45 protein-coding genes (2 of these 45 running past the window's edge) are annotated in these 57671 nt (G+C 35.1%); 14 read left to right on the top strand and 31 right to left on the bottom strand.

Translation table 11 applies throughout. From position 1 onward, the window contains the following. Window positions 1-645 carry the end of a transcription termination factor Rho gene (gene rho, locus GKZ88_RS07760; protein WP_155101812.1) on the top strand. 1176 nt of this gene lie to the left of the window's left edge, so 645 of the gene's 1821 nt are visible here — the last part of the coding sequence; its start codon lies beyond the left edge, outside the window; the stop codon is at window positions 643-645. A 174-nt stretch (window positions 646-819) separates the two neighbouring features. On the opposite strand, the gene GKZ88_RS07755 is transcribed toward rho, so the two are convergent. From GKZ88_RS07755 to GKZ88_RS07730, 6 genes are all read right to left on the bottom strand, one after another. Next, window positions 820-1836 carry a M28 family peptidase gene (locus tag GKZ88_RS07755; protein ID WP_155101811.1) on the bottom strand — a complete coding sequence of 339 codons (1017 nt, stop codon included), beginning with the start codon at window positions 1834-1836 and terminating at the stop codon, window positions 820-822. Window positions 1837-1843: 7 nt separating this feature from the next. Further along, window positions 1844-2842: a DUF3667 domain-containing protein gene (locus tag GKZ88_RS07750; RefSeq protein ID WP_155101810.1), complete on the bottom strand. Its 999-nt coding sequence runs from the start codon at window positions 2840-2842 to the stop codon at window positions 1844-1846. Between the two features lie 41 nt (window positions 2843-2883). Further along, a complete protein-coding gene (locus GKZ88_RS07745; RefSeq protein WP_155101809.1) occupies window positions 2884-3657 on the bottom strand; it encodes a dienelactone hydrolase family protein in 774 nt (257 codons plus the stop codon). Window positions 3658-3758: 101 nt separating this feature from the next. After that, on the bottom strand, window positions 3759-5957 hold the full coding sequence (locus GKZ88_RS07740) for a penicillin acylase family protein (RefSeq protein WP_155101808.1): 2199 nt from the start codon (window positions 5955-5957) through the stop codon (window positions 3759-3761). A gap of 2 nt (window positions 5958-5959) precedes the next feature. Next, a complete protein-coding gene (locus GKZ88_RS07735; RefSeq protein WP_155101807.1) occupies window positions 5960-6823 on the bottom strand; it encodes a cyanophycinase in 864 nt (287 codons plus the stop codon). 130 nt (window positions 6824-6953) lie between these two features. Then, the gene (locus GKZ88_RS07730) at window positions 6954-7406 is read right to left on the bottom strand and encodes an Lrp/AsnC family transcriptional regulator (protein ID WP_155101806.1); all 453 of its coding nucleotides are present in this window, start codon (window positions 7404-7406) and stop codon (window positions 6954-6956) included. Between the two features lie 211 nt (window positions 7407-7617). Here GKZ88_RS07730 and rocD point away from each other — a divergent pair, with 211 nt between their 5' ends. Next, window positions 7618-8868: an ornithine--oxo-acid transaminase gene (gene rocD / locus GKZ88_RS07725; protein ID WP_155101805.1), complete on the top strand. Its 1251-nt coding sequence runs from the start codon at window positions 7618-7620 to the stop codon at window positions 8866-8868. A gap of 147 nt (window positions 8869-9015) precedes the next feature. Here the strand turns inward: rocD and GKZ88_RS07720 are convergent, their stop codons facing one another. From GKZ88_RS07720 to GKZ88_RS07650, 15 genes are all read right to left on the bottom strand, one after another. Then, window positions 9016-10410 carry a RagB/SusD family nutrient uptake outer membrane protein gene (locus tag GKZ88_RS07720; RefSeq protein WP_155101804.1) on the bottom strand — a complete coding sequence of 465 codons (1395 nt, stop codon included), beginning with the start codon at window positions 10408-10410 and terminating at the stop codon, window positions 9016-9018. Window positions 10411-10420: 10 nt separating this feature from the next. Further along, window positions 10421-13405, bottom strand: coding sequence for a TonB-dependent receptor (locus GKZ88_RS07715; protein WP_155101803.1), 2985 nt, complete (start codon window positions 13403-13405; stop codon window positions 10421-10423). A gap of 384 nt (window positions 13406-13789) precedes the next feature. After that, complete coding sequence (locus GKZ88_RS07710) at window positions 13790-15721, bottom strand: family 2A encapsulin nanocompartment cargo protein cysteine desulfurase (RefSeq protein ID WP_155101802.1); 1932 nt, start codon at window positions 15719-15721, stop codon at window positions 13790-13792. Next, window positions 15705-16625, bottom strand: coding sequence for a family 2A encapsulin nanocompartment shell protein (locus GKZ88_RS07705; protein WP_155101801.1), 921 nt, complete (start codon window positions 16623-16625; stop codon window positions 15705-15707). Before GKZ88_RS07705 ends, GKZ88_RS07710 begins: the two co-directional genes overlap by 17 nt. Window positions 16626-16686: 61 nt before the next feature. Then, on the bottom strand, window positions 16687-17598 hold the full coding sequence (cysK, locus tag GKZ88_RS07700; protein WP_155101800.1) for a cysteine synthase A: 912 nt from the start codon (window positions 17596-17598) through the stop codon (window positions 16687-16689). A 14-nt stretch (window positions 17599-17612) separates the two neighbouring features. Beyond that, entirely contained in the window at window positions 17613-18434 is an 822-nt protein-coding gene (gene epsC, locus GKZ88_RS07695) for a serine O-acetyltransferase EpsC (RefSeq protein WP_155101799.1), read from the bottom strand. Between the two features lie 30 nt (window positions 18435-18464). Continuing rightward, complete coding sequence (locus GKZ88_RS07690) at window positions 18465-20120, bottom strand: arylsulfatase (RefSeq protein ID WP_155101798.1); 1656 nt, start codon at window positions 20118-20120, stop codon at window positions 18465-18467. 717 nt (window positions 20121-20837) lie between these two features. Further along, window positions 20838-22100 (bottom strand): putative sulfate exporter family transporter, encoded by a 1263-nt coding sequence (locus tag GKZ88_RS07685; RefSeq protein ID WP_155101797.1) that lies wholly within the window; start codon window positions 22098-22100, stop codon window positions 20838-20840. Between the two features lie 113 nt (window positions 22101-22213). Then, entirely contained in the window at window positions 22214-23830 is a 1617-nt protein-coding gene (locus tag GKZ88_RS07680; RefSeq protein ID WP_155101796.1) for a sulfatase-like hydrolase/transferase, read from the bottom strand. 163 nt (window positions 23831-23993) lie between these two features. Then, complete coding sequence (locus GKZ88_RS07675; RefSeq protein WP_155101795.1) at window positions 23994-24710, bottom strand: thioredoxin domain-containing protein; 717 nt, start codon at window positions 24708-24710, stop codon at window positions 23994-23996. Window positions 24711-24785: 75 nt separating this feature from the next. Next, window positions 24786-25847, bottom strand: a complete 1062-nt coding sequence (locus tag GKZ88_RS07670; RefSeq protein WP_155101794.1) for a sterol desaturase family protein — start codon at window positions 25845-25847, stop codon at window positions 24786-24788. Between the two features lie 346 nt (window positions 25848-26193). Continuing rightward, window positions 26194-28128 (bottom strand): arylsulfatase, encoded by a 1935-nt coding sequence (locus GKZ88_RS07665; protein ID WP_155101793.1) that lies wholly within the window; start codon window positions 28126-28128, stop codon window positions 26194-26196. Between the two features lie 11 nt (window positions 28129-28139). Next, window positions 28140-30041, bottom strand: a complete 1902-nt coding sequence (locus tag GKZ88_RS07660) for an arylsulfatase (RefSeq protein ID WP_155101792.1) — start codon at window positions 30039-30041, stop codon at window positions 28140-28142. 28 nt (window positions 30042-30069) lie between these two features. Beyond that, window positions 30070-31542, bottom strand: coding sequence for a RagB/SusD family nutrient uptake outer membrane protein (locus tag GKZ88_RS07655; protein ID WP_155101791.1), 1473 nt, complete (start codon window positions 31540-31542; stop codon window positions 30070-30072). Between the two features lie 17 nt (window positions 31543-31559). Continuing rightward, window positions 31560-34691, bottom strand: coding sequence for a TonB-dependent receptor (locus GKZ88_RS07650; RefSeq protein ID WP_155101790.1), 3132 nt, complete (start codon window positions 34689-34691; stop codon window positions 31560-31562). 910 nt (window positions 34692-35601) lie between these two features. Between GKZ88_RS07650 and glp the strand changes: the two genes are divergently transcribed. From glp to moaA, 10 genes are all read left to right on the top strand, one after another. Beyond that, on the top strand, window positions 35602-36774 hold the full coding sequence (gene glp / locus GKZ88_RS07645; protein ID WP_155101789.1) for a gephyrin-like molybdotransferase Glp: 1173 nt from the start codon (window positions 35602-35604) through the stop codon (window positions 36772-36774). A gap of 152 nt (window positions 36775-36926) precedes the next feature. After that, a complete protein-coding gene (locus GKZ88_RS07640) occupies window positions 36927-37673 on the top strand; it encodes a sulfite exporter TauE/SafE family protein (protein ID WP_155101788.1) in 747 nt (248 codons plus the stop codon). 218 nt (window positions 37674-37891) lie between these two features. Then, entirely contained in the window at window positions 37892-38464 is a 573-nt protein-coding gene (locus GKZ88_RS07635) for a molybdenum cofactor guanylyltransferase (RefSeq protein WP_155101787.1), read from the top strand. Window positions 38465-38469: 5 nt separating this feature from the next. Next, window positions 38470-39258: a uroporphyrinogen-III C-methyltransferase gene (gene cobA, locus GKZ88_RS07630; RefSeq protein ID WP_155101786.1), complete on the top strand. Its 789-nt coding sequence runs from the start codon at window positions 38470-38472 to the stop codon at window positions 39256-39258. 2 nt (window positions 39259-39260) lie between these two features. Then, window positions 39261-39497 (top strand): MoaD/ThiS family protein, encoded by a 237-nt coding sequence (locus tag GKZ88_RS07625; protein WP_155101785.1) that lies wholly within the window; start codon window positions 39261-39263, stop codon window positions 39495-39497. A 4-nt stretch (window positions 39498-39501) separates the two neighbouring features. Continuing rightward, on the top strand, window positions 39502-40569 hold the full coding sequence (locus tag GKZ88_RS07620) for a HesA/MoeB/ThiF family protein (RefSeq protein ID WP_155101784.1): 1068 nt from the start codon (window positions 39502-39504) through the stop codon (window positions 40567-40569). 29 nt (window positions 40570-40598) lie between these two features. Next, window positions 40599-41249, top strand: a complete 651-nt coding sequence (locus GKZ88_RS07615; protein WP_155101783.1) for a DUF3592 domain-containing protein — start codon at window positions 40599-40601, stop codon at window positions 41247-41249. A gap of 27 nt (window positions 41250-41276) precedes the next feature. Then, window positions 41277-41714 carry a molybdenum cofactor biosynthesis protein MoaE gene (locus tag GKZ88_RS07610; protein ID WP_155101782.1) on the top strand — a complete coding sequence of 146 codons (438 nt, stop codon included), beginning with the start codon at window positions 41277-41279 and terminating at the stop codon, window positions 41712-41714. Then, window positions 41707-42621, top strand: a complete 915-nt coding sequence (gene moaCB / locus GKZ88_RS07605; protein WP_155101781.1) for a bifunctional molybdenum cofactor biosynthesis protein MoaC/MoaB — start codon at window positions 41707-41709, stop codon at window positions 42619-42621. Before GKZ88_RS07610 ends, moaCB begins: the two co-directional genes overlap by 8 nt. Next, window positions 42608-43615 (top strand): GTP 3',8-cyclase MoaA, encoded by a 1008-nt coding sequence (gene moaA, locus GKZ88_RS07600; RefSeq protein ID WP_155101780.1) that lies wholly within the window; start codon window positions 42608-42610, stop codon window positions 43613-43615. Before moaCB ends, moaA begins: the two co-directional genes overlap by 14 nt. Before the next feature lie 284 nt (window positions 43616-43899). On the opposite strand, the gene GKZ88_RS07595 is transcribed toward moaA, so the two are convergent. Further along, window positions 43900-44535 carry a hypothetical protein gene (locus tag GKZ88_RS07595; protein ID WP_155101779.1) on the bottom strand — a complete coding sequence of 212 codons (636 nt, stop codon included), beginning with the start codon at window positions 44533-44535 and terminating at the stop codon, window positions 43900-43902. Window positions 44536-44848: 313 nt separating this feature from the next. On the opposite strand from GKZ88_RS07595, the gene GKZ88_RS22585 reads away from it, so the two are divergent. Next, window positions 44849-44980, top strand: a complete 132-nt coding sequence (locus tag GKZ88_RS22585; RefSeq protein WP_255474702.1) for a hypothetical protein — start codon at window positions 44849-44851, stop codon at window positions 44978-44980. On the opposite strand, the gene GKZ88_RS07590 is transcribed toward GKZ88_RS22585, so the two are convergent. Further along, window positions 44960-46390, bottom strand: coding sequence for a rubredoxin (locus GKZ88_RS07590; RefSeq protein ID WP_155101778.1), 1431 nt, complete (start codon window positions 46388-46390; stop codon window positions 44960-44962). The genes GKZ88_RS22585 and GKZ88_RS07590 overlap by 21 nt on opposite strands. A 201-nt stretch (window positions 46391-46591) precedes the next feature. Beyond that, the gene (locus tag GKZ88_RS07585) at window positions 46592-50107 is read right to left on the bottom strand and encodes a nitrate reductase (RefSeq protein ID WP_155101777.1); all 3516 of its coding nucleotides are present in this window, start codon (window positions 50105-50107) and stop codon (window positions 46592-46594) included. Between the two features lie 176 nt (window positions 50108-50283). Here GKZ88_RS07585 and GKZ88_RS07580 point away from each other — a divergent pair, with 176 nt between their 5' ends. Then, window positions 50284-50988 carry a Crp/Fnr family transcriptional regulator gene (locus tag GKZ88_RS07580; RefSeq protein ID WP_155101776.1) on the top strand — a complete coding sequence of 235 codons (705 nt, stop codon included), beginning with the start codon at window positions 50284-50286 and terminating at the stop codon, window positions 50986-50988. A 164-nt stretch (window positions 50989-51152) separates the two neighbouring features. Here GKZ88_RS07580 and GKZ88_RS07575 read toward each other — a convergent pair whose 3' ends face one another. From GKZ88_RS07575 to GKZ88_RS07545, 7 genes are all read right to left on the bottom strand, one after another. Continuing rightward, complete coding sequence (locus tag GKZ88_RS07575) at window positions 51153-51773, bottom strand: class I SAM-dependent methyltransferase (protein ID WP_155101775.1); 621 nt, start codon at window positions 51771-51773, stop codon at window positions 51153-51155. 3 nt (window positions 51774-51776) lie between these two features. Continuing rightward, window positions 51777-52490 carry an endonuclease/exonuclease/phosphatase family protein gene (locus GKZ88_RS07570; protein WP_155101774.1) on the bottom strand — a complete coding sequence of 238 codons (714 nt, stop codon included), beginning with the start codon at window positions 52488-52490 and terminating at the stop codon, window positions 51777-51779. A 34-nt stretch (window positions 52491-52524) separates the two neighbouring features. Next, window positions 52525-53850, bottom strand: coding sequence for a tetratricopeptide repeat protein (locus GKZ88_RS07565; RefSeq protein WP_155101773.1), 1326 nt, complete (start codon window positions 53848-53850; stop codon window positions 52525-52527). Window positions 53851-54056: 206 nt separating this feature from the next. Continuing rightward, entirely contained in the window at window positions 54057-54422 is a 366-nt protein-coding gene (locus tag GKZ88_RS07560; RefSeq protein ID WP_155101772.1) for a hypothetical protein, read from the bottom strand. A gap of 137 nt (window positions 54423-54559) precedes the next feature. Further along, entirely contained in the window at window positions 54560-55819 is a 1260-nt protein-coding gene (locus tag GKZ88_RS07555) for an alginate export family protein (protein ID WP_155101771.1), read from the bottom strand. 77 nt (window positions 55820-55896) lie between these two features. Then, window positions 55897-57396 (bottom strand): MFS transporter, encoded by a 1500-nt coding sequence (locus GKZ88_RS07550; protein WP_155101770.1) that lies wholly within the window; start codon window positions 57394-57396, stop codon window positions 55897-55899. 94 nt (window positions 57397-57490) lie between these two features. Continuing rightward, a protein-coding gene (locus tag GKZ88_RS07545; protein ID WP_155101769.1) for a hypothetical protein crosses the window boundary here: on the bottom strand, window positions 57491-57671 show its 3' end. The gene runs 257 nt beyond the window's last position; only the last 181 of its 438 coding nucleotides appear in the window; the start codon falls outside the window, past its right edge — the gene reads right to left on this strand; its stop codon occupies window positions 57491-57493.

The raw sequence follows: 57671 nt of genomic DNA, 5'->3' as shown, positions 1-57671 counted from the left end.
ATTGTTCTTTTGATTGACGAACGTCCTGAAGAGGTTACTGATATGCAAAGAAGTGTTCGTGGTGAAGTTATTGCTTCAACTTTTGACAGAGAACCACAGGAACACGTAAAAATTGCAAACATTGTCCTTGAAAAAGCAAAACGTTTAGTAGAATGCGGTCATGATGTTGTAATCTTATTAGATTCGATTACGCGTTTAGCGAGAGCTTACAATACAGTTCAGCCGGCTTCTGGAAAAGTATTAAGTGGTGGTGTTGATGCAAATGCATTGCAGAAACCAAAACGTTTCTTTGGAGCAGCAAGAAATGTAGAAAACGGCGGTTCATTAAGTATTATCGCAACTGCATTGACTGAAACGGGTTCTAAAATGGATGAGGTTATCTTTGAAGAATTTAAAGGAACTGGAAACATGGAGCTTCAATTGGATCGTAAAATTGCCAATAAACGTATTTTCCCTGCAATCGATCTTACTTCATCAAGTACACGTCGCGACGATTTATTATTGGACGAAAAAACATTACAAAGAATGTGGATTATGCGTAAATATTTATCAGATATGAACCCAGTAGAATCTATGGATTTTGTAAACGATCGTTTCAAGAAAACAAGAAACAACGAGGAGTTTTTGATTTCTATGAATGACTAAAAAAGTTGCTAAGACGCTAAGGTTCTAAGATTCTAAGTTTTTTCTTTGATTTTAGTTTACAATATAAAAAAGGGATGAGTTTTTAAAACTCATCCCTTTTTATTTTTCTTAGAATCTTAAATTTTTTTAAAAAAAACTTAGAATCTTAGTGTCTCAGAACCTTAGCGTCTTAGACTATTTTTTATCCACTACCGGTCTGTTTTCTCTATTAGCTAAATCCCAGGCAACAACAAAAGCTAATTGTGCTCTTTTTGCTAAAGCGTCGTATTCAATTTTTTGAGGTTCATCGCCTTTTTGGTGATAATCTTCGTGAACTCCGTTGAAGAAGAAAACAGCTGGGATTCCATGTTTTGCAAAGTTATAGTGGTCAGAACGCTCATAAAAATGATTTGGATCTTTAGGATCATTAAATTTAAAATCCAAGTTCATTTTGATGTATTTGTCGTTTTGAGCTACAACTGTATTGTGTAATTCACTAGATAATCTGTCAGCTCCAATTACATATACATAATTATTTGTATTTGCATGTTCAACGTCACGACGGCCAATCATATCGATATTGATATCAGTAATCGTATTTGCGATTGGAAATAATGGATTTTCAGAATAGAAACGTGATCCATGTAAACCATGTTCTTCTCCAGTTACATGAAGAAATAAGATTGATCTTTTTGGTCCGTGCCCTTCTTTTTTAGCTTTTGCAAATGCTTTAGCGATTTCCATAACCGCTACAGTTCCAGATCCATCGTCATCAGCTCCGTTATAGACTTCTCCATTTTTAATTCCAACGTGATCGTAATGTGCAGAAATTACCAAAACTTCATCTGGTTTTTCAGAACCTTCGATGTAAGCCCAGATGTTTTCTGAATCTGGTAAATTTTCATTACGTTTTGCATTTAAAAATGATGCCGGAATGTGCTGGTAATAATCAGCAGCTCCTTTTGGGAATGAAATATTATTTTTCTTGTACTGCTCGATCATGTAAAGTCCGGCTTTTTTCTGTCCTTTCGAACCAGTTTCACGGCCTTCCATTTCATCGGAAGCAACAACATAAAGCATTTTTTTTAAGTCTTTTGCCGTGATAGAATTCATGTATTTTGTTGGGTCTGAATTGTCTTTTGAGGCAACAGACTGCGTGTTTTTACATGAAAACGCCGAAGCAATTAATAAAAGAACTACAATTTTTTTCATTTTGGTGTTAGTGTAAATTAATGAATATGTATAACATATAGAATGTAAGTAAAAATAGGATAAAAAAGAAGTTTATAAAAAATAATATTACACTTTTAACAAATGACACGAATCTCGTTTCTCCATAAAAACGATGATGCGCCGGATAAAAGTAATAGCACATCCAGACAATGCCGACAAAGTTTATGATGCCTACAATAGCGTCTGCCAGACCGTTTTCTGCAAATAATCCACCTATTTTATTGATGATAAAAAGGACGAGAAAAATCAAGAGCAAGAAAGAGAAGTAATGCAGTGTAAAAATTCCATGATCAAAATAATACCATCTTTTTTTGCCGTGGAAAATCCACAAAAAGAAGGCAAAGAATGGCATTATGATAAAAAGAATTTTGGGAATGTTATGAATAAATGATTCGATGAATTTTTCTATAATTTCTTTTTTCGTATTCTTTTCGGTAACGTGTGTTGCTTTTTCATAGATCCAATATTGAAAATCAGAAAGTTTTTCGTCTTCTTTTCCATATTTTTGAATGGAGTCGATTTCCTTCATTGTTTTCAACTGAAAATAGGACTTGTCCAATGTTTTCGACTTAATATATGACTTTTCTTTCCAGCCTTTTTCTTTTTTATTTGCATTTTCGAAATTGGACGTGATTTCCTTGTCATCTTTCGTAAGGTTTTCAGTTACATTATTTGGAAATAATGCAATTAAAAGAAAGGTAACAAAACTGATAAAAATGTAAAGACGTACAGGCGCCAGATAAGATAATCTCTTTCCCGAAAGATATTCTTTAGTTAAAGTTGCCGGCTTTAAAAGCAGGTTTTTAATCGTTTTCCAAAAAGCATTTTCATAATGCGTCAAATCTTCAAAAAAGTGAATAAACAAATGATGAAACGTTTTTCGGGTATCTGTGTTTTCCTGACCGCAGTTTGGACAAAATTTCTGTTCTACAACATGCCTGCAGTTCAAACAGGTTTTATCTTTTCTAATGGGACTATGTGACATTGGTTAATTTGTTGGGTTTGATTTGGTTTAGTTTTAAGGTTTTATTTTTTTAGAACTTCGTCAAGAAATAATTTTAAGTGTTCAAAAGCTCTTTTTGCCGCAACAGGATTATAAGCTGCTCCTTTAGAATTGTCGCTTCCAGCTTCTGGATTTGTAAACGAGTGAACAGCATCAGCATAATAAATCATTTGCCAGTCGGCTTTAGAATCGCGCATTTCTTGTTGGAAAGCAGCAACTTCTTCTTTAGAAACATAAGGATCATCGGCTCCATGACAAACTAAGACTTTGGCAGTAATTGGCGTTGCAGGTCTTGAGGCATCTTTTCCTAAGCCACCATGAAATGAAGCAACTCCTTTTACGTTTAAATGGCCGCGCGCAGCTTCAAGAACCCCAGTTCCACCAAAACAATAACCAATAACAACAATATTATCAGCATTTGCTCCAGACTTAATCAATTCCTGTAATGCGGCGTTGATTCTTTTTTGGTAAGCTTCATAATTGGTTTTATAGAAACCTGCTTGTTTTCCTGCTTCTGAAGTGTTTTTTGGATAATTTCCTTCTCCATATATATCAGCAATAAAAACATGATAGCCTAGTTTTGAAAGATTTTCGGCAATTCCTTTAGAGGCATTGTCAATTCCGAGCCAAGCCGGTAAAAGTAAAATACCAGGATTCTGACTGCTTTTTTTAGCAGGTTTTATAGATAAACCATTTAATGCCTGATTTCCATCGGCATATTTTACGGGTTTTAATTGTGCGCTTATAGTGTTAGAAAACAATATAGTAGCAAAAATAAGAAGGGCTGAATTTTTCATCGATTTACAATTTTAAACAAATATCAGAAATATTCTCTTATAAAAAAACCTCGAAAGAAAGTTCTTCCAAGGTTTGTTTGTAATGGTTTTTTTTGTCAAAATTATTCTCCGGGATGATAGGTTTTTTCGGCATTTTTAATGACATCTTCTTTATAGAATAAAACGTCTTTAAATTGACCTTTTCGGTACATTTCGGCTTGATCGGTAAAATGTTTTGAGTTTTCATCACCGCTGTTTCCACCTGCTAATAATGATTTTGCTTTTATTTTTGGACCAAATTCTACGGCACAGATAAAACTGTTTCCATTATATCCGTAACGTTTTTTAGAGCCATTTTGATAACTGCTTTTAAAAGAAGGCAGGCTTCCCCAAGAACCCGGGCCATAACCAATTGGCAAGCTTGGTTTTGAATCGTCATATTTTAAATCAATTGCACCGTTTGAACGCTGAAAACGATTAATATCGCCCCAAGCCACTTGCCATGTTCCAAATTTTGATTCTAATTCTTTTAAAACCGCCAGCAGTTGCGGAATCATTTGCGATGCTGTGGCTTTTTTTGCAAAATTTCGGGTATTTTCAACTTGATCTAATTGGCCTTCGTCAATATATGCTTTTAGTATAATTGGGTCTAATTTATAAGCCCATTCAACGGCTAATGTGGTTGCCACCGAATTTTCTTTAGCATAATAATCCCAATATTTCAGAATTGAAATTGGTTCTTTTAATGCAATATATTCTGGGGATTCTAGGCTTACATTTTTTTCGAAAACGTTGACTAAACTCGGAATCAATATTTCGAAAATAGATAATTTAGAATCGTAGCCATCAGCAATTACTTTGTCTAAAGTATATTTAGTGCCTTTGCTGAAAATTCGGACTGCATTAATTCCTCTGAAATTTTCTCCATCTGGCGCCATATACGGAATGTAATTTTCTTTTTTCGGACTGTTGCTTCCGGCAACCGAGAAAGGAGTAGAGTTGCAATTTTGAAGCCAGCCGTTTACAGGATTATAAACATGAACCGTTTCATCAACTTCGTGCAGACCTTTCCATTGCGTCGAAGAAATAGAGCCGTCAACTACTTTTGACCAGTTTAAATTTTTATCTCGAATTGGAATAAAATTCCCGTGCCAATAGGCGATATTTCCTTTACTGTCGGCATAAACGGTATTGTTTGACGTATTGGCTTTTAGGTCCATTGCTTTTTTATAATCGTCAAAGTTTTTGGATTTTGTTCTGATCCAACTTTGGATTAAACTGGTCATTGAACGATTATTTGATTTTAAGCTGATCCATTTTCCGTCGCGTTTTGCCATAATTGGCCCGTTATTAGTAAAATAGGTTTTGAATTTCTTTGGAATCAATTTTCCGTTTTCGGTATAATTAATTGTGATTTCTTTTTCACCAACCGGAAGAAGTTTATTGTCGAATTCATAAAATAATTTTCCGTCTTTATTGGTGATTTTTTCAGCATACATATCAGCAACATCAACATTTGATGAGGTATGCATCCACCCACAGTTTTCGTTAAAACCTTGGTAAATAAAAAATTGTCCCCAAGTTACAGCTCCGTAAACATTCAAGCCTTCTTCACTGGTAATCTGAACTTCAGGTCTGAAGTAAAAAGTTGTATGTGGGTTAATGTATAAAATGGCATTTCCGTCAGCGGTTTTTGATGGTGCAAATGCAAAACCATTTGAGCCCGTCTGAACATATTTTTCTCGTTCAACATATGCCACTTTATCATTATTTCCAGAATAAAATGCTTTTAATTCGGCTGTTGAAAGATCTGCGGTGCTTATAGCGCCAATACTCCCGTCCGTCCAAAGCAACGGAAACCAAGGTTCAAAATGTGTTAAAAGTGCCGGTTTTACTTTTGGATGCTTGTATAAATAAAAGTTGATTGCATCGGCATAACTGTTCAGCAGTTTCTTTAGCCATTGCGGTGCTTTTGCATAATCGGCTTTTGCTTCGTTAACATCAATTAAAAGTTTAATTTCTAAATCATTATACAAAACCGATTGTCCTTTTATTTCTGAAAGGCGTCCGAGTTTTTCAATATAATTCATTTCGATTCTTTTAAAATCATCTTCGCATTGCGCATACAATAATCCGAAAACAGCATCGGCATCTGTTTTTCCGTAAACATGCGGAATTCCCCAATTATCCCGAATTATAGTGACTTGTTTAGCACAGTTTTTTAAACGTTCAATTTCTTTTGTATTGATTTTTTGTGCCGAAAGTTGAAAGCTAAGACAAATAAAAAATAATGATTTTATGATTTTGGAATAAGGATGCATGACTATTTAATATTAAATTTTTGACCGGCGGTGTAAATGCTCATTTGTAAATTTTCGATTGAAATAAGATTGTTCTTTTTTGATTTTTTGATGCCTTTTGGTTTTCGTACGACAATAACTTCACTTTCTCCGGCAACTTCAATTTCATTATTTCGAACAATAATTGCAGTAGCTTCATCAATCCCAATTCCGGTTAAATCTGGAAACTCAACTAAAGCAGAAAGCAAGCGGTTGTAGCGGTTTCGTTTTAAAAAATGCTGATCGATAACGGCAGTTTTCAATAAACCCAAACCTTCTGAAGTTTCTAAATTATCATAACGGATATTATCAAAAGTTCCCGAATATTCTTTTTCTAATTTCTGATTTCCGGTAATCATTTTTTCAGACATTACAGCCGCACCGGCACTTGTTCCAGAAATTGTACTTCCGTTTTCGTATGCTTTCTGAATTGCTGTTTTTATTGGTGTATTGTGAACCACAGTCATAAAACGGCTTTGATCACCTCCGCTGATGAAAATCAATTTTGCTTTTTGAACAGAGTCTGTCAGTTTTTTATTTTGAGCCGTTGCTGCGTTGAAATTCAGCATCACAATTGGGTTTTGCGTCAATTTCACCATTTGAGTTTTGAAGAAAATAAACGAGCTGTCTGGTTCTTCACTTGACATCGGCAAAACCACTATGTAATCTTTTGTTCCTAATTCGGCTACAGCCAAAACCTGTTTCATCAAAGCGTCAGAACGGTCGCCTCCGCCAATGATAAATAATTTTCCTTTTGAATTTTGTGCCTGCAGTAAACCGCTTATTAATAACAACAAAGTCAAAATCAATTTTTGAAACGGAAATTTAGAAAGAAATTGGTTTTTCATGGTTTTGGTCGTTAATTATGCTGGTTTTCTAAAATTTTTAAAAGCGAAGAATTAGCGATACAATATATTTTAGGTATTGAGCAGCATCGTGTTCTTCCTATGCATTTTAATGCTTTTAAATTTAAGAGATTTAAAGCGTAATGTTTCTTTTAAAAGCACAGCCTAATTCAATGATCGAATCTGTTTTGGCAATTCCAGAAATGCGGTCGATTTTTTCGTAAAGAATCGTACGCATATGTTCGTGATTTTTTGCAATAATCTTGATGTAAAGCGTAAATGAACCGGTAACATAATAGCATTCCGTTATTTCAGGAATTTTTTTCATTTCTTCGATAATTCGGTCAGAGTCAGAATCTTTATTCAGTGTGATTCCGGTAAAAGAAGCCCAGTCGTAACCAATATTTTTTTCTTGTATAATGGGTTTAATTCCGCCAATAACACCTTGCTCGATCATTCTGTTAACACGCTGATGCACCATAGTATTTGAAATTTTTAAGTTGGCCGCTATGGCAGAAAATGCCATTCTTCCATCTTTTTCTAATTCCTTCAGTATATTAATATCGAATTCGTCTAGTATATCCATTCTTTTAAAATCTTCTTTTTTGATTTATAAAAGTAATTATTTTTTTCAATAAAAGGGAATAAAATCATGGATGTGATTTGGTTGTATTTATTTTTTATTGGCTTTAAAAATTAAATTTGACTTTTTATATTGATTAATAGATTTAATTTCGGTTTTTTTATTGTGTATTTTATGTTTTTTGATACTTTTGTATTTGAAAAACAAAATATTTATGATACATACAGAAAATATACTTTCGTCGAAATCTGAAATTTTGATAGAAAAAGAGAATAAATACGGAGCTCATAATTATCATCCGCTTCCTGTGGTTTTAGAAAAAGGAGAAGGCGTATATGTTTGGGATGTTGATGGGAAAAAATATTATGATTTTTTATCGGCTTATTCAGCAGTAAATCAAGGACATTGTCATCCGAAAATTGTACAAGCAATGATCGATCAGGCACAAAAACTGACTTTGACTTCTCGTGCTTTTTACAATGATAAATTGGGTAATTACGAAGAATATATAACCAATTATTTTGGTTTTGATAAAGTGTTGCCAATGAATACAGGTGCTGAAGCAGTTGAAACAGCACTAAAAATATGCAGAAAATGGGCGTATGAAGTAAAAGGTATTCCAGAAAATCAAGCGCAGGTGATTGTGTGTGAGAATAATTTCCACGGAAGAACCACTACTATTATTTCATTTTCGAATGATGAAACGGCACGTAAAAACTTTGGTCCGTTTACAGATGGATTTATAAAAATTGAATACGATAATCTTGAAGCGCTGGAAAAAGCTTTAGATTCTTCAAAAAATATTGCTGGATTTTTGGTTGAACCAATTCAGGGCGAGGCTGGAGTTTATGTTCCGTCAGAAGGTTATTTGGCGAAAGCTAAAGCATTGTGTGAAAAACATAATGTTTTATTTATTGCCGATGAAGTTCAAACCGGAATTGCGCGTACCGGAAAATTATTAGCCGTTCATCACGAAAATGTGCAGCCTGATATTTTAATTTTAGGAAAAGCAATTTCAGGAGGTGTTTATCCGGTTTCGGCAGTTTTGGCCAATAATGAGATTATGAATGTAATCAAACCAGGACAACACGGTTCTACTTTTGGTGGAAATCCTGTTGCAGCAGCGGTTGCGATTGCAGCATTGGAAGTAATCAAAGACGAAAAACTGGCCGAAAATGCAGAACGTTTAGGAATTATTTTAAGAGAAGGATTAAATAAAATTGCTGAAAGAAATAATTTAATTACGCTTGTTCGCGGAAAAGGACTTTTAAACGCAATTGTAATTAATACAAACGAAGATTCTGATTTAGCTTGGGAAATTTGCTTGAAATTTAGAGACAACGGATTATTGGCAAAACCAACTCATGGCAACAAAATCAGACTGGCACCGCCGTTAGTAATGACCGAAGCTCAAATTCAGGAATGTCTTGAGATAATCGAGAAATCTTTGAATGAGTTTAGATAAGGTTCTAAGCTACTAAGATGCTAAGGCGCTAAGGTTTTTTTTAAGAAAGGTTCAAAATTTTATAGTTATTCTATAAAACTTTGAACCTTTTCTATGTTCAAAAAACTCAGAACCTTAGCATCTTAGTATCTTAGAATCTTAAAAAAATTAACTTCCGTAACCAGGATTTTGTGTGATTTTTTTGTTGGTATCCATTTCTTTTAATGGAATAGGGAAGACCAATCTGTTTGAATCATAGGGAAGAATTTCAGAACCGTCGCCATTTGTGCTGATATCAATTGAACGTTTTGTTCTGCGGATATCGTGAATTAAAAAACCTTCCATGCCCAGTTCTAATTCGCGTTCCAGTAAAATATCATCAACAGTCACCGTTGTCAATTCATCTGCGTTTGCTCTGGAACGAATAATATTAATGTCGTCCAAAGGTGTGTTTCCTACTGCAGTTCCAGCGCGTAAATTACTTTCAGCTCTAATCAAATACATTTCAGCTAAACGAATAATTGGCAGATCGCCAAATTGATCTGTAAATTTTGAAGTTAATAGTCTTCCGTTATCTTCATTTTCATAATTAAATACTGCTCTGTCATCAGGATCGCTAAATTTATCTAAATAAGCATCTCTTATAGAAAAATCCCCTCCGCGTCCGCCATTTCCTTCAGAAGCATAAAAAGTTACAGCATCATTTACACCGGTTTGTTTTGTAATTTGAATGGCAAAAACATCTTCGGTTTTATCTGTGTCGTGATTAAAGGCATCTGCATATTTTAGAGATAATCCGTGTCCGCTGTTTTCAATGACATCATTTGCAGCATCTCTAGCTGCAGCATAATTTTGCTGTTGCAGATAAACTCTGGCTAATAAAGCTTTAGCAGAATATTTATCAGCATAAAAGCTGTTTTCTTCAGGAAGATTAGTGTAGGCCAAATTTAATCCGTCAATAATTACCTTATAAACTTCATCGACAGTACTTCTTTCTTTTGAAAGATCTACGCTGAAGTCGTAAATTGCATTAGGCCTGATTACAACTCCTAATTGCGTATTTGCTTGTCCGGCAACATAAGGTTTCGCAAAAAAGCGTACCAAATCAAAGTAAGCTAATGATCTCAAAAAGTTAGCTTCTCCAATCATAACAGTTCGTTTGTCTGGATCTTTTACTTTGTCGATATTTTCGATAACAGTATTTGCTGCATTAATCATTGAGTAAAGTCTCGAATAGCTGCCTTCAATAATTACGTTGTCAGAAAGCATGGTTTTAAGGTACATTTGGCGAAGTTCACCAAAACTGCCGCGCCATCTTAAATCGGTTGTGCTTAGCGAACCTGTCACGCCAAGTAAATCTGCATACAGCAAAACGCGGCCGCCATAAGCATTTCCGTTTGCCGCAAGTGCATACGTACCCGTAAGAACATTTGTAACACCGCTTTCAGTGCTTAAAGTGATTGAAGCATCTTCAGACTGTTTAGGATCTAAGTTTAGTTCATCTTCACAGCTTGTGAAAAAGACTGCTAGAATTATAAGTAAGATTAATTTATTTGCTTTCATTTTGTTCTTTTTAAAAATTAATATTTACTCCAATTGCCATAGTTCTTGCAGGTGGTGCCGAGTAAAAATCTTCTCCAATTCCTGAGTCATCTCTTCTTGCTTCAGGATCTGTTCCTTCGTAATTTGTAAACGTAAGCAAGTTTACCGCTGTAAAATAAATTCTTAAACTGCTCATTCCCGCTTTATTTACGGTTTCTTTAGGTAAAGAATAACCTAATGTTACGTTACGTAAACGTATAAAATCTGCTTTATCTAAATAACGGGTAGATTCTTGTGTTCCGTTTGAACCTCCAAATCTTGCTTGCGGTACATTCGTGATATCGCCCGGATTTTGCCAGCGATTTAACTGATCTTCGGTTTGGTTGTCAAAATAATCTGCAGCTGTCGACATATATATTCCTGCTGAGTTATAAATACTTGCGCCCCATTCGCCTTGAAATGTAAAGTTAAAATCAAAATTTTTATAATTCATCGTATTAGTCAATCCAGACATTAAGGTTGGGAAAGGATTTCCTGCTACAATTCTTTTAGCTTCACTGTAATCGTTAGTAGTACTTTTGTCAAGACTTCCATCAGCATTTACTGTGTTTTTTACAAAAAGGGCATCCCCATTTGTAGGATCAACACCAGCGTATTCAACTAAATAAAATGATGAAATGTTTTCTCCCACGCGGTTGATGTTATAATTTGTGACAACATCAGTATTATTATTAGGCAGTGATTTTACTTTTGATTCGTTTGTTGTAAGGTTGAAACTTGTAGTCCATTTGAATTTTTCTGTTTCAATATTTTTTGTATTCAAAGTAAATTCAAATCCACTGCTTTTTATTTCCCCAAGGTTTGTATTGATCAACGTAGCGCCAGAGCTAGGAGGCAAAGGTTTTTCAAAAAGAAGACCATCAGTGCCTTTGTAATAATAATCGACTTCTAAATTGATTTTATTAAGGAATCCAACTTCAACACCAACATCTGTTTGTGAAGATGTTTCCCAAGTAAGATTATCATTTCCGGCTTGGCTAAAAGTTAATCCTGATTTTAGGTTATAGGAATTAGGTCTGTATAATTGGCGAGAAGCAAAGTTTCCAACTTCAGCATTTCCAACCTGACCCCAGCTTGCTTTTAATTTCAAATAGCTTAAAACAGTATTGTCTTTTAAGAATTCTTCTTGTGACATAACCCATCCAGCTGAAAAAGCTGGGAAAATTGCAAAGCGTTCATTTTTTCCAAAACGAGATGATCCATCACGGCGGATACTTGCTTTAAAAAGATATTTATTTTTGAAGCTATAATTGAATCGGCCAAAATGAGAAAGGAAAATATAATCAGTTTCAGAACCATGCCCTTCATTTACTTCTGCACCGCCATCAACCGTATGGAAATCATCATTTGGAAAATAAATACTGTTTACATCTTGGTAGCGTCTATTATATTTATTAAATTCCATACCTGCAACAGCGTTTATAGTATGGTTTTCACCAAAGGTAAGATCGTAAGTAAAGTAATTACTGAAAACATAGCTTTCTGTATTTACAGAAGTTGCAAAAACGGCTCCATCAGTGGCCATAAAAGGTGCATTTTTTCCTTGCCAGTAATCTTCGCTTTGTGTTAAAAGATCATAACCGAAATCCGAATTAAATTTCAAACCTTTTACCAGTTTTAATTCTCCGAATATTTTTCCCGTAAGTCTTCTCATGATAGTTTTCCAAGAAGTATTGTCTTTTGCTAACAAATAATTGACATATTCTGTATTGGGATTTGGAGTTCCATCGTCTAATCTTGCCTGTGAAATTGGAGCCTGCGCTACAGATTGCATTGGTGTAGAGAATGAATTGTCGTCTTGAACCCTGTCAATAACAGATCTAGAAAAACTAAGGTTCATTCCGGCAGTAAATCGGTCTGTAATTTTATGAGATACATTTGATCTTGCTGTTATTCTTTCCAAGCTATTGCTGTCAACAATTCCTATTGTATTGTTGTAAGCTCCAGAAAAGAAATATTTTGTTCTGTCATCACCTCCAGAAACAGAAAAATCTGCATCAGTTGTATAACCGGTTTTTAAAGCAATGTCTTGCCAATTTGTGTCAATTTCTCCGTTTCTCCAATCTGTTCCCTGAGATAAATATTCCAATTCATCTTCTACAGATTCTAAATCATCAACATTTCGGCCTGCTTCCTGCAGTAATTCTACATATTGTTTTGCATTCAGAAATTTTTTAGTGTGAGTGGCTTCACTGATACCCTGAGAGAAGTTTAAAGAAAAATTTCCTTTACCTTCTTTTCCTTTTTTTGTTGTAATGATTACAACTCCATTGGCTCCACGGGCTCCATAGATTGCAGCAGAAGAAGCATCTTTTAATACGTCGATTGATTCGATTTCATTTGGACTTAAAGTTAACAGCGGATTCGTTGGTGCCCCATTGCTGGACTCATTATCAGTGATAAGCGGAATACCATCTAGAACATATAAAGGCTGTGTACTGGCACTAATACTGGCTGCACCACGAACTCTAATATTCATTCCTCCTTCAACCTTACCGTTTGTTTGTGTAATTTGTACGCCGGCTAATTTACCAACCAGGGCATTCTGTACGTTTGCAACTGGTACTTGCTGAATATCTTTTGCCGTTACACGTGCTATATTATCGGTTAAATTCTTTTTTGATTGTGTACCGTAACCCACAACAAGAACAGCTTCAAGCTCATTTTGAGTTTCAACCATCTTAATTGTCATAGAATTTGAAGCTTTTACTTCAACGGTTGCAAAACTAACATAACTAGCAACTAAAATATCGCCTGTATTAGCTTGAATTTTAAAATTTCCATCAAAATCAGTTTGTGTACTGACATTTGTTCCTTTGAGTACAATATTTACTCCTGGAATCGGAACGCCTTTGTTATCAGTAACTGTACCAGAAATTGACCCTCCTTGAGCCATGGCCATTTGCACGCTTAAAACGAGCAAAAGCCACAAAAAATGTTTTAAATTAATTTTCATTTTTTATTGGGTTTAAATTAGTTATCTCAAATATCTTAAATAAATGTTAAGTAGAAACCTGTTTTTAACATTAAAAATAACATATAACTTCATTTTTGTAATATTTGTAACATTTAGTACCCAAATACTTTTATTTTGTAAAAATTTAAGTGATAATGTGATTAATATTTAAATGAAATTTCTAAATATGCTTTAAAAAACAGATTAATTAACATAAAAACAGATAAAATATTACTGATTGGGGGTATTTGTAGAAAAAACTTGGATTTTTTAAGATTGAAACAAAAAAAGCGACTGTTCAGGAAAACAATCGCTTTTGGGTATAATTACTCAAAATATCAAAAAAAGTAATTATCTTTTTTAGAGAAAATGATCTCTTTATTTTTAAAATTTGACTTTTTTAAGTTCCCACAAAGTCTTGATAAAAGTATCAACATCTTGAGTGGTATTGTAAAATGCCAATGAGGGACGAACGGTGGTTTCAACTCCCATTCTTCTCAAAATTGGCTGTGCGCAATGGTGCCCAGTTCTTACCGCGACGCCTTCTTTGTTTAAGGCTTGACCAACTTGATCATTTGTATAACCTTGTAAATTAAAAGATAATACACTTGCTTTGTCTTTTGCCGTTCCAATTAAACGCACGCCCGGAATTTCTTTTAGCAGTCTTGTTGCATATTCTAATAAATAATGCTCGTACTGGCCAATTTGTTCAATTCCAAGTTTCGTCACATAGTCAATAGCAGCGCCAAGGCCAATTGCATCGGCAATATTTCCTGTTCCGGCTTCAAAACGATTCGGTGCTTTGTGGTATTTTATTTCCTCAAAAGTTACATCCTGAATCATGTTTCCACCTGATTGATACGGCTGCATTTCGTTCAATAAATCTTCTTTGCCATATAAAGCGCCAATTCCCGTTGGACCAAATAGTTTATGTCCAGAAAAAACCAGCCAATCCGGATTTAAATCCTGAACATCCACTTTCATGTGTGAAACCGACTGTGCTCCGTCAATTAAGACTTTTGCTCCGGCTGCGTGTGCCATTTCGGTTATTTTTTTGGCAGGAGTTACGGTTCCCAATGCATTTGAAACTTGTGTAAAAGCTACTAAACGAGTTTTTGAATTCAGCAGTTTTGCATATTCATCCAAAAGAATCTGACCATCATCATCAACTGGAATTACTCTTAATTTTAAACCTTTTTTATCTGCCAATCTTTTCCACGGAACTATATTAGCATGATGCTCCAGATTACTTACAATAATTTCATCTCCAGCATTTAAATTTTGATCGCCCCAAGTTGAAGCTACCAAATTGATTCCTTCAGTAGCACCACGAACAAATACAATTTCGTTTACAGAAGAAGCATTTAAAAATGTTTTCACTTTTTCACGTGCAGCTTCATAAGCGTCAGATGCGCGTGCCGCCAATTCATGTGCTGCACGGTGAATGTTCGAATTTTCATGCTCGTAGAAATACGCAATGCGATCAATAACCGATTTTGGTTTCTGAGTCGTTGCGGCATTATCAAACCACACTAAAGGTTTTCCGTTTACAGTTTCACTTAAAATCGGAAAATCTTTTTTGATCAATTCGGCATTGAAAGCTGAATTTGTACTGCCACTTAATGGGTTTGTTCCGAAAGAACTTCCAACAATCGCATTTGTGTTTTTGTGATCAAAAGCAAATGGATTCTGATCTAAAAAATAATAGGAATTTTGAAGATCATTGCCGCTTGATGGAAAATCATTTCGCTTTCTAAAAAAAGTATCAACTGTTTCTAAAGCTATTTTTAGTTCATTTTCAAAAGAAGAATTTTCGCTTTGAAAAGGCAAATATTGATCATTTAAAAACAGCGATGAAAAAAGTGATTCTTCATTAAGCTGTGGTGATCCGCTGTTTTTTAAATTGATATCATAAAAACCAGTCTGCGGATTATTAATATTTAGTCCGTTATCTTCAGGAATTCCAGAAGAAGGGATGCCATATTTAGGATCAAAACCTGCACCAGCGTTTGGGTACAAAGCCGAGGCACTCGAACTTTGAGAAGCACTTGCTGGAGAACCTCCAAAACCGCTGAACGAAGGCGGAGCCAGATTAACATTTAACGGACTTTGCACAGGAAACGACGTTAAAATATTGGCGCCACCAGCATGCAAAAGCGTTTCTGCAATTTTTGTCGCACGAGGATGTTCCGCTTTGTCTGGACTCAATGAAATTTCTTTCGGAAATTCATTAGGCAGCGCACTGAACAGTTCGTTTGCCAGAAACTGCAAATCGTCAATGTTTGGTAATCCGTCTGGGTTAATATTTGTACTCATGATACTTTCCTATTTCGACATCTTCTAAAACAGCGATGGCATCATCAACCAAAATAGCTAAAGAACAATAAAGCGAAACTAAGTAAGAAGCAATCGCTTTTTCATTAATTCCCATAAAACGAACTGATAATCCAGGAGATTGTTCGCCTTGTAATCCCGGCTGAATCAATCCAATGACACCTTGACGGCTTTCGCCAGTACGTAATAAAATGATTTTTGATTTCCCTTTTTCAATTGGCAATTTATCCGATGGAATAAGCGGAATTCCTCTCCAAGTTAAAAACTGAGATCCAAACAAAGATATTGTTGGAGGCGGTACGCCTCGGCGTGTACATTCACGACCAAAAGCAGCAATTGCCAGCGGATGCAGTAAAAAGAAACCTGGCTCTTTCCAAACTTTAGTCAGCAATTCGTCTAGATCATCTGGAGTTGGTGCTCCTGTACGAGTTTTTATGATTTGAGAAGGCGCCACATTGCTTAATAATCCGTAATCTTTATTATTGATTAATTCGCTTTCTTGACGTTCTTTAATCGTTTCTATTGCCAAACGAAGCTGTTCTGAAATTTGATTATAAGGCTTACTGTATAAATCAGAAACACGAGTATGAACTTCTACAATGGTCTGAACGGCAGCAAGGTTATACTCCCTAGGATTTTCAACATAATCAACAAAAGTGTTTGGTAAAACTCTTTCGTCACGTGCAGAACAATCAACTTCGATGTGGTTTGCATTTTTAACTTTGTTCAAACGAAACACACCTGATTCTACTGGTGTCCAATGCAAAAGATGTGTCAGCCATCGCGGAGAAGTTGTTCCAATTTGGGGTACGGTACGCGTTGCAATTGCGAGTTGTCTTGCTGCAACATCGCCTAATGCGGTCTGTTGTTGTTTTGATTCTGCCATTTTTCTGGTATTTTAATAGGTTTGTAAATTATTTTTTGCTTGCTTAAAGTTATTCATAATTTTAATCAAATAGCTCATCTACAGATAAATATCTTTCTCCGGTGTCATAATTAAAAGTCAGGATTACAGCATTTTCTGGAATATCTTTGAGTTTTCTTGATAATGCTGCAAGTGCTGCTCCGGTAGATATTCCGGCAAATATTCCTTCTTCTTTGGCTATTCTTTTGGTAAAATTGTACGATTCGTTTTTGTCAACCGTTAAAATTTGATCGACGTATTCGCGATTAAAAACTTCGGGAATAAAACCAGCTCCAATTCCCTGAAACGGATGCGGAGATGGCAGTCCGCCACTCAAAACTGGCGATAAGGCCGGCTCGACAGCATACGTTTGAAGATTAGGGAAATGCTGTTTTAATATTTTTGAAACTCCAGTAATATGACCTCCGGTTCCAACTCCAGTAATTAAATAATCGATGCCGTCTGGAAAATCGGCGACAATTTCTAGAGCCGTCGTTTTTTCGTGAATTTCAACATTTGCTTTGTTGGTAAACTGCGAAGGAAGAAAAGAGTTTTTAATCGTCGAAGCCAGTTCTTTTGCTCTTTCGACAGCTCCTGATGTTCCTTTTTCTCTTGGTGTCAAAACATATTCGGCGCCATAGGCGTTTAAAATTCTCCTGCGTTCAACACTCATCGATTCTGGCATTACCACAATAACTTTATAACCTTTTACCGCTGCAACCAATGAAAGGCCAATTCCGGTATTTCCTGAAGTTGGTTCAATAATTACAGTGTCCTGATTTATAAGCCCTTTTTGTTCAGCATCTTCAATCATTGCAAGAGCGATTCGGTCTTTAATGCTAGATCCTGGATTTGCTTTTTCCAATTTAATCCACACTTCATGTGATTTAAAAAGTTTATTTAATCGAATGTGAGGAGTGTTTCCTATGGTTTCTAAAATGTTTTGATATTTCATTGGTTTTGATATTTTTAAATAGAATAAAAAATGGGTGCTGGAAAAGGATTATTATCTCTGATTTTAATTTCGTTTTTATGATAAACCACAGAATTGGAAGGGATTGTATAAGTCAGCCAGACATTTCCTCCAATTATGGAATCTTTTCCTACTGTAGTTTGACCGCCAAGAATAGTGCTATTGGCATAAATAATCACATTATCTTCAATGGTTGGGTGCCTTTTTAAAAAGGCTTCATCTTTTTTGACGCTCAAAGCGCCAAGCGTAACGCCTTGATAAATTTGCACATTATCGCCAATAATTGTTGTTTCTCCAATCACGATTCCTGTTCCGTGATCTATAGCGAAATCTTTTCCAATTTGTGCTCCGGGATGAATTTCGATACTTGTTTTAATATGAGCATATTCTGAAATTGTGCGGGCTAATAATTTTAAATCCTGCTCCCAAAGCTGATGAGAAAATCGATAAACGGCAATAGCGAAAAAACCAGGATACGAGTAGAGTACTTCTTCCAGAGATTTGGCCGCAGGATCTTTTGTAAATATGGTTACAGCATCGTTTAATGCTTTTTTGTGCAAATTTGGTATTGCTTCAAAAAAGTTTTTGGTCTGCAGTTTTTGGTCACTTTTTGGTGAAAAATCCAAAACCAATTCATCAAACTGCTTTTCCAGCTGATTGAATTTATATTTGATTGTTGCTTCAGATTCTAATGATTTTGAGGTATTCGAAAATAAGATGACAAACAAATCATCTATAAACTGATGTATTAATTTTTTCTCAGGCAGAATAACTAAGTCATGATGTTGTTTTGCTATTTCTTGATAAAATGAACTCATAATGATTATTTTACGGTTAGAAAAAGATTTTTATTTCTTTAGAGATGCACCACCTGGCATCACCTCTGGTTTTAGTTTGAATTTGCTGTATTCTACAACGCCATTTTGATCTGCCCATTCAAAATAAGATGCCGAAAGTTTATTCACAATTCCCGGATTTTGCTGTGCTACATTGGTAGTTTCGCCACGATCTGTTTCTAGATTATACAGTTCCCATTCGTATGATGGATAAATAGAAACCAATTTCCATTTTCCATCGCGAACCGCTCTATTTCCTGCTCTTTCCCAGAAAAGCGGTTCGCCTCGGTTCACTTCTGAAACATTGTCAAATAAAACAGGAAGCAGACTTTTCCCCGGAAGCGGATTCGTAGTTACGTTATTATAATTCTTAGGATATTCAATTCCGGCCAATTCGTAGAAAGTAGGAGCGAGGTCAATAATATGTCCGGTTCCTTTCTCAATTCTTCCAGCTTTTATTTTTGATGGAAACCAAGCGATGAATGGCGAACTGAAACCGCCTTCGTGCATATTATTTTTATATTGCTGAAGCGGTGTATTTGATAAATACGCCCAGTTTTGCTCCTGATAATCAAATGATCCTGAGGTTCCAACTGGTCCGTCATTTCGAACTAAACCTCTTCCTAACGGATTATAAGTATTAAATCCGCCTTGAGCGCCATTGTCTGAAATGAAGATAATTAATGTGTTTTTATCTTTTTTAAGGGCTTTTAATTTGTCCAAAACTTTCCCCACATTCTGATCCATGTTGTCAACCATTGCAGCGTAAACTTCCATTTTTGCTTTCCAGAATTGTTTTTCGTCATAAGTCAGTTTACTCCATTCTGGAACTTCTGGATCTCTCGGCGAAATAGTTTGATTGGCAGGCAAAATACCGCTGGCTTTCAGTTTTTCGATTCTTTTTTCTCTCAAAACATCCCAGCCTTCGTCAAATTTACCTCTGTATTTGGCAATGTCAACAGGTTTTGCCTGCAAAGGCCAGTGCGGTGCAGTGAAAGCTAAATACAAGAAAAAAGGTTTGTTTTCTTTATTTTGTTCCTCTAAAAATGTCACGGCATTATTTCCAATTTCATCTGTGAAATAATACGAATCATCTTTAGGATGCAATTCTTCGTTATTACGGATTAATTTTACCGGATAGGGTGTTTTTCCGAAAGGCAAAGGTTTGGTATCAAAATAATTGGATGCGCCTTTTAAGATGCCGTAAAACTTATCAAAACCTCTTTGATTGGGCCATTGCGCCTGATCTTCAGAACCAACATGCCATTTTCCTGATAAAAGCGTGCTGTAACCGCCAGAACGGAAGACTTCTCCCAAAGTCAAAGATTCTTTGTTCAAATAGCCTTGATAAGCTGGCAATCCTAAATTCACATCAAAGAAACCAACGCCAGCTTTGTGCTGGTATTGTCCAGTTAATAGGGAAGCTCGCGTTGGCGCACAAATCGAGTTATTGTAAAATTCGCGTAAGCGCAAACCTTCATTTGCCAGTTTATCTAAATTTGGAGTTTTAATCTCAGAACCATAATTCCCTAAATCGGAATAGCCCATATCATCTACCAAAATCAGAATGATATTTGGTTTTGCTGTATTTTGAGCATTTATTGTAGTAAAACTTAAAGCTCCGGTTAGTAAAGCAGAAAATAATATTGAGGTAATTTTATTGTTCATTTTAAAATGCTTTTTGTTTGTTGTTTTTTCTTTTGTAAGTGATAAATGTTCTTTATTTGGTTTATTTCTGTTGCCGCAGAAATGACTTTTTTCTAATCGTATAACATATTGGTATACAGATTCGTTTGAGGCGAATTGCATTATATTTTGTAATGAAATTTAAGCAAAAAAAGTGGTTTGTTCCGATTTTAAAGTGGGCAAAATCGCAGCAAACAAATGTGGGAATTAACAACAGCTGCACATATAACAAAAAGTGTTATTTGTGTATTTTTTAGGAAGAATGTGAAACGTTTTATGTGCTGTTGTTTTCAAAGTGTAAGTTTTAAATATTAAACTCTACTAATTCTATAGACAAAGTTATATTTAATATTGTAAAAACCAAATTAATCTTTAATTTTTTTTGAAAAAGAAGTGAGAAAGAAATGATTTGCCACGAATTTCACGAATTAACACGAATTAAATTTGTGAAAATTGGCGAAATTCGTGGCACAAAAAAGAATTAGGAAGGATTTTGTTAAAGTTTAGTAACCACAAATTTTGTCATTTCGACGGAGGAAAAATCCCCGCGAGTAACTTGACAAAGATTGGATTCTCGTTGCGGAGTTACTTGCGAAGATTTCTCGTTCCTCGAAATGACAAACAGGATGAATTATAGGTGCTTATCTATAAAAAAACTTAGCGAACTTTGCGTAAAACCTTGCGAACTTTGCGGTTAAATCATCTTCCAAACAAGAAAAAAGCAATAATCAAAGTAACAATAACATTGAATAATTGTGCCAATAAAAATGCATACAATGGTTTACGGCTGTTATTAGCAAGTAAATCTTTAAAATTAGTTTCTAAACCGATGCTCGTAAAAGCCAAAGCAAACCAAATTCCTTGCAAATTTTTCAAACTGTCTTTTACCGAATCGCGAACTTCTGAAGTAATAAAAAATGAAAATAGGAGAGAAGCCAGAATGAAACCGATAACGAACTTAGGGAAACGTTCCCAGATCACGCTTAAAGTGGGTTTTGATTCTACAGCTTCCGCAGATTTATTATGCGTATATGTCCAATAAACGGATATCGCAAATGCAGCTAATCCAAGTAAAACATTTTGAGAAAACTTTACAATCGTACTGATTTTTAAAGCCGTTTCGCCAACCAGACTCCCAGAAGCCACAACTGCTCCCGAAGTGTCTATACTGCCGCCTAACCATGCGCCAGTGACTTCTTCGGGAAAGTTGAAGTATTTGGCAATTATGGGCATGAAAATCATCATTGGAATGGCAGTTACCAAAACAATTGAAATTACATACGAGAGTTTTTTAGAATCGCCTTTAATTGCGCCCGAAGTTGCAATTGCGGCAGAAACACCGCAGATGGAAACGGCGCTTGAAATCATCATAGTTAATTCATCATCAACTTTTAATTTTCGGCAAAGCCAAAAGGCGAAATACCAGACAGACAAAACAACAACCAAAGCCTGAATTAAGCCTAATGAACCCGCCTTTAAAATATCAGAGAAAATCACGCTGGTTCCTAGTAACACCAATCCGATTTTGACGAAAACTTCTGTTGAAAGTGCTGAACGAAACCAGTCAGGAAGTTTAAAGAAATTCCCTATTGCTAAACCAATTATCAAACTGAAAATTACAGCTTCTAAATTGATGGATTTTATAGCCGAATTTCCCGCCAGAATTAGCGCAATAAGTGTTAAGATATACAGTATAGGAAAAGTCAGCAGGAAATATTTGACAGACTTCCCAATTAAAAAAGCACCGAATGCTCCAATAGAAATCAGATATAAAAATTGAATCAGAAGGATTTTTAGATTCGCAAAATCAAATACTTTAGTTTGCAAATCGGTAGTGTTTGACCAACTAAAAACAGGAACTTCGGGAAGAAATATAAAAAGTGAAATTCCGATGATTATGAAGCCTAGAATTACTACGGTCCAATCTTCGTGAATATTAAATTGTTTAGTTTGAGTTGACATTTGTTCTTGATTTCCTGCAAGGTTTTCAAAACCTTGTAGGTATTAATTATTAAAAAAAGCTAGAAATGCAAGACCTACAAGGTTTTAAAAACCTTGCAGGGCTTTGATCAAGATTACAAATCGACAAAGTATTTTTGTTTTCCAAAATCGAATTCATAATAAGTCAAATTAGGCCAAAGCGGCTTAATCAATCCTTTTTCCCAATTTTGCAAAGCGGTCTGAAGTTCTTTTACTTTTTCAGGATTTTTTGAAGCCAAATCTGTTGTTTCAGATTTGTCTTTAGCTAAATCATACAACCAGGTTTCGTGTGTTTTACCGCTTACAATTAATTTCCAGTTACCGCTTCGAATGGCTTTTGCATCGCCGGAACGCCAGTATAAATCTTTATGCGCTTCTTTATTATTGTTTACCACATCAATCAAATCAACGCCATCATAAACACGATCTTTTGGCAAGCCAGAACCCGTGACAGAAGCAATCGTGCTGAAAATATCAAGAGAACTTACAGGCATTTTATAAACGGTATGCGGTTTTATTTTTCCTTTCCACGAAAGTGCAAACGGAACATTGATACCGCCTTCAAAATGCGAAAATTTACCGCCTTTTAAAGGTGCATTTGTTGTCGCAAAAGTATAATCGGCACCACCGTTGTCACTGGCAAAAATGATTAAGGTATTGTCTTCTAAACCTTCTTTTTTGACTTTGGCTCTGATTCTTCCAATCGCATCATCAAGCGCGCTGATCATGGCATAATACACGCGTTTGTTTTCGTCTTTTACATTCGGGAAACGATCGTAATATTTTTTTCGGACCTGAAACGGCGTATGCGGCGCATTAAACGGAACGTAAAGCAAAAACGGTTTGTTTTTATTCTTGTCAATAAAAGCTTCTGCTTCATCAGCAAAGGTTTCAGTTAAATACGCTTTGTCATGTATAATAGTAGTATCTCGGCGAATTTGCCCAATTCCGACACGCCCATTTCCCCAAATCATTTTATCGGTAAAATCTTTATGATGATGATTGATAATATCCGGATTATCATCTTCTGGCGTGTAAAGTGAAAATGCCTGATAAAAACCATAATGATAATCGAAACCACGATCTAAGGGAAAAAAACCTTTATTATGACCCAAATGCCATTTACCAATAATGGCTGTGCTGTAACCTTCTTTTTTGGCCAAATCAGCAAAAGTAATTTCAGATTGTGGTAAACCTTGCGTGGCTATAGACGCTTCATTTGGGTAATTGATTTTTGCATTTAATCGCCAATTATTGGTATTGATTAAATATTTGAAAGCGTAATATTCCAAGTTATTTTTTGGATAACGGTCGCCCGGCTGATATTCGTGTCCAAAACGTTCCTGATAGCGTCCTGTAAGCAACCCCGCGCGTGATGGCGAACAAATGGAAGCTGATACATAACCATCTGTAAAAGTAACTCCTGAAGCGGCCAACGAATCAATCTGAGGCGTTGGAGCTGCTTTTCCTCCATATAATGAAATATCATATTTGCCTAAATCATCTGCCAGTAAAATGATAATGTTTGGCTTTTTTACTGAAGTTGAAGTATCTTTTTGTGCTAAGAATGCAGCTTTTCCCTCGGCTAATTTTTCATTTGGTTTTATTAATGTTCCGTCTGTGTTTATTGGCCAGAAAAGAAATACTGCTAAAAGGAAAAGTACAATTAAAATGGGTATAACAATCTTTGTTATTTTTTTATAGTTTGCCATGTTTTGGTAAGTTGTTTTTTGAATTTTTTGGTTTAGAGTTGTATTGGAGATTTGTCATCCTGAGGAACGAAGGATCACACTCGAGAATCGACAAAGATTGATCGCTTTACTTTGCGGAGTTTCTGGTGTGATCCTTCGTTCCTCAGGATGACAAAGATTGTGGTCATTTCGAAGCCAAAGCCACATCAACCTCATTCTTCAAATTTTCAAAACCTTCTTTTTTGAGAATGATTTTTCCATTTTGGTAAAGAATTAAAGTCGGGAAAACTTTTATTGTTTTCAAATCGGCGATGACTTGCGTGTTGTCTTCCAAATCAATTTCAATTACTTTCAAATTACTTCCGTATTGTGCTTTTATCGTTTCTAAAACCGGTTTGACTTTTTTGCAGGCACCGCAATAAACAGATCCAATATCAACTAAAACTGTTTTATTATCAGCAATAATTTTGTTGTATTCGGTTAAGGTTAATTTGCTTTTTGAATTAGCGAAAAACGGTTTTCCGCTTCCAATCCAGTTGGCGATGCCGCCTTCCAGACTGTACGCTTCTTTGAAACCTTTTTTTAATAAATCATCTGCCAGCCAAACACTTCTTCCGGCTCCTATTGAATAAGTAAAAACGGGTTTTGATTTATCTAATTTAGCAATTTTTTCGGCATAATCTTTTGATTCTAAGTTGAAATTTACAGCGTCCAAAATATGATTTAAAGCAAATTCTTCAGGACCTCTAGCATCAATAATCTGCGGTTTTTTTTCCGCTTGAATTTTGCTGTAAAAAACATCTAATGAAACAGTGTTCGAACTTTTAGTTTGTGAAAATCCAATGATTGTAAAAAGCAATATAAAGGTTGAAATGCTGTTTTTAACTATTTTATTTTTCATGATTTTTATATTTAAGAAACTGGCAGTGTATTCAAATTTAATTCTGAATACACTGCCAGATTGAATTTTGCATTTTTAAGATTGCGCCTGTTCGTAATAAACCGGACTTGGCTCAATAACTTCTGCTTTGGCTTTTAGAGGAAGTGATAATACACCATCGGCAAGCGGGCTTCCTTCTTTTTTAGATTTGAATATCGGCCATAAAAACTGCGCGTACCATTCTTCTTGTTTATATGATTTTGTTCCGTATGATTCTGGGAATTTACGAGTGATTAATCCCGTTCCGAAGATAACATCCCAAATGAAAAACATGTTTCCAAAGTTTCCTTTAAAGTGTCCAACGCCGTCTCCGCTAGTATCTGCGTGATGCGCGTGGTGTGTTGCAGGAGTAGAAATCAATCGTTCTAAAACCCATGCAATTGGATGCAAAACTCTGTATTTGTAAAATGGTTTATCCCAAGCAATACTTGAATGTGCGCCCAAAGTAATGAAACTTTTGATAACCAAAACAAATAAAGCTGGTAAACCTAAACCTAAATAAGTAAGCGTTGCAGTCAAATAAATTTGAGAAAAGAAAACCGTATAAATAAAGTTTTGTCTTGAAGCCATCGCCATTCCCATGTAAGGAGCAGAGTGATGAGTTCTGTGAAAACGCCATAAAAATGGAACTTGGTGATGTAATCTGTGGTACCAATATTGCGTTAAATCATCGGCAATTGCGATCAGGAAAAATCCTCCCCAGAAAGGAACCCACGAAAGTGTGTTAGCTAGATTCGGGATTAAATAAGGTAAAGCAGTCAAACTGAAAAATGCAATTACGGGTGGCAAAAGCAATTTTGGCGCTAGGAAACAAATAATATCAACTTTGCGTTCCTGTCCTGTCCATTCGTCGTCATATAAACCTGCGGTAAATTCGATTACGCCTAAAACCAGCATAAAAACCGTTAAGCCCCAAGTACGGATGTGCTCAAAAGCAGGTTTTGAAAACTCTAAAAAAGCAGGTAATGAAATGTGTGATTCGCTCACTAAATTATTGCTTAATTTAAAGTAAAGGAAAATTGCCACTACAGGCAAAGAATATATAAAAAGACTTATTAATAAATCTCTTGTCAGTTTTTCTCTTTGAACTATTGCCATGATTTCTTATTTTAAAAATTGATTAATTAATGCTAAACCTCCCGCCAATATGACCAGCGGAACTAAAAAAACAATCGCGCCCACGATGATTTTTTTTCCTATAATTTCATAGTCTACTCGTTTCATGATTTCTTATTTTTTATTGTGTGTTGTTGAAAACCAAAAAGTTATAAAGTGTAAATTTAAATTAAAAACTTTTAACTCTATGGAATTAGTAGTGTTTAAATTATTCTTTTTTTGTTATTTATTGTGATTTTAGAGAATTCTAAATCAAAATGTGTTTTTTGTGTTTTATAATGAAACCTACAAGGTTTTAGAAACCTTGCAGGTTTTGAAAATCACTATTTTAATGGCTACCACCAGCAGTAGTTGTACCTTCTCCTGGTTTTGTCACTTGTTTAATTAAATCTTGAAGACTTTTGCCTTTATCAGGACCAGTATTATGTATTTTTCTTGTGATTACATCCTGCCAGTCAATCAAGGGATAAACGTTGTTTTCTTTCGCTTGCTCATCAAATAATTTTTTAAGCTCGGCTAATTTTTCAGGATATTTCGCTGCTAAATTGTTGCGCTCGTTAAAATCTTCGTTTATGTTGTATAATTCCCAAACATCAGTATCAAAATTGCTTGGTGCAGGTGCTTGGTTTTTTCCGCCAGGTTTTATTGCAGTAAACGGATTTGCATGTGCTGCTCCGGCTTTCCAACCGTCTTTGTAGATGGCTCTGTTTCCAAAAATGTAGTAATATTGAACTTTGTGCAATGATTCCGCTTTAGCATTATCTAAAGAAGCATATAAAGACGAACCCTGAATAATATCCTGTTTCACATTTTTGATATATTCCGGTGCTTTAACGCCTACAATGTCTAAAGTTGTTGGCAATAAATCGGTTACGTGGCTGTATTGATTTCTGATGCCACCTTTGTCTTTAATTCCGTTTGGATAAAAAACAATCAACGGATTATGTGTTCCACCTTCAGACTGCGCATCTTGTTTCCAGTTTTTGAACGGAACGTTTGTAGCCTGCGCCCATCCTAAAGGATAGTTGGTGTTAAGACCTTTTGCAGTTCCAATTTCGTCAATATTCGCTAGGTTTGTCTTTAAATTTTGTTCGTCAGATACGCCTTGAGAAAACAAACTTTGGTTGATTGTTCCTTCAGTTGTTCCTTCTTTACTTGCTCCGTTATCACCAATCGCAACAAAAATTACAGTGTTGTCCAATTGTCCGCTTTCTTTCAAATAATTTACAACTCTTCCGACTTCATAATCAGTGTATGTTAAGAATCCAGCGTAAACTTCCATGAATCTAGCGTAAACTTTTTTCTGATCTGGCGTTAATTTTTTCCAATCTGTAATTAACGGATTACGTTCTGGTAATACTGCATTAGCTGGAATTACGCCCAATTTCTTTTGGTTCGCAATAACTTCTTCGCGGTAAGCATCCCAGCCTTTGTCAAATTTTCCTCTGTAAGGATCGCTCCATTTTGTAGCAACTTGATGAGGTGCATGTGCTGCGCCCGGTGCATAATACAAGAAAAATGGTTTTCCTGGAGCTGCTTTTTGCTGTTTTTGAATATAGCTGATGGCTTTATCTGTAATTAATTCGTTCAAATGACGTCCGTCTGGTGTCACGTGTACTTGATCTTCAACCAAATCTGGATTGTATTGATCAGTTTGAGAACCTAAGAATCCGAAGAAATGATCAAAACCTTTTCCAGTTGGCCATCTGTCAAACGGACCTGCATCTGTAGCATCTTCATCTGGCGTTACACCATATTTTCCAACAGCAAAAGTGTTATAACCGTTTTCACGTAAAATCTCTGCAATTGTTCCTTTATCAGAAGGAATTCTTCCGTCCCAGCCTGGGAAACCTGCAGATAAAATCGTGTGTGAAAAGCCACTAACATGCACTCTTCCAGAATTTCTTCCTGTCAATAAAGCCGCACGAGTTGGTGCACAAATTGCCGTTGTATGAAAGTTAGTATAACGTAGACCATTATTCGCTAACTGATCAAAAGTTGGCGTACTGATTAAACCTCCAAAAGCACTTGAAGCTCCAAATCCTACGTCATCTAATAAAATCCAAATTACGTTTGGTGCACCTTTAGGCGCTTTTACCGGTTCTGGCCAATATTCTTTTGAATCGGCTAAAGTTTTTCCGATAACTCCCTTAAATTCTTCTGGCTTATCTTGTGCTGTTCCTAATTGTGCAACTAGGAGCGCTGTAATCAAAAGCCCTTTTTTAGGACTTTTGATTAAACTGTTGTATTTAAAATTTTTCATAGTTTTATTTTTTACTTGTTTGCTTTGGTCAATAGTTCTTGGGCTGATTTTCCTTCTGTACCTGGCGTTTGATGTATTTTTCTCTGATAAACATCTGACCAGTCTATTAAAGGATATAAGTTGTTTTTCTTGGCTTGCTCATCAAATAGTTTTTTTAATTCGGCCAGTTTTTCAGGATATTTCTTAGCTAAATCTTTTTGTTCATTAAAATCTTCGTTGATGTTGTACAATTCCCAAACATCTTTGTCAAAATCAGCTTTTAAAAGACCTGCTTTTTTTGGATCGCTTAGAGCTTCTTTAGCTTCAATTGAATTTGGATGATGTGCCGCGGCTGCTTTCCAGCCATCGCTGTAAATTGCTCTAGCTCCAAAAATGTAATAATGCTGCACTTTATGAGAGGAGATGGCTTTCGCATCATTCAAAGAATTGTAAAAAGAATAACCTTGAATAGTATCTTGCTTAATTTCTCTGATAGATTCTGGCGCTTTAACTCCTAAAATATCCAGCGTTGTTGGCAAAATATCAATTACGTGGCTGTATTGTGTTCTGATTCCCGGAGTCTTAATTCCTTTTGGATAATAAACAATCAACGGATTATGAGTTCCGCCTTCTGAGTTGGCATCTTGTTTCCAATCTTTAAAAGGAACATTTGTTGCCTGAGCCCAGCCTAAAGGATAATTAGTGTATGTTTCAGGTGTTCCAATTTCGCCAATTCGGTTTAAATTATTTTGGAAAACTTTCTCGTCTGTTTCACCAACAACATACGTTTGTCTGTTGACAGCACCTTGTAAAGTTCCCTCTTTACTTGCTCCATTATCTCCAATTAAAACAAAGACAACCGTGTTTTCCAGTTGATTGATTTCTTTTAAATAATTAACCAATCTTCCAATTTCATAATCCGTGTAGGTAAGATATCCTGCATATACTTCCATGAATTTGGCATATACTTTCTTTTGATCTGGCGTTAATTTTTTCCAATCTGCGATAAGCGGATTACGTTCCGGCAAAACTGCATTCGAAGGAATAACTCCTAATTTCTTTTGATTGGCAATGGTTTTTTCGCGGTAAGCATCCCAGCCATCATCAAATTTTCCTTTATACGGATCGCTCCATTTTTGAGCAACCTGATGAGGTGCATGAACAGCGGCCTGAGAATAGTATAAAAAGAATGGTTTTCCCGGAGCCGCTTTTTGCTGTCTGGCAATATAACTGATCGCTTTATCTGTAATTTGTTCGCTTAGGTGACGCCCGTCAGGAGTAACGTGTGCTTGATCTTCAATTAGATCGGGTTTATACTGATCAGTCGCTGAACCTAAAAATCCGAAGAAATGTTCAAATCCTTTTCCGGTTGGCCAGTGATCAAAAGGTCCGGCATCTGTCGCTTCTTCATCCGGCGTTACTCCATATTTACCTACGCCAAAAGTGTTGTATCCTTTGTCACGTAAAATCTCAGCCACAGTTCCATTTTTTGAAGGCAATCTTCCGTCCCAGCCTGGAAATCCTGCAGACATAATCGTATGTGAGAAGCCGCCAACATGCACTTTATGAGAATTGCTTCCCGTCAATAAAGCCGAGCGGGTAGGAGCACAAATTGCAGTTGTATGAAAATTGGTATATCGCAATCCGTTATTGGCAAGACTTTCTAAAACCGGAGTTTCGATTAAACCTCCAAAAGCACTTGATGCGCCATAACCTACGTCATCTAAAATAATCCAAACGACATTTGGAGCACCTTTTGGAGCTGTAACAGGTTCTGGCCAATATTCTTTAGAATCGGCCAAAGTTTTACCAATTACACCTTTAAATTCTTCTGGTTTAGTTTGGGCAAAACCAAATTGTGCAAGTAAAACTGCAGTAATCAAAAGCCCTTTTTTAGGACTTTTGATTGATATGCTATTGTTATAATCTTTCATAATTTATGGTTTAATAGTGGTTGATTGGTTAATATCCAGGATTCTGAGGAAGACCTACAGGATCTATATTTCTTTCACTTTGAGGAATCGGATACAGATTATTTCTTTCAGAAACAGAATTTTTAGCCGTTACTTTTTTAATTTCGGTAACTAAAGTTCCCCAGCGAACAAGGTCAAACCATCTTTGTCCTTCCTGAACGAATTCTTTTTTGCGTTCTTCCTGAATTGCAGCTCTAAAAGTGGTTTGCGTTAAGCCAACTAAATCTACCGTTGCATCTGGCGTTGTAATTGGTTTTGCAAAAGCTCTTCTTCTCACTTGATTAATTAATTCATATGCTTCAGCAGTTGGCCCTCCTTGTTCATTTATCGCTTCCGCCAAAGACAATAAAATGTCGGCATAACGAATAACCGGAAAGTTGATTGCTACGTTAGAAGGAGTAGCCAAATTGGTTAGATCTAAGTATTTTTTGAAAATTGGTTTTGGAAAAGTGTAAATGTTCGCTGTACCAGGAATTGGCAATGTTTTAGCATAACTCACATCTCTTCTGGTATCTCCGGCCGCATAAATGTCATAAAACAAGGCTACATCTGAAATGATATCTGCAGGTTCTGTAGCAGTGAATCCTGTAAATGAAGTCGCTTGAAAAGTGCTTCCGCTTGATCCATTTCCGGCTTGATTTGGTTCAAACTGTACAGAGAAAATATGTTCTTTTCCGTTCTTTTTTGTTTTCGTAAAAATATCTTGGAAACTTTCGAACAGCGCATAACCGTATCCACCATTGATAACCTCTTTTGCTTTTGTAATTGCATTTGGCCAGTCTTTTCTTGTCAGATAAACTTTTGCTAAAATTGCTTTTGCAGCACCAGATGTTGCGCGTCCGGCATCAGTTGCTGGATAGGTTGCAGGCAGACTTTCAGCATCTTTTAAATCGGAAATAATCTGTGCGTAAACCTCGTCAACCGTTGCTCTTTTTGATTTTAAGCTTTCTAACTGAATAGAAGTTGGCTCATGCAAAACAATTGGAACGCCTCCCCAAAGACGAACTGCCTGAAAATACAATAATCCTCGGATGAATTTTGCTTCCAAAATCAATCTGCTTTTAACGGCGTCAGTTCCAGCCACTTTCGGAATATTATCAATAGAAACATTAGCTCTGTTGATTCCGGCATAAATTTGTCTCCAAGCCACCTGAACACGGTCTGAAGTCGCATCATGCGTTAAACTGCTCAAAGCTCTAACTTGTGGATTTGTTGCTGAGACTCCGGCTGCAGCATAATCTGTTGCCATATCAGTTAGGAAATATAGATTTCTTCCAAATAAACTCTGCTCTCCCGGATCTAAACTTAACGAAGCATAAACAGCAGTTACACTTGCTATAGCATCATCTTGAGTTTTAAAGTAATTATCTTCGGTTACAAAAGAGGTTGGTGTTACCTCTAAATCTGTGCACGATACAAATAAACCGGCACTTAATAGGAATGTTATAATGATCTTTTTCATTTTATATTTTTTTTTACTTAGAAAGTTACGTTCAAGCCCGAGATGAATGTTTTAGAGTTTGGATAAGAACCAAAATCAATTCCCGGATATAAGTTGTTTTGTTCGTATGAACTTACTTCTGGATCATAACCAGTGTATTTTGTCCATGTAATTAAGTTTTCTGCAGAAACATAGAATTTTACGCTTTTTGTTCCCAGTCTCTTAGAAACACTTTTTGGTAATGTGTAACCAAGAGTGATCAATTTTAGTCGTAAGAAAGAAGCATCTTCAACATAACGTTCTGACACTATACCTAAAGGTGAACTTGTAGCTCTCGGGATTTCATTGCTTGGATTTGTTGGTGTCCAACGGTCATCTAACGTTACATTAGCATTTGTTCCAAGTGTAGAAATTTCTAATTGCTGATTCAAAGCATTGAATATTTTTCCGCCGTAAGCACCTTGGAAAGAGAAATTCAAATCAAAATCATGATATGAAATTGTATTGCTGAAACTTCCAACAAATTTGGGCTGAGAAGTTCCTAAGTTTCCTTTGTCAAGAGCAGTAATTACACCGTCTCCATTTGTGTCAACATATCTTCTGTCACCCACTTTTGTGTTTGCCAAACTGTTGATTTTTGGCTGTGTATTCACTTCTTCCTGAGTTTGGAAAATTCCGTTTGTTCTGTATCCCCAGAAAGTTCCTAATGGCAATCCAACTTTTACAATTACAGGCTGTTGCTGAAGTAATGAACCATTTGGCACAACTGGAAAAAACTGATCTACACCGTTTCCAATCGCCGTTACTTTATTTTTATTTGTAGAAAAAACGAAGTTAGAATTCCATGAGAAATTTTCTGTTTTTATGTTTTCAGTAATCAAACCAATTTCAAAACCTTTATTTTCAACACCTCCAATATTTTGCAGTACAGTTGCATATCCTGAAGTCAATGGTACTGGAACATTGATTAACAAGTCTTTTGTTTTTTTGTAATAAACATCAAAAACAAAATTGATTTTTCGGTCTAATAATGATAAGTCTAAACCAACATTATACTGATTTGTTTTTTCCCATTTCAAATCCGGATTAGCTAATCGGGTAGGAGCAAGTCCTGTTGCTAGAGTTCCGCCAAAAGCATAATTTACAGAACCCATTGAAGCAAGTGAAAGGTAGTTTCCAATTTCTTGGTTTCCTGTTGTACCAGCTGTAAGTCTAAGTTTAGCTTCGGTTACACCTTTAATGTTTTTAGCGAAATCTTCGTCAGTAATATTCCAAGAAAATCCTGCTGATGGGAAATAGCCCCAAAGTGATTCTGATCCAAATCTTGAAGAACCATCGGCACGGCCTGAAAGTGTAAAGTTATATTTCCCTTGATAAGAATAATTTACTCTCGCTAACCATGATTTTAATACACTTTCGAATGCATCACTGTAAGGTTTTACCGGAACACCGTCTTGCAATGCATTATAAGTATTAGCATCATTTACAAAAGTTTGCGCTCCTGCATTTACAACTTCACCCTTTGTGTATTGAAGTGTATAACCTCCTAAAGCTGAGAATTTATGGTTGTCTCCAAAATTAGTATTGTAAGTTATTGTATTTTCATTTAAAACTGAACTTACTCGGCGGTCACCAACAGAGGCTAGACCTTTTACTCCCGCTCCGCTGGTAGTAGTAGCTGGTGCATAATAATTTTGTTTAGTATCAATTACGTCTCCGCTTACCGCAACTTTTGCAACCACTTCTTTGGTAATTTTATATTCGCCAAATAAGCTGGTTAAGATTCTGTTGATTTTAGTTTCATTGGTTGTATTTTCCAAATCATTAATTGGATTCGGAATGATACCATTAGTTGCCGTTGCGTAAGGATTATTAGTTAAGTTGTAACTTCCGTCTGTATTTCTGATTGGTACAACCGGTGGCTGATAAAGCGCAACCACTAAAGGATTTGGCTGTCTTCCAGCCGCAGCACCGCCATTTGTCCCAACGCCGTTTGAAGCCGAATTGGTATAATTGGCATTTACGCCAAATTTAAAATTCTGAGAATAATTTCTTTCATAATTAGCACGAAGAGAAATTCTTTTAAAATCAGTTGCAATTACAATTCCGTCCTGATCAAAATATCCTGCCGAAATCGTATATCTCGAACGATCATCACCGCCAGAAAAAGTCAATTGATGATTTTGTATTGGAGCGGCAGTTCTAAAAACAGCGTCTTGCCAATCATAACTTCCAGAAGTTTTAAAAGCTTCAATTTGGGCAGCAGTAAAAGAAGGTGCCTGACCAATACTTGCCTGAACATCGTTACGCAGACTTGCCCATTGGCTGGCGTTCATTAAATGCAGTTTTTTTGAAACATTTTGAAATCCAAAATAACCTTGGTATGAAATATTATCTTGTCCTTTTGTTCCTTTTTTTGTCGTAATAATAACCACACCATTTGCTCCTCTAGATCCGTAAATTGCGGTTGCTGAAGCATCTTTCAAAACTTCAATAGATTCGATATCAGCTGGATTAATTGTCGAAAGTACATTCACCGTTGCTCCCGCATTTGCTACACCTGCTGTACCATTATTATTGTCATTGTAAATTAAAACGCCATCGAGTACATAAAGTGGTTCGTTACCCGCTGTAATGGAGTTTCCGCCTCGAATACGTACACTTGACGAAGCTCCCGGACGTCCTGAACTTTGTGTAACTACAACACCAGGAATCGCACCGCGAAGCAAATTATCTGCAGATGAAGTTACTTGTGACAAATTTGCTTTTGGAACTGAAGCAACTGAACCTGTAATGTCTTTTCGTTTTTGAGATCCGTATCCAACAACTACAAGTTCGTCTAATTCCTGACGTTCTTCTTTTAAGTTGATCGTTACCGGATTTTTATCTACTACGATTTCAAGTTTTTTATATCCAATGTAGCTTACAATTAAGGTATAAGGTAATTTTTGACCAGTTTGAAAATAAAATTTTCCCTCAGCATCTGTTATAACGCCGTGTGTAGTTCCTTTAATGGTTACTGAAGCACCAATAATTGGCTGATTTGTAATGTCATCCACAACAGTTCCATCAAGTTTGGACTGGATAAGCGGGGTCGTATTCTGGGCATTAAGTCCTGCCGTCAGAAGCAAGAGAAATAATATTGAGTATATCTTTAAATTTTTTTTCATTTCTTTGTAATGGTTTAAGTAATTAACAAGGCGCCCTGAGCGTTGAATTTTCAACACTCTAATTGTTTCCTTGATTTAGTGATAAATGTTCTTTAAGCCTCGCCATTTCTGTTGCCGCAGAAATGGCTTTTTTTATTTACAGCAACAGGTTTGCATCTTTTTCATTTTAGTTTTTTTTTAGTTGTTAATTAGTTTCTTTTTAAAATAGGTGTATATTCAAAAATCGTCCAGAATGCACAATATGCATCAGCCAGATATTTGTATTTCAATAAATGTAATCGTGTGGTGAATATGGGTTTCGTTTTGATTTTTAGAATAAATCTGATAACGAATGAATTGCGTTGAGAATTAACAACAGAAGCACATATAACAACAATTGTTATAAGTATATTTTTTTTGAAGATTTAAATACGATATGCTTTTGGTTGTTTTCAAAATATAGTGTTTTTGGTTTTAAATACAATCTTAAACTCTACTAATCCTATAGACAAAGTTAATTTTAATATAATAAAAACCAAAAAAATATTAAGTTTTTTTTTAAAAGAGAGTGTGCTGTGAGGTGTTTTAGATTGATTATTTATATATAATTAATTGATAATCAATTTATTGAACACATGTTTTTGCATAAATAAAATGTTAAATATTTTTTCTAAAATAGCTCTAAATTGTAGTATTTTATACTTATTTTTTAGTTTTTTTAATCTCTATTTTTAAGCAAAGTAGAATAAAAAACAGCTCCTTAGATCTTCTTTTAGAGTATTTTTATAAAAAGTACCTCAATTTTTAAAGTTGATTTTGAATAAATTAGAGTAATTTTATAGACATTAAAATAAATTTTAATTTTTTATTCACCGTACTAATAAATACTTATATTTGTATTAAGTATTTGTACTTAGTTTTATATCTAGAAATGATAGAAGTTAATAAAGCCATTGAAATAATCGAAGCGAACAGTGCTAAAATGCCAACAAAGCATATTTCAATAAGTAAAGCGCTGGGATATGTTTTAGCAGAAAAAGTGATCTCGCCAATCAATATGCCTCCATTTCGTCAGTCGGCGATGGATGGATATGCTTTTACACACAGCATTCGTCATCAATATGATGTTGTGGGAATTTCTCAGGCTGGAGATCATGCGAATATAAAATTAAAAACAACCGAAGCGATCAGAATATTTACTGGCGCTTTTGTTCCAGACAGTGCAGATACAGTGGTAATGCAGGAACATGTGATGGCAAACAGTGAATCAATTTTAATAGCCGAAATGCCAGAGAAATTTTCAAATGTTCGCCCAAAAGGAGAACAGATTGCTAAAGATGATGTTGTTTTTGAAGCAAATACTTTAATTACTCCGGCGGCAATTGGATTTTTGGCAAGTTTAGGAATTACAGAAATTGAAGTTTACAAAAAGCCAAAAGTTGCCATTTTAGTTACTGGAAATGAATTAGTACAGCCGGGCAAAAAATTAAAAAAAGGCAAAATATTCGAAAGTAATTCGGTTATGCTCGAAGCAGGGCTGCAGACAATCGGAATTGAAAAAACGAAGGTTTACAGAGTAAAAGATAATCTGAAAGCAACGAAAAAAGCGCTTGCCAGCATTTTAAAAAAATATGATATTGTTCTCGTTTCGGGTGGAATTTCAGTTGGAGATTATGATTTTGTAAAAGAAGCATTATTGCAGAACAATGTACAAGAGCTTTTTTATAAAATCAATCAGAAACCAGGAAAGCCAATGTTCTTTGGATCTAAAAATGAAACTTTAGTTTTTGCGCTTCCGGGAAATCCGGCTTCATCGCTGACTAATTTTTACATTTATGTTGTTCCGGCGGTGAAAAATAAAATGGGTTTTTCTGAAATTCATAAACCGAAAGTGGTTCGAAAAATAAATTCGGAAATCAAAAATAACACGGGAAAAACGCTTTTTCTAAAAGCAAAATATGACGAAACAACAGTAACAGTTTTAGACGGCCAAAGTTCGGCAATGCTTAATACATTCGCGATAGCAAACAGTTTATTAATCGTTCCCGAAGATGTTGAACAATACAAAAAAGGTCAATTAGTTTCTTTATTGCCAATTGATTAGACCTTAGATTTAAGAAAATAGAAAATAGAATAAAGAGAATAGAATAAAGAGAATAGATTTTTGAGTATAAAGGATGAAAAGCAGTGTATAAATAAAAACATATAGCTTGTTAACTTGAAACTTGAAACAAAGAAAACCTGAAACAAAAAACAATGAACCTATTAAGTTCCGAAAACATACTATTATTCAGTTTTGCATTAATTGTTATTGCCTTTTTATATTCGAGTGTTGGTCATGGCGGTGCCTCTGGATATTTGGCTTTAATGAGCATTTTTGCTTTTCCAATTTCGGTAATGAAACCATCGGCATTGCTGTTGAATTTGTTTGTTTCGAGTATTTCGTTCTTATTTTATTATAGAAATAATTATTTCAAGCCAAAGCTCTTTTATCCGTTTGCAATTGCATCGATTCCAGCAGCGTTTATTGGCGGATTTATAACTTTAGACAACGCGATTTATAAAATTGTTTTGGGAGTTGTATTAGTTTTCGCGGCGTTAAGATTGTTCGGAATCTTTAATTTTAAAGAGAAAGAAGAAGTAAAAATCAATCTTCCAGTTGCATTGTTAATTGGTTTCGCAATTGGATTGTTATCTGGAATGCTTGGAATTGGCGGAGGAATAATTTTGAGTCCGATTTTATTGTTTTTAGGATGGGCATCGGTTAAAGAATCGGCGGCAGTTTCGAGTTTGTTCATTTTTGTAAATTCATTTGCAGGAATGCTGGGATTCTTTTTAGCAGGAAAAGCAATCCCAATGGAAAGTTTTTATTTAGTGCCAATTGCAGTTGTGGGAGGAATGTTAGGCGGATTTTACGGAAGCGGGAAATTTTCAAATAGAACTCTAAAAATGGTTTTAGGAACGGTTATTTTAATGGCAAGCATTAAATTGATTTTTCCTTGAAAACGAGAATAATTTTAAACACATAGAAACATAGATTTTTGACAATATTGAAAAAAAGATTTAAAAGATAACTTGTTATCACACATAGCTATGTTTGTTCATAGAAGTGAAACGCCTTTAAACACAAAGAAAAACTATGTTTCTATGTGTTAAAAAAATGACAAAGATTGGCAAAACTTGAAACTTAAAACAAAGAAAAACCTGAAACAAAAAAAGTCATGGAAACACTAACAGTATTTATTCTTTGCGGAGGAAAAAGCTCCAGAATGCAGTCTGAAAAAGGATTAGTGCTGTTTCAGGATAAACCATTTATTGAACATATCATTCAGGCGATTTTGCCTATTACAGATAAAATAAAGCTGATTACAGCTTCAAAAGAATACGATTATTTGAAGTACGAGAAAATCCCAGATTTAATTTTAGATAAAGGTCCGCTGGGCGGAATTTACACCGCTTTATCACATTCTGAAACCGAATTTAATTTGATTTTGAGCTGTGATATTCCTTTGATTTCAACCGAATTATTGCAGGAATTGATTTCAAAACATACAGAAGAAGCCGGAATTACAGTTTTTGCTTCTGAAAGTAAAATGCATCCGCTGATCGGAATTTATTCAAAGAAAATTGTTCCAATTATAAAAGAATCAATCGATTCAAACGAATTAAAAATGATGGATCTGCTGGCCAAACTGCCACATCAGATTATAAATATAGAAGAAAGTGAAAACTTTTATTTAACCAATATTAATTCGGCCGACGAATTAAATGATTTGAATATCAATTTAACGTAAAGACTATGCGAAATTTAAAAACACCAAAATTGACTATTGTAGGCGCAGGTCCGGGCGATGTTGAATTGATTACTTTGAAGGCAATCAAAGCTTTAGAAAGCGCTGATGTTGTTTTATACGATGCTCTGGTTAACGAAGAATTATTAGAATATGCCTCAAATGCTGAAATTGTTTTTGTTGGAAAACGTTTGGGCTGTCACGCCTATACACAAGATCAGATTAACGAATTGATTGTTTCTATGGCGAATCGTTATGGACATGTAGTGCGCTTAAAAGGCGGTGATTCGTTTGTTTTTGGAAGGGGAAGTGAAGAAATTGATTATGCTGTAAAATTTGGTTTAGAAACTGCTGTAGTTCCAGGAATTTCTTCGGCTTTAGGTGTTCCGGCCGCTGCGGGAATCAGTTTGACACAGCGCAAAATTGCCGAAAGTTTTTGGGTTATTACCGGAACAACTTCGAATCATGAACTATCGAAGGATATTCATTTGGCTTCTAAATCGGCGGCAACGGTGGTTATTTTGATGGGAATGCATAAATTAGAAGAAATTATTTCTATTTATCAACAAAACAGAAATGACGATCTGCCAATTGCCATAATTCAAAACGGAACCAAAAATTCCGAGCAAAAAGTAATCGGAACTATAAACACAATTACTAAATTGGTATCCGAAAATAATATTTCATCACCGGCTATAATTGTGATTGGCGAAGTAGTGAAAAACACATCAAAACTGACAGCATATTTTTGGGAGCATTTTGATGACGAATTTATTTTTCAGAATTTAAATTTATAAAAATGATCGAGATTAAATATTTTGGAGCTGTAGCTGAAAAAACAAAATGTGAATTCGAAAAGTTATCTTTTTCTGAAGTATCACTGCAAAAATTATTGCAGGATTTAGAGGAAAAATATGCATTCGAATCGTTGACTTTCAGCGTTGCAGTAAATCAAAAAATAGTTTCAAAAACAAAAGAATATCAATTGCAGACCAGCGATGTTGTAGCTTTATTGCCTCCATTTGCCGGAGGATAAAAACATGAATTCAGATAACCGATATAACCGACAAATCATACTTCCCGAAATAGGAGCGGAAGGCCAGCAAAAATTATCAAAATCAAAAGTTTTGGTGATTGGTGCCGGAGGTTTGGGCGCTTCAATTCTGCCTTATTTGGCTTCGGCTGGAGTTGGTAAAATTGGAATTGTAGATGATGATGTTGTCGAAATTTCAAATTTGCATAGACAAGTTATTTACAAAACTTCGGCTGTTGGAAAATCGAAAGCTGAAGAAGCAAAATTGATGATTTCAGAATTAAATCCTGAAATTGAAGTAGAAGCTTTTTCTGAAAAATTATCGGGTAAAAACGCCATTTCGTTATTTGAAAAATATGATATTATTGTCGATGCAACAGATGATATTTCGATTAAATATTTAATAAATGATGCTTGTCTGGTAACCAATAAACCAATGGTTTACGGATCTATTTTTAGATTTCAAGGACAAGTTTCGGTCTTTAATTATCAAAATGGACCAACGTACAGATGTTTGTATCCGGACGAAAATTCGAACGCTTTAAATTGTGAAGATGCAGGTGTAATTGGAATTTCGGTTGGAATTATTGGTATGTTTCAAGCCAATGAAGTTTTGAAAATAATTCTCGGAATTGGAGCGGTTTTAAGCGGAAAAATATTGGTTTATACTATTCTGAACAATGAACAGCAGAAATATGATTTTGATAAAAGTGATTTTCAAAACATTAGCAGAGAAACATTCGAAGAAAAATACAATAAAGCTCAGGTTGAAGAAATAAGTTTTGAATCTGTTTTGAATGAAATAAATAAGGATGAAGCTTTATTTTTGGATGTTAGAAATGAAGACGAATTGCCAAAAATAAGTTTGAAAAATCAAATCCAAATTCCGTTAATGAATTTGGAAAATGAAATTGAAAAATTGGATAAAAACCAAACAATTTATGTTTTCTGTCAATCTGGAATCAGAAGTAAAATCGCAACAGAATTGCTTCAGAAGAATCAATTTAAAAATGTAAAAAGTATTGTTGGCGGTGTTTTGGGAATGAAACAACTAGTTGGAAAAATAAAAGTATAAATATAAACATTAGTAGACGAGATTAATTTATGACAGAAAACGAGACTTGGATTGTCACTAAAATGAAAGGTTATGGTTGTATTGGAGTATTTTTTCTGCCATTTATATTAGTTGGTATTTGGACTTTGGGTTATAGTTTAAATAATATTTATAATTCTCAAAAAACAGGAGATTGGACTAAAGTTCCTGCCACTGTAGCGCATATAAAGTTGGATTATGATAATGACAGCGATGGTGGTGATGGCACATATGAAGTTAAAATTGGGTATAAATATAAAATTGGTAACAAAGAATTTTTGGGACATAAAATTGCCATTGGATATTCAGGTGGTAATGGAAAAGAGCATGTTGCGTTATTTTCTAAATTAGAAAATGCAAAGAAAATAGCTGTATTTGTTAATCCTGACGATAGTTCTGAAGCTATAATTATTAAAGGGATTAATAATTCTATTGTTGGAGTTTTAGTATTTTCGATAATGTGGAATTCATTCATTTCTTTTTGTTTAATTCCCTTATTTTTGAAAAAGGGGGCTAAATTTAATGTAAAGTATGCATTTATTGCATTTGCAGTAATATGGGTTACTGGTTTTTATTTGTTATTTTCAGATAGTATTAAAATTCATTCTGAAGATAAAATTGAAGTTGTTGAAAGCAAGAAAATAAGTGATACAGATGTATAGCCTGAAATTGGTTAAATTATAAAAAAAATGAGTAAAAATGTATTTGTAGAAGGGCCAATTGCTCCTGAATTTATAGCCGAATCGATTGCGAAACATCAATCAAAACATACGATTGGGGCGCACAATATTTTTTTAGGACAAGTTCGTGCTGATGTAATTCACGATAATACAGTCGTGGCGATTGATTATTCCGCTTACACCGATATGGCGAATGAAGCTTTGTATGCAATTAGAGAAAAAGCTTTCGCTAAATTTGATTTAACCTGTATGCACATTTATCATAGTTTGGGCATAGTAAAAGCTGGCGAAATCTGTTTATTTGTGTTTGTTTCGGCAACGCGACGCAAACAAGTTTATGAAGCAACAGAAGCCATTGTAAACTGGATTAAAACTGATGTGCCGATTTTTGGCAAAGAAATGTTTGAGAACGATACATTCACCTGGAAAGAAAATACAAATGGTTGATATTACGCATAAAATAAGCACTTTAAGAAAAGCCACTGCAACTGCAATTGTAAAAGTCAGCAGACAAGAAACGATTGATGCTGTGGTAAATAATCTTGTGCCAAAAGGAAATGTGCTCGAAATGGCAAAAACGGCTGGATTATTTGCGGTAAAAAATACGCATTTATCTATTCCGGACTGTCATCCAATTCCGATTGAATTTACTTCGGTTGAATATATAATTGAAGGATTAGAAATTCAGATAATTTTCAATGTAAAAACCGTTTACAAAACTGGAGTTGAGGTGGAAGCTATGCATGGTGCGTCGATTGTGGCATTGACAATGTACGATATGCTGAAACCAATTGATAAAGAAATCGAAATTTCAACCATCAAATTAATCAATAAAGAAGGCGGAAAATCTTCTTTCAAAAATAAATTTCCGAATGCAATAAAAGCAGCGGTTTTTGTTTGTTCTGATTCGGTTTTTGCGGGCGATAAAGAAGATCATTCTGGAAAGACAATTGTAGAAAAACTAGATTCTTATGGAGTTGAAACTTCTCATTATGAGGTTATTCCAGATGAGTTCGATGTAATTCAAGAAAAAACAAAGGCTTTCGCCAAAGAACATCAATTAGTGATTTTCACTGGCGGAACGGGTTTGTCACCAAGAGATGTTACACCAGAAGCTTTAGAACCAATTTTAGAAAGCAGAATTCCGGGAATTGAAGAAGCCATTCGTAATTACGGGCAACAGAGAATGCCGTACGCAATGCTTTCAAGAAGCGTAGCTGGAACTTTAGGCAAAAGTTTGGTTTTGGCGCTGCCAGGATCTACAAATGGTGTAAGAGAATCAATGGACGCTGTTTTTCCGCACGTAATGCATGTTTTTCATATTTTAAAAGGTAAAAATCATGACAGCCTCTAACACAATTTTGACGGACGGTTTTGGGCGCAGACACAATTACCTGCGTATTTCGTTGCTGGAAAAATGCAATCTGCGTTGTACGTACTGCATGCCGGCCGACGGAATTGCGCTTTCTCCAAAAGCCAGTTTAATGACGGCCGATGAGATTTTTGGTATCGCTCAAACTTTCGTGCAAAATGGTGTTGACAAAATTAGATTAACTGGAGGAGAACCTTTGCTGAGAAAAGATTTTCCAGAAATTGTTGCAAAATTAGCCGCTTTAGATATTTCACTTTCTATAACTACTAACGGAATTTTAATTGACCGTCACATTGATGTTTTAAAACAATTTAAAATCAAAAAAATCAATTTGAGTTTAGATACTTTAGTTTCGTCTAAATTCGCTTCTGTGACGCTCAGAAATCAGTTTGAGAAGGTTGTAGGTAATCTGCATTTGCTTTTGAATAACGATTTTCAGGTGAAAGTGAATGTAGTTTTGATGAAAGGTTTTAATGATAACGAAATTGTAGATTTTGTAAAACTGACTCAGTTTTTGCCCATTTCTGTTCGTTTCATTGAGTTTATGCCGTTTGCCGGAAACGAATGGGACAGAAGTAAAATGGTTTCACAAAATGAGATTTTATCTCTAGTCGGAAATGCTTTTTCCGCTGAAGAAATTCAAAAACTGGAAGAGGAAAAAAACTTTACTTCGAGAAATTATAAAATAAAAGATTTTCAAGGTGATTTCGGAATTATAAGTTCGATTACCAATCCGTTTTGTGACAGCTGTAACCGAATCCGTTTGACGGCTGACGGGAAAATTAAAAATTGTCTTTTTTCTAATTCTGAAACCGATATATTAACGGCTTTTAGAAATGGCGAATCGATTACGGATTTAATTTCTCAAGCTGTTCAAAATAAAAAGAAAGTGAGAGCTGGAATGGTTACGATTGATGAAATGGATGACCCTGCAAAACATTTTGATAATCGCAGTATGATTGCGATTGGGGGGTAGGAGTTAATTGTTAATTGTTAATTGTTAATTGTTAATTGTTAATTGTTAATTGTTAATTGTTGATTGTTGATTGTTGATTGTTAATTGTTAATTGTTAATTGTTAATTGTTAATTGTGACTCATTACTATACGATCTTCTTTCGAAGCCTTTGGATTGCTTAGGATGATAGGGCGATTGTCAGGCTGAGCGAAGTCGAAGCCTTAACCGCATAGTTTTTTCATTCTTCGTTCCTTAGAATGAAAAAAAGGTTCAACTTTATAAAAGTCAAACCTTCTTCAAATTATTATTTTTTCTTTTTAGCTTTATCTTTCTTTTTAGACTTTGCTTTCTTTTTAGCAATTTTCTTAGCTTTCGCTTTATCCTTTGCTTTTTTAGCTTTTTCTTTTTTCTTAGCAGCAGCTTTTTGTTTTGCTTTTTTAGCTTTTTCTTTCTGTTTGTCTTTTTTAGCTTTATCTTTTTTCTTAGCTAATTTCTTTTTCTCTTTTTCCTTTTCTTTATCTTTCACTTTTTTGGCTTTTTTAGCAGCTTTGTCTTTTTCAGTTTTAACCGCTGGATTAGTATTTTCTTCTTTTGATTCAGTAACTGCTGTTTTGTCTTCTGGCTTTGCAGCTGGTGTTAAGACTTTTTTTGCTGGGGCTCTTCGTACAGTTGGTTTTGGCGAAGTAGCAGCTGCAGTTTTTACAACAGCTTTAGCAGGTGTTTTTACAGTCGAGGTTGTTGCAGTTTTTGCGACAGTTGCAGTAGGAGCTTTAGCTGCTACTGGCTTTGCAGCTGTTGTTGCTTTTACAGGAGCTTTACGAACTGGCGCTTTTTTTACTGGTGTATTTTCAGCTTTTGCAGTTTCAGCAACAGGTTGAGCGGTTTCAGTTTTTGGAGAATCGATTTTTTCTGGATTTGTCTCTTCAGTTTTGTTTTCCATATTTTCAGTGCTTTTAAGAAGATTAATATTAACAATGTAACTAAATTGTTAATTTACAGTTAAGTAAAGATAATTATAAAACAAGTCTCCCAATGTTAAGTTTTCTGTTAAAATTTAACGTTAAACAACTGAAATTTAAATATTTGTGTTTTTTGGTAAAATAAAAAAGTAAAATCTCTTAACAATTCTACTTGGAAAAAAGAGGTGTAATTGTGAATTGTGAATTGTTAATTGTTAATGGTGCAACTTTAAACCTGAAACTTGAAACTTGAAATCTGAAACCTGAAACCTGAAACATTTCAAATAAGTTTTAATGAAAATGACTGTCCTAGCCCTGATGGGAGCGGCATCCTTTTATGGTGGGGTTCACCATAAAAGATACAGCGGACAGCAGGAACAGCTCCTTAAAATTATGATGAAACTATTAGTTCTTTACAATTTCTAAAATCTTAAAATTGCTTTTTGGGGCTTCACATAAAGAGCAGCAATAGTTTTCGTCTAAATCTGTAAATAAAATGCCTTTTGGAATACCTTGACTTTCATCGCCATACTCTGGTTTATAAAGTGTTAAGCATTCTTGGCATTGATAAATGTCTAATTGTGGTTTTTCTTTTTTCTGTGTGTTTTCGGTTGTCTCTGCTGTTGAATTTCCGAGTTCGTCGAAGTATTTTCGGCTTAATTCAATTAAAATTGTTGGCAGTTCCAATTTGTCAATGTCTTGTGAATGAACAATGTATTCACGTGTATTTGGGTCGAAATTCTTCGCAAACAACACATTGTAAGTATCTCTGATTTTAATCGATTCTAATGCGGCTGGAAGTTCGTTTTTTTCGATGACAATCGATGTGAAATAATGCCCATCACGGTTGTATTCTGAAATTCCGAAATTAAGCCCGTAAGTACTGATGTCGAATTGATCGAGCGTGCGGACCAAAAATGTTTTAAGATTAAGCGCCCATTCCATTGCAACGGGCAAATGCCAGTTTAATTCCAACAAGGAATGACGAACGTTGATGCCTCGTTTGCCTAAGAATTTTTCCCATTCGAGTTTTCGATCTTTCGGAATTCCTTTGATGATGAATGATTTCCAAGGCGTAATACAAATTTTCCCGATTTTGCATTCGAAACATAAATCGCACATTTCTTTTAGAAAATCTAAATCATATAAATTGTTTCGCCAATAAAGTCCAAGCCAGTATTGATCGATTCCCAAGCGGTTCATTCCTTCGTAATACGGAAAAGGATAAAACGGAATATGCAGCGGTTTATCAATTGTTCGGTTATTGGTGTCTAGAGCTTCGCTTACTAACGTGAAAAGCAGTTCAATATCTACAGCTTCATCTTCGGATATTTTTTCAATTTCGTAATAAATTTTAGCTAAATCCCAGCTGTAAATCAAAACAGGATAAACTTCCATTTTCTCCCATTTTGGAAGACGAATATATAAGTACCAATAATCTTCGTGCTCTGAAGCGATAAAATTTAAATGTCCTGTAAATAAAGGAACTAATTGCTGTTTTGGATCAGTTATATTGACTTTTAGTTTTGGCTGTTCTTTAAATTCTTCCAAAACATATAAAAACCTATTTCCAGTTAGCCAATTGGTATTTCTAAAAATATCTGTCGAAACATAGGAAGAAACAATATTATTCCCGCTTTTTTGATCTGGATAAACAAAATGATGTTTGCCCAAAGTTGTTTTGTCTAAAGATTTAAAGCCTTTCGGGAAAATAATATCCTGTCTCGAACCAAAAGAAATAGAATCTAGACCTTCGTCTAAAGCAATATTTACTACTTCTCGCAGTTCTCCTGGCGAAATAACGCCTCCTTTTACTATTAATCTTGTTAGTTCCATTTTTTTTTGTTTCAAGTTTCAGGTTTCATGTTTCATGTTTCAAGTTTTTCTCGAGCTTGTCAGGCTGAGCGAAGTCGAAGCCCTTTAGGTGTAGCCCTTCGACTTCGCTCAGGGTGACATTGTTTTGTTTCAAGTTTCAGGTTTCGCGTTCCAACAACTTGAAACATGAAACATGAAACATGAAACATGAAACAAAAGAAACTATTTACACTTTGCTAATATCTCTTTAACTTCTGTCTTACAGCTGCCACATCCTAATCCTGCGCCGGTGTTTTTGCATAAATCGGTAAAATCGTTTATACCGCTTTTAATGGTTTCTTCTATATTTCCCGCACCAACCTGACTGCAGGAGCAGACCAATTTTCCTAAAACAGGTTTGGCGTTTGAGCTTCCTCTTAAAAGCGTATTTCGTTTGTCTGATAATTCGATTTTGCTTTCGATCATCGTTTTGAATTCGGCAAATTCGTTTTTATCGCCCATTAAGATTGCGCCAACCAAAAGATCGTCTTTTACGATACATTTTTTGTAATACCGTTTTTTCAAATCGGCAAAAACAATTTCTTCGTAGGAGTCGTCATTTTCGGGAATTTCAATATCGCCAATGCTGCAAAGATTGATATCTTCTAGTTTTAGGATATTCATCAAAATAGAACCTTTGTAATAACTGCTGATATCTCCGGCTAAAAAATTGGCCAGAATATCGGCCTGTTCTTCGGCAGCAGATGTGATTCCGAATAATTTGTTATTGAATTCGGCTATTTCACCAATGGCAAAAATATCCGGATTTGAAGTTTGTAAATATTGATTGACTTTTACGCCACGTCCGCAGGCGAGACCACTTTCGCGTGCAATTTCGATATTCGGAATTGTGCCAATGGTATAAACAATCGCATTTGCAGTAATGATTTTACCGCTTTTCAAGGCGATTTCAATTTCATTTGGATGATCCGTTTCAAAAACGGTACTGACCTCATTATCAAAATAAATCTGAATATCACGAAGCTGTACTTCTTCGGCCAATAATTTGCTGGAAACACGGTCCAGCTGACGTTCCATTAAACGGGAAGCACGCTGAACAATAGTTGTTTTGACTTTTTTATGTTTTAAAGCGGCAGCCAATTCCAGTCCGAGTAATCCGCCGCCAATAATCACAACATGCTGCTCTTCAGGCGGAAGATTAGTACTGTCTAAGTGTTTTTTAAGTCGGTCAGCGTCTTCTTTTTTTCTAACTGTAAATCGGCCAGGAAGATGAAGCTGAGCGTTTTCAGGCACAAAAGGACGGCTTCCGGTGGCCATAATCAGTGAATCAAAAGTATGAATTTCACCTTGGCTGTCTTTTATTGTCTTTTTGCTGGTGTCGATTTTATCAATTGCAACTCCGGCTTTCATGGTAATTTTTAGTTTGCTGAAAGCTTCGCCGTCTTTAATTTTTAAAAGTTGTTCCCAAGTGAATTCTCCTGTCATATATTCGGGAAGCAGCACACGATTGTAAAACGGATTTACTTCATTCGAAAAAACAATAATTTCATCTGTTGTATTGAATTCACGGTAGTTTTGAATGAATCGGAAAGAAGCCGCACCGGCACCCACAATCGCGATTTTTTGAAATGGTTTTACATATTTCGAAATCGAAACGGTGGTGTATTTAAAATCAGGTTCTTTAGAAACCGGATCAACAACGGTATTGGTTAAATTATTGGTTCTATTTAAATCATTTTCAAGCTGTTTTCCCCAATGCATCGGCAGGAAAACGACTTTTTCTTTAATAGAATCGGTAACTTTTGCTTTTACGCGAACTTCACCATTTTTGCTTGTAACCGTGACGATATCCCCATTTTTAATTTCGTTTTTATAGGCGTCAATCGGATTTATTTCTAAAACTGGACTCGGAATATGCGTTAATAATCTTGATACTTTTCCGGTTTTGGTCATCGTGTGCCATTGATCACGAATTCTTCCTGTCGTTAAAATGAAAGGGAATTCTGCATTTGGCTGTACCGATGTATTTTCGATCGAAACAGGCAAATTAAAAATTGCTTTTCCAGATGGCGTATAGAATTTTTTGTCGGTAAATAATCTCGGCGTTCCCGGATGTCCATAATCTGGAACAGGCCATTGAAAAGTACCTTCAGATTTTAAACGATTATAATTTAAGAATGAAATGTCAATATTTGTGCCTTTGGTAAGTGCGCAATGTTCTTTATAGATTTCTTCGGCACTATTGAAATTGAAGCCATGAAAATTCATCTTTTGAGCAAAACGAATTAAAATTTCAATATCTGGAAGCGCTTCTCCAGGCGCATTGATTCCTTTTGGCAAATAAGAAATACGACGTTCAGAATTCGTCATAGTTCCTTCTTTCTCCAGCCAGCCTGCGGCGGGCAAAAGTAAATCGGCAAATTTTGCTGTATCGGCATTATGCGAAATATCCTGAACGACAACAAATTTGGCATTTTGAAGTGCTTTTTCAATTTTTCGGGAATCTGGCAGACTGACCAAAGGATTTGTACAGATAATCCAAACCGCTTTCATTTTCCCTGATTCTAATGCTTCGAACATTTCTGTCGCGGTTAAACCCGGTTTGTCGGAGATTTCATCGACCCCCCAAAAATCCGCAACTTCTTTACGATGTTCAGGATTTGCAATGTCTTTGTGCGCGGCTAAAAGTGTTGCCATGCCACCGACTTCGCGACCTCCCATAGCATTTGGCTGACCCGTTAAGGAAAATGGCCCAGATCCCGGTTTTCCAATTTGTCCGGTTAATAAAGATAAATTAAGTAATGCCGTGTTTTTATCAACGCCTACAGCACTTTGATTTAATCCCATTGCCCAAAGCGAAATAAAACCTTTTGCTTTTCCGATAATATCTGCGGCAAGTTTAATGTCATTTACAGAAATACCGCAAAGTTTTGACGCTTTTTCTAAAGAAGTGCCTAAAACTAAGTCTTTATATTGTTTGAAATTTTCTGCATTATTTTTAACGAAATCATGATCAACATAGCCTTTTTCGATAATGCGTTTGGCAATGGCATGATATAAAATAATATCTGAACCCGGAATAATTTGCAAATGTAAGTCGGCGAAAGCGGCTGTATCTGTTCGTCTTGGATCAATGCAAATGATTTTTATTTTCGGGTTTTTCTCTTTGTGTTTTTCGATTCTTCTGAAAAGAATAGGGTGACACCAAGCTGGATTTGCGCCTGTAATTAGAAATGTGTCGGCGAGTTCGATGTCATCGTAAGCAATTGGGACAGAATCTTCTCCAAAGGTTTTTTTATAACCTACAACAGCAGAACTCATACAGAGTCTGGAATTGGTATCGATATTATTGGTTTTCAAAAAACCTTTTACCAGTTTGTTTACTAGATAATATTCTTCGGTTAAACATTGGCCTGAAATATAAAACCCAACACTGTCTGGCCCGTGTTTTTTTATTATAGAAGAGAAAACAGCTGCAGCGCGATCTAAGGCAGTGTCCCAGCTTACGCGTTCCAGCGGATACGATTTACTGCCACGCATTTCAGGATATAAAATTCGGTCAGAAGTATCGTTGACTACGTAATGCAGATTCATTCCTTTAGAACATAACATTCCTTTATTTACTGGATGATCTTTGTCGCCTTCTACCATAACGCCATTTTTGGCATCGTTGGTTACAATTATGCCACAGCCAACGCCGCAATATGAACAGGTAGTTTTGATTTTGGTATTTTGCATTACAGTTCTTTTTTAGATACTATTTCCTGAATCTGTTGCGATCTAGATAAATCACTTATACAAAAATAAGTATTTTTACGTATAAATACTTATTTTTTGAATTTATTTTTTTATTTTTGATGCAATGAAATGAGCAACAAGAAATTAGTTTTTTAATCCGATAAAAATCAGGACTTATGAAAGAGGAGCAAACCGTTTGTTATTCTTGTGCCAATGAAAATTGTTTTATCAAGAAACACTTGCATTTAGAGCAAATGAATACTTATGTTTCTAAGAAACAGAATATAGTCTGCAAAAAAACGGATCAATTTATTGTGGAAGGTTCGTCTTTGCAGGGACTTTATTTTATCTGCAAAGGAAAAGCGAAAACGGTAAAAACGGGAATTAATGGCCGTGAACAAATTGTTCGTTTGACAAAAAACGGCGATATTATCGGCTTTCGCGGATTTGGAACTGGGAAAAAGTATTTAATTGGCGCTTATGCATTAGAAGATACCGTTTTGTGCAATTTCAGCAACGAAACGATGCTGGAAATTTTAAAAGAAATTCCAGAATTCACCTATGCTTTAATGTTGTTTTATGCTGAAGAACTGAATAAAAGCGAAAATAATATTCGGAAAATCGCGCATATGAATGTCCGTGAACGTGTGGTTGATTTATTGCTTTATATTCATCGTAAATTCGGACAAATCAATGGTTTAATTGATATTGATCTTTCCCGAAAAGAAATTGCTGATTTTGCTGGAACTACAGAAGAACAGGCTATTCGAGTAATTTCAAGTCTTAAAAAAGAAGCGTTGATAAAAACTGTGGGAAAACGAATTGGAATTTTGGATGTTGAGGAATTACGCTCTGAAATTATGGAGCATAAATATTTTTGAAGTTTTCTAACACATAGAAACATAGGATTTTTAAATCTGCTCAAAAAAATGCTCTTAAAAATCTAGATTTTTACACATAGCTATGTTTGTTTTCTCAAATGAAATGCCTTTTTAGAGAATGTTAAGCTATGTTTCTATGTGTTAAAATGATTACGTACAAATACTTATTTTTTCCTGCCAATAAATCGAATTACAGACCCAGTTCCGTTATGGAATAAACCTTCGTTCAGTTCGATTTCTTTTTCTTCCAATTCGATGATTTCATAATTAGGGAAATCACTTTTTATTTCTTCGATTGAAAAAAGCGATTCAATATCTTTTGGTCCGCCAACTTTATCATTTATAGCAAGATATTCTAAATGCTTTTTGCTGAAAGCCTCAAAAATAATAATACCGTTTTTGCGTAATAATTGATCCAGCTGTTTATGGATATCCGATTTAATTTCTGCTGGAAAATGGGCATAAATCAAAGCAATGGCATCAAATTGCCCTTCCTCAAAATCAAGTGTTTCTAATTCACCAACTTGATAATCAATTGAAACATCATTGACGTCAGCGAGTTTTAAAGCTTTGTTTCTTCCTTCTTCACTAATATCAAAAGCCGAAACGTTCCAGCCTAGTTTTGCACTAAAAATGGCATTTCGTCCTTCGCCTTCGGCAGGAAATAAAATAGATCCGACTTGTAATTTTTCGATTTGTTCTTTTAGGTAATTGTTAGGTTCTTCGCCATATGCAAATTCTTCACTGCTGTAGCGGTCGTCCCATCTTTTGGTCCAGTTGTTCATGGTTTATATATTGAATTTAATTATTAGAGGTTTGTGGTCGCTGTACGAAGTCCAGTCTTTATAATTTCCGACTTCAACGCTTTCTAAAACTTCGATAAAATCATTTGACGCAAAGCAATAATCCATATGATATGGCTTGTTTTCGTGACGATACATGTATAAAGTTGGATGTTCTTCTTTGCCCTGAATTTGATTGAAGTATTTGTGATAGGTACTAAAAATGTTTTTGTCGGCTAATTTATTTACGACCGCAGTATGATTTCCTTCTCTTCGGGGTTTATCCCAAATCGTATTGCTGTTAAAATCGCCAATTAAAATGGTTTTGGTTTCTTTGATTAGATCTTCGTAATAATTAATCGCTTTCCAAACCTGTGTTACGTAAGCGCCATCTTTGTCGGCTGGATTATTGGCCCAAACAGCAAATAGCGTAAAATCAACTTTTCCGCCCGTAACGGCTATGGGTAAAATATTTTTGAAATCGGGATTATGGCAATCTAATAATTGAAACCGATAATCGCTATAAGAGAAAACGCCAACTCCTTTGTGGGGATTGGTTCCGTACCAAAAAATGTCGGTTGGTGTTTGTATTTCGCTAGGAAATTTTAATTTTTCAGGACTTTCACACTCAGGAATTACGGCAATATCAGGATGATAAGCGAGAATGTATGCTGCTTTTTTTCTGAAGGCCATGTTGCAATTCCAGGCTATGAGTTTCATTTTACTAGTTTTTATACTGAATTTCGGTTATTATTTAAGTTTTTTCAACCTCTAAAGTACCCATATAAGATTTAAGTCTATAACTGTATTTATTCGGATCCGTTCCAAATGTTTTGAATTCTCTTTTTATCAGTTCGATCAGATTTTGTCTTACAGGTCTGTTTTCCAATTTAGCACATTTTGCTTTCAACCAAAATAAATAGGATGAGTTTGGGAAATCTTTTAAAGCTTCGTTTAGCTCAATATCATTATATTTTAAATCATTGGCTTTAGCCGAAAAATAGCTTTGTACAAATCGCTCGTCTTTAAATTCTTTCCATCCTAATTTATCTATTTCAGGATTCACGGTTCCGTTAACCGATGCTTGCAAATAAGCATATATGTTTAGAAGATCCTTGTCTTTTGTTTTGTTTGCAAGGTCTAATAATTCATTGCCGCGTTTTGTGTAAAATTCATTTTCATTTAGAAATTTATTGACGAAAGAAATTCGCAATAAATCAGATGAAAACTCGCCAAAAGCTGGTATTGGATTATTTTCCAGAATAATTTTATTTTCGATCAGGACTTTTTTAATTTCTTCTGATTGACCTATTTCTTCAAGCTCTTTTATTTTAAAGTAGGCTTTTATAATTTTAAAATCTGGATTTGTTTCTCCTAGTTTTGCCTGAGCTAGTTTAATATCTTCATCCAAAAAATATTGCTGTGTATGGGTATTCCACCAATCTGTTTCCCAGTTTTTATCTAAAAATAGTAATGGATAAAAACTTGAAGTTTTTCCTTTATCAATCTCAGATCTTAAATCACTTCTGGTTTTAATTTGCGTTGTTTTTCCGTAAATGATGAACATGGCATTGTCAATTGATATATGATTTTCAGCGTGGTTTGTTTTCCTCCAATTTAAAAGTGATTTTTCTATTTCTCCAGTATTAATATAACAATCACTTAGCCAGGCGTATGCTCTTACATCTTTTGGTGTGTTTTCAGAGTATCTTTCGTAAAGTTTTGCAGCTTCAGTATATTTTCCTTTTCTATGAAGCTCAATTGCATATTCCAAAAGAAAATATTTATCATTGGTATTGGATAAATAAGCTTCTTCGTGAAGTTTAAAAGATTGATCAGCGTCAATTTCGTAGAGAACTCCGCCAATGCTATATTTTTTATACTCATTTGTACCATTTTTGATTAATTCATCAACGCACAGTTTCAAGTCAGATTTTACAATGCAAGTACTAAAATTTTTATTTGCTTCTTTTAATTCAGTTTTTGCAGTTTCTATTTTTTCTCTATTAGATTCTAATGTTTGGGAAATGCATTTTGGAAATATAAAAGAGGCAATAAGAAGTAAAAGTATTTTATTCATTTTTTTGGTTTTGTAGATGTAGAATCAGATTTTTTGTTGATCAAATATACCTAAATTAACAGGATAAAAATGATGATATAAATAAAAAAATGCCCTTTTTCCAAAATAGAAAAGGGCATTTTATAAATTTTAGATTTCAAAAAAATCTTATTTTTTTTTATCAATAAATTCTAAGGTTCAGGCTAAATATGGGTTAGTATCTAATCTTAACCAACAAGTGTTGTTACACCGCTATTAATATCAATTTCAGCAAAATTATGCTTTCCCATCACGATAAGCAGTTTGTCTGAATTATAACCTACATATCTAATTTCAGCTTCTCCTTTTTTTGGTTTTCCGCAAATAGAAATTACATTGGTCTGCCATTTTAATTTGCTTCTTTTGTAGGCCGATATTGTTTGTAAGTCATTTTCAACATAATACACTATGTTGTTTTTTTTAATTCCTCTTTTTTGCGTTTTCGCAAAATTTATTTCGGAATTTTTTGAAATTAGGGCATCATTGTACTTTTGAGCGATGCCTGTCTGCGTGACAATAAATGTCAGCATAGATAGTTTTAGGAATTGTTTCATGAGATAGAATTTGGGGTTCATAATCTCCTCAAATATAACTATTAAAACATATAATTGGCTTCCAGAATGTTAAAAAAAATTACCCTTTTTCAGAAATAGGAAAAGGGTAAAATATGTCAGTTTATTTTGAAGAAAAACTATTTTTTCCAGCTAAAAATTCTAGGATTTACAGAAATCATTAACCAAGCCCAATTATTGGTATGATCTGCATCTCCGTTTTTAATAAATTCCATCGTTTTTGAACCAAACATTTGAGAGTATCCACCTGAAACTGTGATGTCTTTTTTGAAATTATAACCAAAAGTAGCATCGATCTCAGTTCCCAAATACGAATCTAATTTTTCGTTTAACGGAGTAACTACATCAGCTGCAGCTAAAAATGCATGCGGAATCAAAGCAAATTGCCATTTGTTTACATTGTAATTCAATTTGATAAAAGCATCTTGCAAACCAACGCTGTTTAAGTGGTTTGCAACATAAAAATAATCCATATAACCATTGAAACCGTGGTTGGTTCCAAAAATTGGGTTGAATGATTTAACCACAGTGCTTCCATCGTTTGTTGCTTTTCCGGATAAAAACTCGTAGCCAAGCCCCGCTTTAAACGATTCAGTGATAGTATAGTTGAAGTTGGCCGCCGCATTCCATGCGCTTACTTCTCTGTCTGTGCTTTTTCCAGTTTGTCCGTATGCCCAAAAATTAGTATCGATTTTACCTTTTTTATAAGTTAAATAAGGTCCAAAAGTTTGTTTGTAATCGACTAATAATTTCGCATCGGCATTAGCATATTCATAGCCAGTATTTAGGAGTAAAAAGCTCAAACCTAAATCAGTATTGAATTGATTGTGATACCATGCATATTGCAAAGCTTTATAACTGGCAACTGTATAAGGTGTCTGTACAACATTTTCGGCAGTAGAGTTATAGGCGCCTCCAAAATCTAATTTTTGCTTTTCAGTATGAAATGAAACCGTAAGGGCATCATGACTTTGAGCCTGTTGTCCCCAGTCTTGTTCTCCTAAAATACGCTGATTGTCATAAGAAAGTACTTGGCGTCCCATTCTGGCGCTCCATTTCTCTGTGAAATTATATTGTGCCCAAGCTTCAAAAACTGCAATTCCATTTTTATCAGCAAGAGCAGCTGGTACAACGTCGCCCCAGGTTCTCGTGTTTTGTAAAGTCAGTTTTACAATTAAATCTTCTTGTTTATAGTTGAAATTCAAACGAGAACGCTGTGAAATTTGCGATGTTCCTTCCTGACCATAAGGCAGTAAGGTTTTATAGCCATTTCGATATTCAAAACGCGGTCTTATTTGTAAATTTACGTCTAGTTCCTGAGCTTGTACAAAGGCATTGGTTCCTAAAATTAACAGGATAATAATTCTGATTTGTTTCATGGATGGTATTTTTTCAGGCGTAAATTTATAAGAAAATAGCGCCGTTACTAGTATTGTTAAATATAATTTTTAATTTCTCAATTTGTAATAGCGATAAGTTGTTGCTGTTCAGCTGTTTTTTGCGGTGTAGGTTTTTTCTCTTTGATTGTTTTCGTGATAGCATAATGCATCCAAACTAAACAGCCTGTTGAGAACAGCAGTATAAAAATCCATGAACTTGACCAGATTCCGGTTGCAGTTAATAAATAACCAAAGATAATCGGGCCAAAGAAACCGCCTAAACCGCCAATCATTCCAACCATTCCGCCTACAACACCTACTTCATTTGGAAAATATTCCGGAATATGTTTGTAAACTGCTGCTTTTCCAATTCCCCATGAAATTCCGATTAGGATTACCAGAACTAAGAAAACCCACATATTGGCATCAAATTTTATAACTGTGATTCCTTTTGCTAAAAGTTCTTTTTTCTTTACCGTTTGATTTTCTGCAACAACTACTTGCTGCCACGAGGTTTTAGTTGGGAAGATGGCATTTTCGGCATTGTTTTCTTTTTTCTGAGCAACTGCAAAGTCAGTTTCACCAATTTTGATTTTGTCATTGGCAACAGCCGTGATAGTACCTTTTTTGGTTGCCAAAACTCCAGGTCCGGTAGTTGTAATTTCCATTTTCGGAATAGCCAACAAGGCACTTAAAATTACAGAAGAACCCAAAACCCAATACATCACTTTTCGGGCACCGAATTTATCCGATAAATAACCTCCAAAAGCTCTAATTACGCCAGAAGGCAAACTGAACATAGTGGCAAATAAACCGCCCATAACCAAACTGGTTTGATAAACGTTCATAAAGTTTGGCAAAAGCCATTGTGAATAAGCCACAAAACAACCGAAAACCAGAAAGTAATAGGCTCCAAAGCGCCAAACACGAGCAGATTTTAACGGCACTAGCATTTGAGAAACGGTTTTAGTATTGTTTTCTGGTTTTTTATTTTGAGTGAAAATCAAAAAGGCAATACCAATTACAACAAGAGAAATAGCGTAAATTACAGGAAGTATTTTCCAGCCATTTTGCGGATCATTAATCGAAAAATGATTTAATAGGGAAGGCGCTAAAAAGGTTGTAATAGCAGCGCCAGCATTTCCCATTCCGAAAATTCCTAAAGCGCGTCCTTGCCATTCTTTTGGATACCAAATGGAAGTATAGCCGATTCCTACCGCGAAACTTGTTCCTACCATTCCGAAGAAGAAACTCAGTAAGGCGAACATAAAAAAGCTGTCAGCGTAAGGAAGAAGAAACAGCGGAACGGAGCTTAGAAGCAGTAAAAGTGAAAAGACATATTTGCCTCCAAATTTATCCGTTAAGATTCCAATTGGAAGACGCATGATAGAACCCGTTAAGATTGGAATACCTAAAAGCCATCCAACCTGAACAACGCTCCAGTGGAAAATTCCGTTATCGACTAAAAAGGTTACTAAAACCCCGTTTAATGTCCAGCAGGCAAAACATATTGTAAATGCCAAAGTATTTAAAAATAAAATCTTGTGTGATTGCGAAAGTGAGTTTGTAGTTTTCATAGTACTTATATTTTTATGTAAAAATAAGTACTATAACTTAGTTAAAAGATGCTAAAACGCAGTTTTTGAAAAATAATTACGTATTTATACTTAATTATTGCGTAATTTTTTCAATCGAAGCCCAAGTTGTTTTTAGAATAGTTTTTTCATAATTATTTTCTTGAATAATTTCGTTGCCACTTTTCGAATCTATTACATATTTCTTTGGAAAAATTACATTGTATGATGGTGCTTTTTCTGGAGATATATTCACCATTTCATTAGGTATAAATTTT

The organism is Flavobacterium sp. LC2016-01 (assembly GCF_009711135.1).
Taxonomy (GTDB): Bacteria; Bacteroidota; Bacteroidia; order Flavobacteriales; family Flavobacteriaceae; genus Flavobacterium.
The sequence above is the reverse complement of the archived record's forward strand: the minus strand, read 5'-3'. Positions and strand labels throughout refer to the sequence as shown.

Coding starts and splice junctions, on each gene's coding strand:
- GKZ88_RS07680 (WP_155101796.1), bottom strand. CDS start 23,830: ATGGCAAACTATAAAAAAATAACAAAGATTGTTATACCCATTTTAATT.
- glp (WP_155101789.1), top strand. CDS start 35,602: ATGATAGAAGTTAATAAAGCCATTGAAATAATCGAAGCGAACAGTGCT.
- moaCB (WP_155101781.1), top strand. CDS start 41,707: ATGGTTGATATTACGCATAAAATAAGCACTTTAAGAAAAGCCACTGCA.
- GKZ88_RS07710 (WP_155101802.1), bottom strand. CDS start 15,721: ATGAGTACAAATATTAACCCAGACGGATTACCAAACATTGACGATTTG.
- GKZ88_RS07730 (WP_155101806.1), bottom strand. CDS start 7,406: ATGGATATACTAGACGAATTCGATATTAATATACTGAAGGAATTAGAA.
- GKZ88_RS07550 (WP_155101770.1), bottom strand. CDS start 57,396: ATGAAAACTACAAACTCACTTTCGCAATCACACAAGATTTTATTTTTA.
- cysK (WP_155101800.1), bottom strand. CDS start 17,598: ATGAAATATCAAAACATTTTAGAAACCATAGGAAACACTCCTCACATT.
- GKZ88_RS07655 (WP_155101791.1), bottom strand. CDS start 31,542: ATGAAAAAGATCATTATAACATTCCTATTAAGTGCCGGTTTATTTGTA.
- GKZ88_RS07740 (WP_155101808.1), bottom strand. CDS start 5,957: ATGCATCCTTATTCCAAAATCATAAAATCATTATTTTTTATTTGTCTT.
- GKZ88_RS07625 (WP_155101785.1), top strand. CDS start 39,261: ATGATCGAGATTAAATATTTTGGAGCTGTAGCTGAAAAAACAAAATGT.
- GKZ88_RS07715 (WP_155101803.1), bottom strand. CDS start 13,405: ATGAAAATTAATTTAAAACATTTTTTGTGGCTTTTGCTCGTTTTAAGC.
- GKZ88_RS07610 (WP_155101782.1), top strand. CDS start 41,277: ATGAGTAAAAATGTATTTGTAGAAGGGCCAATTGCTCCTGAATTTATA.
- GKZ88_RS07565 (WP_155101773.1), bottom strand. CDS start 53,850: ATGAATAAAATACTTTTACTTCTTATTGCCTCTTTTATATTTCCAAAA.
- GKZ88_RS07650 (WP_155101790.1), bottom strand. CDS start 34,691: ATGAAAAAAAATTTAAAGATATACTCAATATTATTTCTCTTGCTTCTG.
- GKZ88_RS07555 (WP_155101771.1), bottom strand. CDS start 55,819: ATGAAACAAATCAGAATTATTATCCTGTTAATTTTAGGAACCAATGCC.
- GKZ88_RS07615 (WP_155101783.1), top strand. CDS start 40,599: ATGACAGAAAACGAGACTTGGATTGTCACTAAAATGAAAGGTTATGGT.
- epsC (WP_155101799.1), bottom strand. CDS start 18,434: ATGAGTTCATTTTATCAAGAAATAGCAAAACAACATCATGACTTAGTT.
- GKZ88_RS07585 (WP_155101777.1), bottom strand. CDS start 50,107: ATGCAAAATACCAAAATCAAAACTACCTGTTCATATTGCGGCGTTGGC.
- rocD (WP_155101805.1), top strand. CDS start 7,618: ATGATACATACAGAAAATATACTTTCGTCGAAATCTGAAATTTTGATA.
- GKZ88_RS07580 (WP_155101776.1), top strand. CDS start 50,284: ATGAAAGAGGAGCAAACCGTTTGTTATTCTTGTGCCAATGAAAATTGT.
- GKZ88_RS07665 (WP_155101793.1), bottom strand. CDS start 28,128: ATGAAAAATTTTAAATACAACAGTTTAATCAAAAGTCCTAAAAAAGGG.
- GKZ88_RS07595 (WP_155101779.1), bottom strand. CDS start 44,535: ATGGAAAACAAAACTGAAGAGACAAATCCAGAAAAAATCGATTCTCCA.
- GKZ88_RS07635 (WP_155101787.1), top strand. CDS start 37,892: ATGGAAACACTAACAGTATTTATTCTTTGCGGAGGAAAAAGCTCCAGA.
- GKZ88_RS07720 (WP_155101804.1), bottom strand. CDS start 10,410: ATGAAAGCAAATAAATTAATCTTACTTATAATTCTAGCAGTCTTTTTC.
- GKZ88_RS07735 (WP_155101807.1), bottom strand. CDS start 6,823: ATGAAAAACCAATTTCTTTCTAAATTTCCGTTTCAAAAATTGATTTTG.
- GKZ88_RS07670 (WP_155101794.1), bottom strand. CDS start 25,847: ATGGCAATAGTTCAAAGAGAAAAACTGACAAGAGATTTATTAATAAGT.
- GKZ88_RS07560 (WP_155101772.1), bottom strand. CDS start 54,422: ATGAAACAATTCCTAAAACTATCTATGCTGACATTTATTGTCACGCAG.
- GKZ88_RS07685 (WP_155101797.1), bottom strand. CDS start 22,100: ATGTCAACTCAAACTAAACAATTTAATATTCACGAAGATTGGACCGTA.
- GKZ88_RS07590 (WP_155101778.1), bottom strand. CDS start 46,390: ATGGAACTAACAAGATTAATAGTAAAAGGAGGCGTTATTTCGCCAGGA.
- moaA (WP_155101780.1), top strand. CDS start 42,608: ATGACAGCCTCTAACACAATTTTGACGGACGGTTTTGGGCGCAGACAC.
- GKZ88_RS07620 (WP_155101784.1), top strand. CDS start 39,502: ATGAATTCAGATAACCGATATAACCGACAAATCATACTTCCCGAAATA.
- GKZ88_RS07750 (WP_155101810.1), bottom strand. CDS start 2,842: ATGTCACATAGTCCCATTAGAAAAGATAAAACCTGTTTGAACTGCAGG.
- GKZ88_RS07755 (WP_155101811.1), bottom strand. CDS start 1,836: ATGAAAAAAATTGTAGTTCTTTTATTAATTGCTTCGGCGTTTTCATGT.
- GKZ88_RS07660 (WP_155101792.1), bottom strand. CDS start 30,041: ATGAAAGATTATAACAATAGCATATCAATCAAAAGTCCTAAAAAAGGG.
- GKZ88_RS22585 (WP_255474702.1), top strand. CDS start 44,849: ATGAAAATGACTGTCCTAGCCCTGATGGGAGCGGCATCCTTTTATGGT.
- GKZ88_RS07690 (WP_155101798.1), bottom strand. CDS start 20,120: ATGAACAATAAAATTACCTCAATATTATTTTCTGCTTTACTAACCGGA.
- GKZ88_RS07745 (WP_155101809.1), bottom strand. CDS start 3,657: ATGAAAAATTCAGCCCTTCTTATTTTTGCTACTATATTGTTTTCTAAC.
- cobA (WP_155101786.1), top strand. CDS start 38,470: ATGCGAAATTTAAAAACACCAAAATTGACTATTGTAGGCGCAGGTCCG.
- GKZ88_RS07705 (WP_155101801.1), bottom strand. CDS start 16,625: ATGGCAGAATCAAAACAACAACAGACCGCATTAGGCGATGTTGCAGCA.
- GKZ88_RS07675 (WP_155101795.1), bottom strand. CDS start 24,710: ATGAAAAATAAAATAGTTAAAAACAGCATTTCAACCTTTATATTGCTT.
- GKZ88_RS07575 (WP_155101775.1), bottom strand. CDS start 51,773: ATGAACAACTGGACCAAAAGATGGGACGACCGCTACAGCAGTGAAGAA.
- GKZ88_RS07570 (WP_155101774.1), bottom strand. CDS start 52,490: ATGAAACTCATAGCCTGGAATTGCAACATGGCCTTCAGAAAAAAAGCA.
- GKZ88_RS07640 (WP_155101788.1), top strand. CDS start 36,927: ATGAACCTATTAAGTTCCGAAAACATACTATTATTCAGTTTTGCATTA.